This is a genomic window from Streptomyces sp. NPDC005648 (assembly GCF_040605395.1).
Lineage (GTDB): Bacteria > Actinomycetota > Actinomycetes > Streptomycetales > Streptomycetaceae > Streptomyces.
Map to the genome: position 1 here is coordinate 1 of NZ_JBEXCS010000047.1, position 56,837 is coordinate 56,837.

General features: G+C 72.4%; 49 protein-coding genes and 1 pseudogene (1 of these 50 running past the window's edge). 16 read left to right on the forward strand and 34 right to left on the reverse strand.

The window, feature by feature from the left end:
• Positions 1–154 precede the first annotated feature (154 nt).
• Both ABZT17_RS25325 and ABZT17_RS25330 read right to left on the reverse strand, forming a co-directional pair.
• Positions 155–814 carry a response regulator transcription factor gene (locus tag ABZT17_RS25325; protein ID WP_356351869.1) on the reverse strand — a complete coding sequence of 220 codons (660 nt, stop codon included), beginning with the start codon at positions 812–814 and terminating at the stop codon, positions 155–157.
• A gap of 247 nt (positions 815–1,061) precedes the next feature.
• Positions 1,062–1,733, reverse strand: coding sequence for a DUF3000 domain-containing protein (locus ABZT17_RS25330; protein ID WP_356351870.1), 672 nt, complete (start codon positions 1,731–1,733; stop codon positions 1,062–1,064).
• A 110-nt stretch (positions 1,734–1,843) separates the two neighbouring features.
• Here ABZT17_RS25330 and hemE point away from each other — a divergent pair, with 110 nt between their 5' ends.
• Entirely contained in the window at positions 1,844–2,899 is a 1,056-nt protein-coding gene (gene hemE, locus ABZT17_RS25335) for a uroporphyrinogen decarboxylase (protein ID WP_356351871.1), read from the forward strand.
• A gap of 7 nt (positions 2,900–2,906) precedes the next feature.
• Here hemE and ABZT17_RS25340 read toward each other — a convergent pair whose 3' ends face one another.
• Positions 2,907–3,734, reverse strand: a complete 828-nt coding sequence (locus ABZT17_RS25340; RefSeq protein ID WP_356351872.1) for a rhomboid family intramembrane serine protease — start codon at positions 3,732–3,734, stop codon at positions 2,907–2,909.
• A gap of 139 nt (positions 3,735–3,873) precedes the next feature.
• On the opposite strand from ABZT17_RS25340, the gene ABZT17_RS25345 reads away from it, so the two are divergent.
• Positions 3,874–4,200, forward strand: coding sequence for a hypothetical protein (locus ABZT17_RS25345; RefSeq protein ID WP_356351873.1), 327 nt, complete (start codon positions 3,874–3,876; stop codon positions 4,198–4,200).
• A 108-nt stretch (positions 4,201–4,308) separates the two neighbouring features.
• Here ABZT17_RS25345 and ABZT17_RS25350 read toward each other — a convergent pair whose 3' ends face one another.
• Together ABZT17_RS25350 and ABZT17_RS25355 are read right to left on the reverse strand one after the other, a co-directional pair.
• Positions 4,309–5,697, reverse strand: a complete 1,389-nt coding sequence (locus tag ABZT17_RS25350) for an FAD-dependent oxidoreductase (protein ID WP_356351874.1) — start codon at positions 5,695–5,697, stop codon at positions 4,309–4,311.
• A gap of 27 nt (positions 5,698–5,724) precedes the next feature.
• Positions 5,725–6,621: a DUF4349 domain-containing protein gene (locus ABZT17_RS25355; protein WP_356351875.1), complete on the reverse strand. Its 897-nt coding sequence runs from the start codon at positions 6,619–6,621 to the stop codon at positions 5,725–5,727.
• 158 nt (positions 6,622–6,779) lie between these two features.
• Here ABZT17_RS25355 and hemG point away from each other — a divergent pair, with 158 nt between their 5' ends.
• Positions 6,780–8,255, forward strand: a complete 1,476-nt coding sequence (gene hemG / locus ABZT17_RS25360) for a protoporphyrinogen oxidase (protein WP_356351876.1) — start codon at positions 6,780–6,782, stop codon at positions 8,253–8,255.
• Between the two features lie 5 nt (positions 8,256–8,260).
• The gene (gene hemQ / locus ABZT17_RS25365) at positions 8,261–8,992 is read left to right on the forward strand and encodes a hydrogen peroxide-dependent heme synthase (protein WP_356351877.1); all 732 of its coding nucleotides are present in this window, start codon (positions 8,261–8,263) and stop codon (positions 8,990–8,992) included.
• A 21-nt stretch (positions 8,993–9,013) separates the two neighbouring features.
• Here hemQ and ABZT17_RS25370 read toward each other — a convergent pair whose 3' ends face one another.
• From ABZT17_RS25370 to zapE, 15 genes are all read right to left on the reverse strand, one after another.
• On the reverse strand, positions 9,014–10,591 hold the full coding sequence (locus ABZT17_RS25370) for an alpha/beta hydrolase (protein WP_356351878.1): 1,578 nt from the start codon (positions 10,589–10,591) through the stop codon (positions 9,014–9,016).
• Positions 10,592–10,745: 154 nt separating this feature from the next.
• Positions 10,746–11,504: a TIGR04222 domain-containing membrane protein gene (locus ABZT17_RS25375; protein ID WP_356351879.1), complete on the reverse strand. Its 759-nt coding sequence runs from the start codon at positions 11,502–11,504 to the stop codon at positions 10,746–10,748.
• Between the two features lie 144 nt (positions 11,505–11,648).
• A complete protein-coding gene (locus ABZT17_RS25380; protein WP_356351880.1) occupies positions 11,649–12,422 on the reverse strand; it encodes a DUF4142 domain-containing protein in 774 nt (257 codons plus the stop codon).
• Between the two features lie 132 nt (positions 12,423–12,554).
• Entirely contained in the window at positions 12,555–13,895 is a 1,341-nt protein-coding gene (locus tag ABZT17_RS25385; RefSeq protein ID WP_356351881.1) for a DUF692 domain-containing protein, read from the reverse strand.
• A gap of 170 nt (positions 13,896–14,065) precedes the next feature.
• The gene (locus ABZT17_RS25390; protein ID WP_356351882.1) at positions 14,066–14,857 is read right to left on the reverse strand and encodes a DUF4142 domain-containing protein; all 792 of its coding nucleotides are present in this window, start codon (positions 14,855–14,857) and stop codon (positions 14,066–14,068) included.
• A gap of 134 nt (positions 14,858–14,991) precedes the next feature.
• Positions 14,992–15,708 carry an aminoacyl-tRNA hydrolase gene (locus tag ABZT17_RS25395; RefSeq protein ID WP_356351883.1) on the reverse strand — a complete coding sequence of 239 codons (717 nt, stop codon included), beginning with the start codon at positions 15,706–15,708 and terminating at the stop codon, positions 14,992–14,994.
• A 41-nt stretch (positions 15,709–15,749) separates the two neighbouring features.
• On the reverse strand, positions 15,750–15,893 hold the full coding sequence (locus tag ABZT17_RS25400; protein ID WP_356351884.1) for a hypothetical protein: 144 nt from the start codon (positions 15,891–15,893) through the stop codon (positions 15,750–15,752).
• A 9-nt stretch (positions 15,894–15,902) separates the two neighbouring features.
• Positions 15,903–16,754, reverse strand: a complete 852-nt coding sequence (locus ABZT17_RS25405; RefSeq protein ID WP_356351885.1) for a polysaccharide deacetylase family protein — start codon at positions 16,752–16,754, stop codon at positions 15,903–15,905.
• A gap of 59 nt (positions 16,755–16,813) precedes the next feature.
• On the reverse strand, positions 16,814–17,683 hold the full coding sequence (locus ABZT17_RS25410) for a PPK2 family polyphosphate kinase (RefSeq protein ID WP_356351886.1): 870 nt from the start codon (positions 17,681–17,683) through the stop codon (positions 16,814–16,816).
• A 16-nt stretch (positions 17,684–17,699) separates the two neighbouring features.
• Complete coding sequence (locus ABZT17_RS25415; RefSeq protein WP_356351887.1) at positions 17,700–18,251, reverse strand: YbhB/YbcL family Raf kinase inhibitor-like protein; 552 nt, start codon at positions 18,249–18,251, stop codon at positions 17,700–17,702.
• A gap of 41 nt (positions 18,252–18,292) precedes the next feature.
• Positions 18,293–19,102, reverse strand: a complete 810-nt coding sequence (locus ABZT17_RS25420) for a slipin family protein (RefSeq protein ID WP_356351888.1) — start codon at positions 19,100–19,102, stop codon at positions 18,293–18,295.
• 105 nt (positions 19,103–19,207) lie between these two features.
• Positions 19,208–20,716: a SulP family inorganic anion transporter gene (locus ABZT17_RS25425; protein ID WP_356351889.1), complete on the reverse strand. Its 1,509-nt coding sequence runs from the start codon at positions 20,714–20,716 to the stop codon at positions 19,208–19,210.
• Positions 20,717–20,724: 8 nt separating this feature from the next.
• Positions 20,725–21,303: a carbonic anhydrase gene (locus ABZT17_RS25430; protein WP_356351890.1), complete on the reverse strand. Its 579-nt coding sequence runs from the start codon at positions 21,301–21,303 to the stop codon at positions 20,725–20,727.
• Positions 21,304–21,381: 78 nt separating this feature from the next.
• Positions 21,382–21,774: a hypothetical protein gene (locus ABZT17_RS25435; RefSeq protein WP_356351891.1), complete on the reverse strand. Its 393-nt coding sequence runs from the start codon at positions 21,772–21,774 to the stop codon at positions 21,382–21,384.
• 154 nt (positions 21,775–21,928) lie between these two features.
• Positions 21,929–23,080 (reverse strand): cell division protein ZapE, encoded by a 1,152-nt coding sequence (gene zapE, locus ABZT17_RS25440; protein WP_356351892.1) that lies wholly within the window; start codon positions 23,078–23,080, stop codon positions 21,929–21,931.
• Between zapE and ABZT17_RS25445 the strand changes: the two genes are divergently transcribed.
• The 4 genes from ABZT17_RS25445 (at position 23,079) to msrB (ending at position 26,338) form a co-directional block, all read left to right on the forward strand.
• Entirely contained in the window at positions 23,079–23,870 is a 792-nt protein-coding gene (locus tag ABZT17_RS25445) for a pyrimidine reductase family protein (protein WP_356351893.1), read from the forward strand. The genes zapE and ABZT17_RS25445 overlap by 2 nt on opposite strands.
• A 133-nt stretch (positions 23,871–24,003) precedes the next feature.
• Complete coding sequence (locus ABZT17_RS25450) at positions 24,004–24,477, forward strand: indole-3-glycerol phosphate synthase (protein WP_356351894.1); 474 nt, start codon at positions 24,004–24,006, stop codon at positions 24,475–24,477.
• 51 nt (positions 24,478–24,528) lie between these two features.
• Complete coding sequence (murC, locus tag ABZT17_RS25455) at positions 24,529–25,917, forward strand: UDP-N-acetylmuramate--L-alanine ligase (protein WP_356351895.1); 1,389 nt, start codon at positions 24,529–24,531, stop codon at positions 25,915–25,917.
• Positions 25,918–25,930: 13 nt separating this feature from the next.
• Entirely contained in the window at positions 25,931–26,338 is a 408-nt protein-coding gene (msrB, locus tag ABZT17_RS25460) for a peptide-methionine (R)-S-oxide reductase MsrB (RefSeq protein ID WP_356351896.1), read from the forward strand.
• A 13-nt stretch (positions 26,339–26,351) separates the two neighbouring features.
• Here the strand turns inward: msrB and ABZT17_RS25465 are convergent, their stop codons facing one another.
• Positions 26,352–27,422 carry a lysylphosphatidylglycerol synthase transmembrane domain-containing protein gene (locus ABZT17_RS25465; RefSeq protein ID WP_356351897.1) on the reverse strand — a complete coding sequence of 357 codons (1,071 nt, stop codon included), beginning with the start codon at positions 27,420–27,422 and terminating at the stop codon, positions 26,352–26,354.
• A gap of 178 nt (positions 27,423–27,600) precedes the next feature.
• On the opposite strand from ABZT17_RS25465, the gene nagZ reads away from it, so the two are divergent.
• Positions 27,601–29,088, forward strand: a complete 1,488-nt coding sequence (gene nagZ, locus ABZT17_RS25470; RefSeq protein WP_356351898.1) for a beta-N-acetylhexosaminidase — start codon at positions 27,601–27,603, stop codon at positions 29,086–29,088.
• 55 nt (positions 29,089–29,143) lie between these two features.
• Here nagZ and ABZT17_RS25475 read toward each other — a convergent pair whose 3' ends face one another.
• Positions 29,144–30,361 (reverse strand): glycosyl hydrolase, encoded by a 1,218-nt coding sequence (locus tag ABZT17_RS25475; RefSeq protein ID WP_356351926.1) that lies wholly within the window; start codon positions 30,359–30,361, stop codon positions 29,144–29,146.
• A gap of 108 nt (positions 30,362–30,469) precedes the next feature.
• On the opposite strand from ABZT17_RS25475, the gene ABZT17_RS25480 reads away from it, so the two are divergent.
• The gene (locus ABZT17_RS25480) at positions 30,470–31,585 is read left to right on the forward strand and encodes a BadF/BadG/BcrA/BcrD ATPase family protein (protein WP_356351899.1); all 1,116 of its coding nucleotides are present in this window, start codon (positions 30,470–30,472) and stop codon (positions 31,583–31,585) included.
• A gap of 59 nt (positions 31,586–31,644) precedes the next feature.
• Entirely contained in the window at positions 31,645–33,777 is a 2,133-nt protein-coding gene (locus tag ABZT17_RS25485; protein ID WP_356351927.1) for a glycoside hydrolase family 3 N-terminal domain-containing protein, read from the forward strand.
• Here the strand turns inward: ABZT17_RS25485 and ABZT17_RS25490 are convergent.
• From ABZT17_RS25490 to ABZT17_RS25515, 6 genes are all read right to left on the reverse strand, one after another.
• Complete coding sequence (locus ABZT17_RS25490) at positions 33,767–34,645, reverse strand: carbohydrate ABC transporter permease (RefSeq protein WP_356351900.1); 879 nt, start codon at positions 34,643–34,645, stop codon at positions 33,767–33,769. The genes ABZT17_RS25485 and ABZT17_RS25490 overlap by 11 nt on opposite strands.
• Positions 34,642–35,664: a sugar ABC transporter permease gene (locus tag ABZT17_RS25495; protein WP_356351901.1), complete on the reverse strand. Its 1,023-nt coding sequence runs from the start codon at positions 35,662–35,664 to the stop codon at positions 34,642–34,644. The genes ABZT17_RS25490 and ABZT17_RS25495 overlap by 4 nt, the downstream gene beginning before the upstream one ends.
• Positions 35,664–37,037, reverse strand: a complete 1,374-nt coding sequence (locus ABZT17_RS25500; RefSeq protein WP_356351902.1) for an extracellular solute-binding protein — start codon at positions 37,035–37,037, stop codon at positions 35,664–35,666. Before ABZT17_RS25500 ends, ABZT17_RS25495 begins: the two co-directional genes overlap by 1 nt.
• Positions 37,038–37,167: 130 nt before the next feature.
• A complete protein-coding gene (locus ABZT17_RS25505) occupies positions 37,168–37,815 on the reverse strand; it encodes a peptidyl-prolyl cis-trans isomerase (RefSeq protein ID WP_356351903.1) in 648 nt (215 codons plus the stop codon).
• On the reverse strand, positions 37,812–42,053 hold the full coding sequence (locus ABZT17_RS25510) for an NEW3 domain-containing protein (RefSeq protein ID WP_356351904.1): 4,242 nt from the start codon (positions 42,051–42,053) through the stop codon (positions 37,812–37,814). Before ABZT17_RS25510 ends, ABZT17_RS25505 begins: the two co-directional genes overlap by 4 nt.
• Before the next feature lie 124 nt (positions 42,054–42,177).
• Entirely contained in the window at positions 42,178–43,062 is an 885-nt protein-coding gene (locus ABZT17_RS25515; protein ID WP_356351905.1) for a MurR/RpiR family transcriptional regulator, read from the reverse strand.
• 182 nt (positions 43,063–43,244) lie between these two features.
• Between ABZT17_RS25515 and ABZT17_RS25520 the strand changes: the two genes are divergently transcribed.
• Complete coding sequence (locus tag ABZT17_RS25520) at positions 43,245–44,009, forward strand: SIS domain-containing protein (RefSeq protein ID WP_356351906.1); 765 nt, start codon at positions 43,245–43,247, stop codon at positions 44,007–44,009.
• Between the two features lie 19 nt (positions 44,010–44,028).
• Here ABZT17_RS25520 and ABZT17_RS25525 read toward each other — a convergent pair whose 3' ends face one another.
• The 3 genes from ABZT17_RS25525 to ABZT17_RS25535 form a co-directional block, all read right to left on the reverse strand.
• A complete protein-coding gene (locus tag ABZT17_RS25525; protein WP_356351907.1) occupies positions 44,029–47,115 on the reverse strand; it encodes a beta-N-acetylglucosaminidase domain-containing protein in 3,087 nt (1,028 codons plus the stop codon).
• A gap of 64 nt (positions 47,116–47,179) precedes the next feature.
• The gene (locus ABZT17_RS25530; protein WP_356351908.1) at positions 47,180–48,247 is read right to left on the reverse strand and encodes a LacI family DNA-binding transcriptional regulator; all 1,068 of its coding nucleotides are present in this window, start codon (positions 48,245–48,247) and stop codon (positions 47,180–47,182) included.
• Positions 48,248–48,321: 74 nt separating this feature from the next.
• Positions 48,322–50,727 (reverse strand): beta-galactosidase, encoded by a 2,406-nt coding sequence (locus tag ABZT17_RS25535; RefSeq protein WP_356351909.1) that lies wholly within the window; start codon positions 50,725–50,727, stop codon positions 48,322–48,324.
• A 67-nt stretch (positions 50,728–50,794) separates the two neighbouring features.
• Here ABZT17_RS25535 and ABZT17_RS25540 point away from each other — a divergent pair.
• A pseudogene (locus ABZT17_RS25540) lies at positions 50,795–51,016 on the forward strand (ATP-binding protein); the annotation flags it as partial.
• Between the two features lie 43 nt (positions 51,017–51,059).
• On the opposite strand, the gene ABZT17_RS25545 reads toward ABZT17_RS25540, so the two are convergent.
• Together ABZT17_RS25545 and ABZT17_RS25550 are read right to left on the reverse strand one after the other, a co-directional pair.
• Entirely contained in the window at positions 51,060–52,502 is a 1,443-nt protein-coding gene (locus tag ABZT17_RS25545; RefSeq protein WP_356351910.1) for a HAMP domain-containing sensor histidine kinase, read from the reverse strand.
• Entirely contained in the window at positions 52,499–53,188 is a 690-nt protein-coding gene (locus ABZT17_RS25550; protein WP_356351911.1) for a response regulator transcription factor, read from the reverse strand. Before ABZT17_RS25550 ends, ABZT17_RS25545 begins: the two co-directional genes overlap by 4 nt.
• 152 nt (positions 53,189–53,340) lie before the next feature.
• Here ABZT17_RS25550 and ABZT17_RS25555 point away from each other — a divergent pair, with 152 nt between their 5' ends.
• Genes ABZT17_RS25555 through ABZT17_RS25565 form a run of 3 tightly spaced genes read left to right on the forward strand, consistent with a single transcriptional unit; the run spans position 53,341 to position 55,859 of the window.
• Entirely contained in the window at positions 53,341–54,681 is a 1,341-nt protein-coding gene (locus tag ABZT17_RS25555; RefSeq protein WP_356351912.1) for a ferredoxin reductase family protein, read from the forward strand.
• An 18-nt stretch (positions 54,682–54,699) separates the two neighbouring features.
• The gene (locus ABZT17_RS25560; protein ID WP_356351913.1) at positions 54,700–55,116 is read left to right on the forward strand and encodes an FMN-binding protein; all 417 of its coding nucleotides are present in this window, start codon (positions 54,700–54,702) and stop codon (positions 55,114–55,116) included.
• 5 nt (positions 55,117–55,121) lie between these two features.
• Positions 55,122–55,859 (forward strand): FAD:protein FMN transferase, encoded by a 738-nt coding sequence (locus tag ABZT17_RS25565; protein WP_356351914.1) that lies wholly within the window; start codon positions 55,122–55,124, stop codon positions 55,857–55,859.
• Between the two features lie 244 nt (positions 55,860–56,103).
• On the opposite strand, the gene ABZT17_RS25570 is transcribed toward ABZT17_RS25565, so the two are convergent.
• A protein-coding gene (locus ABZT17_RS25570; protein ID WP_356351915.1) for a glycosyltransferase family 39 protein crosses the window boundary here: on the reverse strand, positions 56,104–56,837 show its 3' portion. 1,393 nt of this gene lie beyond the right edge of the window; the window shows 734 of its 2,127 coding nt (coding positions 1,394–2,127); its start codon lies off the right edge, out of view; its stop codon occupies positions 56,104–56,106.

The following is a 56,837-nucleotide window of genomic DNA, read 5'->3' on the forward strand; positions in this document are numbered from 1 at the left end:
TCTCTCCGTTGGGGGGGGTCTTACACTTCGCCGCGTTCTCGTTTCTCCGCGGCCGCGGCCCGACGGAACGTTCCGTCGGCAGGCGCCCGAGGGTCGTAAACCAGTCAGGTGGTCGAAAGCTCTGGTTCACGTGCGTGAACAGAGGCGTATCGCCTCAGTGGATGATCCCGGTCCGCAGGGCCACCGCGACCATCCCGGCCCGGTCGCCCGTGCCGAGCTTGCGGGCGATCCGGGCGAGGTGGCTCTTGACGGTCAGCGCGGACAGACCCATCGAGACGCCGATCGCCTTGTTCGACTGGCCCTCCGCGACCAGCCGCAGCACCTCGACCTCACGGCCGGACAGCTCGCGGTAGCCGCCCGGGTGGCTCGGGGCGCCCGGGGGGCGGCGGTGCATGGCGGCACGGGAGCCGATGGGGGCGGCACCGGGCCGGGTGGGGAGCCCGACGTTCGTACGGGTGCCGGTGACGACGTAGCCCTTGACGCCGCCCGCGAGGGCGTTGCGCACGGCGCCGATGTCGTCGGCGGCGGACAGGGCCAGGCCGTTGGGCCAGCCCGCCGCGCGGGTCTCGGACAGGATCGTGAGGCCCGAACCGTCGGGCAGGTGGACGTCGGCGACACAGATGTCGCGGGGGTTGCCGATGCGGGGACGAGCCTCGGCGATGGACGAGGCCTCGATGACGTCGCGCACACCGAGCGCCCACAGATGGCGGGTGACGGTGGAGCGGACGCGCGGGTCGGCCACGACCACCATGGCGGTCGGCTTGTTCGGGCGGTAGGCGACCAGGCTTGCGGGCTGCTCGAGGAGAACGGACACCAGGCCTCCTGGGGGGCGGGACGGCTTTCCAAGGTCACAGTCGTCTTCGGCACCAAACCTGGAGTCCTTTAGAGAAAGATCACGATTTAGTGAGTAACAATCAGTGCAATTCGGACACGTGGTCGATCGTTCGGTGAACGAATCGCTTCGTTCGAGGGTTGGTTCCTGACTGAAAGTGGCCGTATCGACAAAGTGACGGTCAGTACGGCCCCCATGGGTGTGACTCCCGCAGGCGGGACTTGCGTGGTCAGCGCGACTGCTGCGGGCCGCGTCGCTGCGGCAGCGTGACGATGGACGCGTCGCCGGGTCCGGCCGGCGGCAGACCGGCGACCTGCGCCAGCAGATCGCACCAGGAGGCGAGGTGGGCCGCCGCGTCCGGGACCCCGCCCAGCCCCTCGCGGGGCGTCCACGACGCACGGATCTCGATCTGCGAGGCCGCGGGCCGCTCGGACAGCCCGCCGAAGTAGTGCGAACTGGCGCGCGTCACGGTGCCGCTCGGCTCGCCGTACGACAGTCCGCGCGCCTGCAGCGCGCCGGTCAGCCAGGACCAGCACACGTCCGGCAGCAGCGGGTCGGCCGCCATCTCCGGTTCCAGCTCGGCCCGCACCAGGGTCACCAGCCGGAAGGTGCCGCGCCAGGCGTCGTGCCCGGCGGGGTCGTGCAGCAGCACCAGCCGCCCGTCGGCGAGATCCTGGTCGCCGTCGACGACGGCCGCTTCCAGCGCGTAGGCGAAGGGGGCGAGGCGCTGGGGCGCACGAGTGGACTCGACCTCGATCTGCGGGCGCACTCGACTGTTGCGCAGGGCTTGCACCGCGGCCTGGAAGGCCGGCGGAGCCGTACCGCTCCCACCCCGGTCCCCCTCCTTGGTGTCGTCCATTCCGTCAGCGCCGTCCGACAGTCGTTCCTGAGCCGCAGCCATGCGGGAAGATTAGGGGACCGGTGGCCTGGCGTGGGGCTTGACACCCCGTGCCCGGCGTCGGGGTGGGCGTCGCCGAATCCCGCCCCCGGACCTCGTGCGAGACTTTCCCCGTGAGCGCCAACGACACGCCCCCGACCGCGACGTACGACTCCGCCTTCCTCAAGGCCTGCCGACGCGAACCAGTGCCGCACACCCCCGTCTGGTTCATGCGACAGGCCGGCCGCTCGCTCCCGGAGTACCGCAAGGTCCGCGAGGGCGTCCCCATGCTCGAGTCCTGCACGCGCCCCGAGCTGATCACCGAGATCACCCTGCAGCCGGTCCGCCGCCACCAGGTGGACGCGGCGATCTACTTCAGCGACATCGTCGTCCCGCTCAAGGCCATCGGCATCGACCTCGACATCAAGCCGGGCGTCGGCCCGGTCGTCGCGAACCCGATCCGTACCCGCGCCGACCTGGCGCAGCTGCGTGATCTCACCCCCGAGGACGTCTCCTACGTCACCGAGGCGATCGGCCTGCTCACCCGCGAGCTCGGCGCCACCCCGCTCATCGGCTTCGCCGGCGCGCCTTTCACCCTCGCGAGCTACCTCGTCGAGGGCGGCCCGTCACGCACGTACGAGAACGCCAAGGGGATGATGTACGGCGACCCGGAGCTCTGGGCCGACCTGCTCGACCGCCTCGCGGACATCACGGCCGCCTTCCTCAAGGTGCAGATCGAGGCCGGCGCCTCCGCGATCCAGGTCTTCGACTCCTGGGTCGGCTCGCTCGCCCCCGCCGACTATCAGCGCTCGGTGATGCCGTCGTCCGCGAAGGTCTTCAAGGCCGTCGAGTCCTACGGCGTCCCGCGCATCCACTTCGGCGTCGGCACCGGCGAGCTGCTGAGGCTCATGGGCGAGGTCGGCGCGGACGTCGTGGGTGTCGACTGGCGTGTCCCGCTGGACGAGGCCGCCCGCCGGGTCGGCCCCGGCAAGGCGCTGCAGGGCAACCTCGACCCGACGATCCTGTTCACCACCCCGGAGGCCGTCGAGGAGAAGGCGCGCGAGGTCCTGGAGGCGGCCGCCGGTCTGGAGGGCCATGTCTTCAACCTCGGGCACGGCGTCATGCCGTCCACCGACCCGGACGCGCTGACCCGGCTCGTGGACTACGTCCACACCCGGACGGCCCGGTAAGGGCCGCTCACCAGGTGTGCCGGGGCCGTGCCCGCCTGCCGAACAGCAGGCCGCGCGGCTCCGGGGGCGGGGGCGTGCCCGGCTTGAGCGGCCAGGCGAGGACCATGCCGGCCAGGAAGCCGACGACATGCGCCGCGTACGCCACCGTGCCGGCCTCGGAGACGCCCTCGCCGGACGAGTACACGGCCTGCAGCACGAACCAGAAGCCCAGCACCAGCCAGGCCGGCAGCCGCAGCGGCAGGAAGACCAGGAACGGCACCAGGACCCACACCCTGGCCTTCGGATACAGGACCAGATAGGCGCCCAGCACGCCCGCGATGGCACCCGAGGCGCCGATCAGGGGGTCGGCCGAGTCGGCGTTGACGAGCGCGAAGCCGTACGAGGCCGCGTAGCCGCAGACGACGTAGAACAGCGTGAAGCGGATGTGGCCCATGCGGTCCTCGACGTTGTTGCCGAAGATCAGCAGGAACAGCATGTTGCCCAGCAGGTGCAGCCAGCTGCCGTGCAGGAACATCGCGGTGAAGACCGAGACCACCGGGTTCTTGTCGTAGCCCGGCGGGGCCAGCACACAGCCGAGGCCGCCGTTCGCGGCCCTGCCGACGTCGCCCGTGGGGACGAACCGCGGCATCTGATGGTGGATCAACTCCCGCGGCACCGCCGCGTAGTGATCCAGGAACGCCTGCAGATGGCACGTCTGCGACAGGTCGCTGCCGCCCGCCACGGAGCCGGCGATACCGGGCGTGGACAGGAAGACATAGACGTTCGCGGCGATGAGCGCATACGTCACCCAGGGGGTGCGGCGCACGGGGTTCACGTCATGGACGGGGATGACCACAAGGGATTAGTGCCCGCGATGGGCTCCGTGAATCGGTGCGGTGCCCTGTGTGAACGCGGGCACGCGCGTGTGCGTATGACTGGTCAACCGCCCGCGGACCGGGGAAGGCGGGTCGCGGGAACGACGTGAGGAACAGGCGATGAACGACCGAGTTACTCCCCCTACGATGCTGGCGACACCTGACGGTGAGGCGGAGATCGCCCTCGTGATCCGGCTGCCCTGGGAGGACGTGGCCAGACTGGGCCAGGAGGCGGGACGGCTCGCCTTGCAGATGCAGCGGCCGGTGACGCTGGACGAGGCGGTGAGCAACCGGCTCCGTACGACCAGGCCGGCGGCGGCACACGCGAAGCCGGCCGGGGAGCAGCCGGTGGCCGTGACGACGACGGCGTCGGTGTCGTCGCTGCCGCCCCGGCCTCCGGCGGAGCAGGCGCGGCAGGCGATCGAGCGGATCAACGGGTCCGCCTGACGGACTCTCGCCGCAGACGTGGGAGCGCGTCTCCGGCCGCGGGCCAGCCGCGGCCGGTCGCGCCCCACACGAAGGACCGGCAGCTCCTCACGAAGGGCTGGGAGTGGGCTAGGAGCCCTTCCGCACCGCGGCCGAGGCCTTGCGGGCCGCTACCAGCACCGGGTCCCAGACCGGGCTGAACGGGGGTGCGTAACCCAGGTCCAGGGCCGTCATCTGCTCGACCGTCATACGGGCCGTGAGGGCGACCGCCGCGATGTCGACCCTCTTGCCCGCGCCCTCCCTGCCCACGATCTGCACGCCCAGCAGGCGTCCTGTGCGCCGCTCGGCGAGCATCTTCACCGTCATCGGTGACGCGCCGGGGTAGTAGCCGGCCCGGCTCGTCGACTCGATCGTGACGGTCACGTACTGCAGGCCGACCCTGCGCGCGTCCTTCTCCCGCAGACCCGTGCGGGCGATCTCCAGGTCGCAGACCTTGCTCACCGCCGTGCCGACCACGCCGGGGAAGGTGGCGTACCCCCCGCCGACGTTCGTACCGATGACCTGCCCGTGCTTGTTGGCGTGGGTGCCGAGGGCGATGTGGCGCTCCTGGCCCGAGACCAGGTCCAGGACCTCCACGCAGTCACCGCCGGCCCAGATGTTCTCGTGGCCGCGGACCCGCATGGCCAGGTCGGTCAGGAGCCCGCCGTGGGCGCCCAGGGGAAGGCCGGCCTCCTCGGCCAGAGCCGTCTGCGGGCGTACGCCGATGCCCAGGACCACCACGTCCGCCGGATACTCGGCGTCCTGCGTGGCGACCGCCCGGACCCGCCCGTCCTCACCGGTGAGGATCTTGGAGACCTCGGTGTCGTCGACCATGGTGATGCCCATGCCCTCCATTGCCTCGTGCACGAGGCGGCCCATGTCCGGGTCGAGCGTGGACATCGGTTCGCTGCCGCGGTTGACGACCGTCACCTCGTAGCCGCGGTTGATCAGCGCCTCAGCCATCTCGACGCCGATGTAACCGGCGCCGACGACCACCGCGCGACGGCCACGCGCGCGCGTGAGCGAGTCGAGCAGGGCCCGGCCGTCGTCGAGGGTCTGCACGCCGTGCACGCCCGGGGCGTCGGCGCCCGGCATGTCGGGGCGGATCGGGCGCGCGCCCGTCGCGATCACGAGTTTGTCGTACGACGTCCAGGACTCCACGCCGGAGTCGACCTCACGCGCGCGTACCCGGCCGCCCGCCACGTCGATCCCGGTGACCTCGGTCCCCATGCGCAGGTCGATGTCCCGCGCGCGGTGCTCCTCGGGCGTACGGGCGATCAATCGGTCCAGCTCGTCGACGTCGCCGCCCACCCAGTACGGGATCCCGCACGCCGAGTACGAGGTGAAGTGACCCCGCTCGAACGCCACGATCTCCAGCTCGTCCGGGCCCCTCAGCCGGCGGGCCTGCGACGCCGCGGACATTCCCGCGGCGTCGCCGCCGATCACGACCAGTCGTTCCCTCGCAGCGCTCATGCTCATGTGAACACGCTACGGGGACCCGGCATTTCAGTCCTGCTCGCCCTTCTCCCGGGTGCCGGGCAGACGGGGCCGGGCCAGCCGCAGCCAGGCCAGGGCCAGCAGGGCCGCCACAGCGGCGAAGGGCAGCACCGCGCCGAACGCCACCGCCAGCCAGCGCAGCATCGTCAGGAACGCGTGCCACCCGCCGGCCAGCGCGTCCACGAACCCGGTCTCCTCGTGCCCGGCGGTCTTCGCCACCGGGGTCTCGGACAGCGAGAGGGTGATGGTGGCCAGGCTCGTACGGTCCTTCAGGGCCGCCTGCTGGGCCAGCAGCGCCTCCAGGTCGGCCTCCCGGTTGCTCAACTCGCCCTCCAGCTCGACCACATCGCTGAGCTTGGTCGCCCTGTCCATCAGCTCCCGGACCCGGGCCACGCTGACCCGCTGCGACTTGACGCGGCTGTCCACGTCGACGACCTGGCCGGTGACGTCCTCGGCCTTCGCCGTGCGGTCGAGGAGCTTGCCCGCGCCCTGCAGGTCGGCGAGGACCTGGTCGTACTTGTCCACCGGGACGCGCAGCACCACCCGGGTGCGTTCGCGGCCCTTCGCGTCCCGGGTCGTGGTCTCGTCGCCGACATAGCCGCCCGCGTTCTCGGCCGTGGTCCTGGCCTCGTCGAGGGCCTTGGGCACGTCCTTGACCTGCACGGTCAGTGAGGCGGTACGGATGATGTCGCTCGCGGTCAGCCGGGGCGCCGCGGACGCCCCGGCGCCGCCCGCGTACTTCGCGCCGCCGGGTGCCGCCGCCTTGGCGTCGCTCTTGGCCACGGCGCCGTCCGCGGAGCTTGCGGAGCCGGTGTCGTCGGCGCTGCATCCGGTCAGGGCCAGGGCCGCTGCCAGCAGGAGCCCGGTCAGGGCCTGGACGGTTCGTACGGAACGTGGTGCGCGCATCTGGGAGTCCCCCCGAGGGTGGTGACGACTGACGCTCCTTCGACGCCGGGAGGGGCCAGGACGTTGGGACCGCCGTGTCCCGATGCGGTCACGGTCGGGACTCGTGAAGAACACTGGGCCGCGGCCGGGCTGTCAGTGGGGTCTGAGAGGCTGGTGACATGCGCGAAGTGGAGACTCGTACGGACCCGGGCCGGGTCGGTCGGGCAGTCGTCGTCGGCGCCGGTGTCGCGGGGCTCGCCGCCGCGCACCGGCTGCTGGAGCGGGGTGCGCGGGTGACCGTGCTGGAGGCCTCGGACCGGGTCGGCGGCAAGCTGCTGCCCGGCGAGATCGAGGGCGTCCGGGTGGACCTCGGGGCCGAGTCGATGCTGGCCCGCAGACCGGAGGCGGTCGCCCTGGCCCGCGAGGTCGGCCTCACGGACCGGCTCCAGCCGCCGGCCACCGCGTCGGCGTCCCTGTGGACCCGCGGCGCGCTGCGCCCGATGCCCAAGGGCCATGTCATGGGCGTCCCCGGCACCGCGGCCGCGCTGACCGGCGTTCTGTCCGACGAGGGTCTCGCCCGTATCGAGCGCGATGCCGACCTGCCCCGTACCGAGATCGGCGACGACGTGGCGGTGGGGGAGTTCGTGGCGGCCCGTCTGGGCCGCGAGGTCGTCGACCGCCTGGTCGAGCCCCTGCTCGGCGGCGTCTACGCGGGCGACGCCTACCGCATCTCGATGCGCTCGGCGGTCCCGCAGCTCTTCCAGATCGCCCGCACCCACACCTCGCTCACCGAGGGCGTCCGCGACCTCCAGGCGAAGATGGCGGCCGGCGGGCAGACCGGGCCGGTGTTCATGGGCATCGAGGGCGGCGTCGGCACCCTGCCCCTCGCGGTGGCGGACGCCGTGCGGGCACGCGGCGGGGAGATCCTCACCGGTACCCCGGTCCGTGAGCTGCACAGGGCCGACGGGGCGGCCCAGGCCTGGCGTGTCGTCACCGCGGACCGGGTCCTGCACGCCGACGCCGTGGTCCTCGCCGTCCCCGCCCCCGTCGCCGCCGCCCTCCTGCGCGCCGAGGCCCCCGCCGCCGCCACCGAGCTCGCCACCGTCGAGTACGCCTCGATGGCCCTGGTCACCCTCGCCTACCGCCGAGCCGACACCACCCTGCCCGAGGGCAGCGGCTTCCTGGTGCCACCGGTCGACGGGAGGACCATCAAGGCATCGACGTTCGCCTCGCAGAAGTGGGGCTGGATCGCCGCCGAGAACCCCGGCCTGGTCGTCCTGCGCACCTCACTCGGCCGTTACGGCGAGACCGAGATCCTCCGGCGCGAGGACGCCGACCTGGTGGACGTCTCCCGCCACGACCTTCGTCAGGCCACCGGCCTCGACGCCACGCCCGTCGCCACCCGTGTCACCCGCTGGGACGACGGCCTGCCCCAGTACCCCGTCGGCCACCACGCGCGCGTGGCCCGTATCCGCGAGCATGTCGCCGAGCTGCCCGGCCTCGCCGTCTGCGGCGCCCCGTACGACGGGGTCGGCATCCCGGCCTGTATCGCGAGCGCCCACGCGGCCGTGGACCAGATCGGCGGCGACCTGGCCGCCGTACGGGAGCTCACCGCCAACCCGGTGCAGAGTCTGCACGGCGGAGCAGGAGAATAAGGGCCATGAGTGACGACGCCCCCACCCCCGAGGCCGCCAGGATCCCCAACAAGGGCAAGCTGGCCAAGGACCTCAACGAGGTCATCCGCTACACCCTGTGGTCCGTCTTCAAGCTGAAGGACGTCCTCCCCGAGGACCGCGCGGGCTACGCCGACGAGGTCCAGGAGCTGTTCGACCAGCTCGCCGCGAAGGACGTGACGATCCGCGGCACCTACGACGTGTCCGGTCTGCGCGCCGACGCCGATCTCATGATCTGGTGGCACGCGGAGACCAGCGACCAGCTGCAGGAGGCGTACAACCTCTTCCGCCGCACCAGGCTGGGCCGCGCACTGGAGCCGGTCTGGTCGAACATGGCGCTGCACCGCCCCGCCGAGTTCAACCGCTCGCACATCCCGGCGTTCCTCGCCGACGAGACGCCGCGCGACTATGTCAGCGTCTATCCCTTCGTGCGGTCGTACGACTGGTACCTGCTCCCGGACGAGGACCGCCGCCGTATGCTCGCCGACCACGGCAAGATGGCCCGCGGCTACCCGGACGTCCGCGCCAACACGGTCGCCTCCTTCTCGCTCGGCGACTACGAGTGGATCCTCGCCTTCGAGGCCGACGAGCTGTACCGGATCGTCGACCTCATGCGCCATCTGCGCGCCTCGGAGGCCCGCAGGCACGTCCGCGAGGAGGTCCCGTTCTACACGGGCCGCCGCAAGTCCGTCGCCGAACTGGTCGCCGGGCTGGCGTAGCGCCCCTACGGCACGCGGGCCTCATCGCGAGGCGCTCGGGGCCGCGTGCCCCGCGCACCCCGCGTGCCGCTCGGGCAACCGTCCTTCCAGCAGGTAGGCGTCCAGATACGCGTTGACGCACTGATTCGGCCCGCCGGCGATCCCGTGCGTCCCCGCGTCCCGCTCGGTCACCAGCACCGACCCCGACAAGCGCCGGTTCAGTTCCAGCGCCCCCTCGTACGGCGCGGCCGCGTCCCGCTCGGCGGCGAGGATCAGCGTCGGCGGCAGCTCACCGGGACCGGTCCGCACATCGACCGGCCGCTGACGCGGCGTCGGCCAGTACGCGCAGGGCAGGTTCATCCACACGTTCTCCCAGGTCTCGAACGGCGCCACCCGGGCCAGCCGGGTGTTGTCCCGGTCCCACACCCGCCAGTCCGTCGGCCAGGAGGCGTCGTTGCACTCGACCGCCGTGTACACCGCGCTGGAGTTCTCCGCCTCCGCCGCCGCCTCCCGGACGGGCCCCGCCTGTTCGACCAGCGGCTTCGGGTCCCCCTTCAGATACGCGGACAGCGCCTGCGCCCGCTGCGGCCAGTAGTCGTCGTAGTACCCCGCGGTCAGAAACGCCCCCTGCAACTGCCCCGGCCCCACCTTCCCGCCGGCCGGCGCGGCGGCCAGCCGCGCGCTCGCCTTCTCGTAGCTCCGCTGTACGGCCGCCGCCGTCCGCCCCAGCCCGTACACGTCGTCATGCTCGGCGATCCACTCCCGGAAGTCCGCCCAGCGCCCCTCGAACGCCGCCGACTGCCCGAGGTTGTCGCGGTACCAGACCTGTTCCGGATCGGGGTTCACCGCCGAGTCGAACACCATCCGCCGCACATGCGAGGGGAACAGCGACGCGTACACCGCCCCGAAGTAGGTTCCGTACGACGCCCCCATGAACGTCAGCCTGTCCTCGCCCAGCGCGGCCCTGAGGACATCCAGGTCACGCGCGTTGTTGAGCGAGTTGTAGTACCGCAGCGCGCTCCCGGCCCGCCGCGCGCACCCGCGCGCGTACGCCTTGGCCTCGGCGATGCGTTCCTTCTTGTACGACTCCGAGGGGTGCGTCGGCGAGGGCCGCGGCCCCTTGAAGAAGTGCGCGGGGTCCTGGCAGGACAGCGGCGCGGAACGGCCGACGCCGCGCGGGGAGTAGCCGACCAGGTCGTAGGCGGCGGCGATCCGCTTCCACTGCGGCATGAACCCGATCAGCGGGAAGTACAGGCCGTCGCCGCCGGGCCCGCCCGGGTTGAAGACCAGCGCGCCCTGCCGGGGCACCCGACGCTTGCTGTTGTGCGGGTCCTTGTGCGTGGCCGGCACCCGGCTGACCGTCAGCTTGATCTGCTTGCCGTTCGGCTGGGCGTAGTCGAGCGGGACGGACACCGTGCCGCACTCCAGGGTGCCCGGCATGTCCTGGGCGTCGGAGCAGGTGCCGAAGTCGACGCCGGCCAACCGGGCGTGCGCGGCGGCGATCGCCGTACCGGCCCGCTCGGCGAGCCCGGGACGGGCGGGTGTGCCGTCGGCCGGCGCCGCGGCGAGGGTGGTCAGGAGCAAGGATCCGGCGGCCGAGTAGAGGGCGGCTGCTCTCATCGCGTATCCCTTCGATGCACGGCGGCGACAAAAGGGATGTTTCGTTCGACTGTCGGCGAAGGCAAGCACCGCCCCGGCGGTGTCGGCCCCAATGACCCCTGTGCGCCCCCGGCGTGCGGTTCACGCCAGGGCGGGTCCGTGCGTTAGGTCAGCCCTAGACCTGGTCCCGGTGGGTGAACGCGGCCCGCAGGTCCGGTTCGCCGATCGCGCGGACACCTCGTACGGCGACGGTCGTGAGGTAGGTGCGGTCGTCGCCGCCGGTGCGCCGGGCGAGGGTGCCCAGCAGGCGCTGGCCGGCCGGGGAGGCCCAGCGGGAGTACGGGTGGACCTCGACCCGGGCGATGGCCAGACAGCTCAGCGTCAGGGCCAGGGGGAGCGCGAACCACAGGGCCACCAGGCCGCGTGACATGTCCGGCTGGGCGGGGATCAGCAGTGCGGCCGCGCCCAGCGCGAGGACGGTGAGCGCGGCGAGCCGCACCTGGCGCACCCCGGACGCGACCGTGGTCCGGACGCCGGCGGGGACGGCGAGACCGGCGCTGACCAGCCGGTCGCCGAGGTCGCCGACGGCGTCGGCGGAGGCCGCGGCGGCCCGGACCGGGGCGATACGGTTCTGCCCCTCGGGTCCGATGGCGCCTATGACCGACCGCTCGATCTCGTCGCGCCCGCGCGGGTCGACCACCGTCGCCCAGCCGGTGTGGGCGAGCAGCAGCCGTCGCTGCCGGGCCATGGAGACCATGGTCAGATCGGCGACCCGGCGAGGTCCGCCGGACAGGAACGCGGCCTCGTAGAGCGTCAGATCGTGCTGGGACGCATCCGTGTCGTCGGCCGCGGTGCGGGCGGCGGCCAGGCACAGCCGGGTGCACGCGGTGCCCGCGACGGCCCAGGCCAGCAGCAGGAGAAGGACCCAGAACATGCCGCGTTTCTATGCCAAACGACTGAGGGAACGCCATGCCCTGTTCACAATCCGGACGGAGTGTTGTCGGTATGTGACGTTCCACTTGTCCGGAAGTGTGCCGCTACGTGAGGGTCGCGGTGGCGGCTGCGGTCATGGATACGGTTACTGCGGCGGCGGACTGGACGCGGCCGGCGGGAGCGCGTAGGTCGGCGAGGCGGACGGTGCGACCGGGGCGGCCGGGCCGGTGTCGGTCGTGGGGCCGGGCGGGGCCGGGGAGTTGACGAGCGGGGGAGTGCTTCCGGAGGCCATGTCCTGGGCCAGCGCGTCCCAGTCGACGTATCCGGTGGCCTCCAGGACCTTGATGTGGTCCAGCACGGTCGTGTTCGCGTCGTCGGCGAGTGAACGCACCAGCGAGTTGCGGGTGGTGGCGCGCACCTGGGCGACGAGCGAGAACACCTTGCCGTGCGCGAGGCGCGCGATGTTCACGAAGTCCCGGTCGTAGTCCGTGCCCTGCGCCGCGCTGAGCGTGGTCAGCCACTGCTTCTGCTGGTCGCTCGGCTGGTTGGGCAGTTGGAGTCCGAGCTTGGCGGCGACGTCCCGCACCCGCTGGTCCAGGAAGGTGTGTCCCTCGACCAGGTGCTGTCCCGCGATCCGTACGGCCTCGGTGGTGCCCTTCTGCTCCGCCTGCTGGCCGGCGGGCAGCTCCCACAGCCCGGCCAGTCTGACCTTGGTGACGAACTCGCGGTCCAGGGCGGACAGCGGGCCGTAACTCGTCGACACCGTCTGGGCGTTGAGCACGTCCACGCCGGTGCCCGAACGGTCGGCGTAGGACCAGATCGGGAAGATCAGAGCGAGCAGGGTCGCCAGCAGGCCGGTGATGATGACACCGGTGCCACTGATGATGCCTCGACCCTTCAGGGGTGGTCGCGGTCGCATGGTGCCTCCTGGTACGGCACCGCACGCTGGTCGGTTTCGGGTGCGGGATTCGCATGTTACTCGGGAGTGCTGTTCGAACCGGGTGCCCGGGGTGTTACTCCCGGCACACTCCCGCGCACCGCCCGCGTCCGCTCAGCGGAGCGGCAGCATCCTCCGTGCGGCCCTCGCCACCCGCGAGCGCGGCGCCGGTCCCGACCGCTCCAGCCACCACGCCCGCACCTCCCGCCGGGTCCGCCCCTCTTCGAGCCGGCCGGACAGCAGCAGGTACTCGGCGAAGTCCAGCGCGTCCCGCCGGTAGCCACCGGTCATGGGACGCCCGTGCGCGTACGCGAGGAAGGCTTCTCGATACGCCTGGCCGAGCAGCGCCGGCAACTCGGGCGCGACCTTCCCCACCACACCGGCCCGCTTCCCGACCAGCGCCCGACCCTGCACCCCCACCCGCCCCCGATCGAACCCTTCGGGCACAGGAGTGCCCCCGACCAGCGCGGAAAGCAAGGAGACCTGCCCAAGAGCGACCCGCTGACGGGCTGGGGCGGTGTCGGTTGCGGGCGCCGGGACCGGACCGGCGCAGAAGACGGGCACCGGGTCCGGGCCGGGTCCCGGTGCCCCCGCCTCCAGGGGCCCGCGTTCCGTCGTTCTCCGCTGCGACGCGCCCCTCTTCAGCGCCGCCCGGATCGCCCGCAGCTCTGCCTCCAGTTCCGCCTCGGTGGGAAAGTCCTCGTCTCTCTCCAGCAGGACACCCGGGGGCGAGACGCGGGAGGTGAGGTCGGTCAGGATGTCGAGGACCGCCGGGGGGACCGGGTGGGCGTGGCTGTCGTGCCAGACGCCGTCGCGTTCGAAGCCGCCGGCGACATGGACGTAGGCGATGGCCTCCACGGGAAGCTCGGCGAGCGCCTTGGCCGGGTCCTCGCCGCGGTTGACGTGGTTGGTGTGCAGGTTGGCCACGTCGACGAGGAGCTGGACGCCGGTGCGGTCGACGAGGTCGTACAGGAACTGGCCCTCGGTCATCTCCTCGCCCGGCCAGGAGAACAGCGCGGCGATGTTCTCGACCGCGAGCGGCACCGGCAGCGCGTCCTGGGCGATCCGGACGTTCTCGCACAGCACGTCGAGGGCGTCCCGGGTGCGCGGGACGGGCAGCAGATGCCCGGCCTCCAGCGGCGGGGACGCGGTGAGCGGCCCGCCCGCCCGTACGAACGCGATGTGCTCGGTGACCAGCGGAGCGCCCAGCGCCTCGGCCCGCTCGGCCAGCGCCGCCAGGCGCCCGGCGTCGGGCCGCTCCGCACCTCCCAGGCCGAGCGAGACACCGTGCGGGACCACGGTCACCCCGCGGGCCCGCAGCCGCTCCAGCGACTCGGGAAGGTGGCCGGGACAGATGTTCTCGGCCACCGCCTCGACCCAGTCGACGCCCGGCATCCGCTCCACGGCCTCGGCGATCTCCGGCCGCCATCCGATGCCCGTCCCCAGTCGCTCCATGGTCCTTCCCCCCCCCGGTCTCCTCGAAGAACGTGACGGGGGTATGGCCCCGGAGGCCGGAACCGAACCTCCCGTCGGCCTCCTTCAGAGCAACATTTGAGGTTCGGACCCCTCGGACCCCTCGGACCCCTCGGATCCGTGGGACCCCGCGGCCGGCGGCCGCGCCCGCTTCACCGCAGCACGCCCGCCGTGTCCACCGGATCCGGCCGTCCCGTGTTGACCGTGCCCGGCGCGCCCGGCGAGGGACGGGACGTCGTCCGTACGTTCCCGCCGGCCTCGGCGACCGGCGCGGAGGGCACCACCTGGCCGGGCACCGGGGCCGCCGGGCCCGTCGGGCTGGCCGTGCTGCCGGCGACCGCGTCGTTGGCGATGGCGTCGAAGTCGACCCGGCCCGTCTTCTCCAGGATCGTGATGTGGTCGAGCACGGTCTGGTTGGCGTCCGAGGCCAGCTGCCGTACGAGGGTGTTGCGGGTGGTGTTCCGGACCGTGCCGATGGCCGGGAAGATCTTGCCGTGTGCGGACCGCAGCAGGTTCACGAACTTGTACTCGTACTCCGCGCCGGTCGCCGCCGACATCTCCTGCAGCCACCCCTGCTGCTGCTCGTTGGGCTGGTTCGGCAGCTCCACGCCCAGCTGGGCCGCGACGATCCGCACCCGCTTGTCGAGGTCGGTGTGACCGACGATGAGATGGTCGCCCGCCTCCTTGATCGCCTCGCTGGGCGCCCGCTCGATGGCCTGCTGTCCGGCCGGCAGCTCCCACAGCCCGGCCAGCCGCACCCGCACGATCAGATCGCGGTCGGAGGCGGTCAGCGGACCCCACTGGGTGTTGACGGTCCCCGCCGCCACGTTCGCCTGACCGGTGCCCGACCGGTCGGCGTACGACCAGACGGGGAACGCGAGTGCGCCGAGGGTGGCGACAAGGGCCGCGATGAGAAAGGCCGTACCGTTGATCCGCACACGCAAGGGTGCCTCCCGGGTGAAACCAACTGATCGTCGGTGCTTGGTACTTGGTGACTGCTGGGCGCCGGTGCCAGGAGGTACGCGCGGGAGGAACGCGTTGTTCAAACAAAAGGTAAAGAACTAAAGGGCGGGCAAAGTCACCGCAGTGCCGGGTGCTCGGCGACCACCGTGCAGGAACCGGGCGCGATCTCCGTGAAGCCGGCGTCACGCACCAACGGCAGCCCGCCGGCGGTCAGTTCGCCCCAGCGCCCCGCCTCGGCGGTCCGTACGGCGAGCGGGAAACCCGCGTCGCGCCACGCGGCCCGCTCCTCGTCCGACAGCTCCCACCAGGCCAGTTGGGCACCGTGCCCGGCCTGGGCCATCGCCTTGCCGGCCGACATGTCGAGCTCGGGGTTCAGCCACAGCACGGGCGTCCCCGGCTCGACGGGCGCGGGCGCCTCGGGATCGTCGAGATCCGTCCCCGACACCTGCAGCCTGGCCAGCTCCTTCGGCCACCCGTCCAGCGGCACCGGCACGAACACCCGCACCTCGGCCGACTTCCCGGTCACGGTGATCCCGTCCAGCTCCCCGGCCCGCCGCCACTCGGCCCCCCGGGCCCGCCGCACGACCTTCCGGATCCGGGCGTCCTGCCAGTCCCGCATGGCCCCGGCCCACTCCCCGTCCCCGACGGACCGCTCGTCGGCGAGCATCACGAGCACGGCCCGGGCGGCGGTCTCGAGAGCGTCGGTCCGCGCGGGCGGCGCCGTCTTCTCGATCCGCACGACGAGCGGCAGGACGAACTGCGGCGCCTCGTCACGGGCGGTGCGCTCGGACTGGAAGGGACTGTCACCGGTGGCGGCTGGAACATGGCTCACAGACGCCCACCCTAAGGGGCGCGGCGCACCGCGCCCGCCGGTCATCCGGAACAAGCGGTCCGCTGTGCCTCCTGCCACTCGCAGACCGGGCACAGCGTGATCCCCTTGTGCGACTCCGGGTACTCCGTGGGCTCCCGGCACAGCACACACTCCGCGTGCGCCTGTCCGGTGGTGTCCTCGCTCATGCCCCCAGCCTAGGCGGGCCGGCGATGTGCGTCCGTGGCGCCGATCAGTTCGGACACCTTCACGAACCGGTATCCCTTCTTCCGCAGCTCCGGCACGATCGTCCGCACCGCGCGCTCGGTCGCCGGGGCGGCGCTGCGGGTGCAGTGCATGACGACGACCGATCCCGGCCGCACCCCCTCCAGCACCTGCCGGGCCACCGCGTCCGCGTCCGTCGCGAACGCGTCCCCGCTCACCACGTCCCACTGCACGGCGGTGACCCCGGTCGGGGTCAGCGCCTTGAGGGCCTCGCGGTCGTAACACCCGCCCGGGAAGCGGAAGTACGGCATCGCGTCCGTGACACCGGCCTTGCGGAACGCCTGGTACGTGCGCTCCACCTCCGACCGCATCCGGTCCGGGGCGACGGTCGGCAGGCCGTAGCAGTCACCGGTGAAGGCGTAGTGGCTGTAGGAGTGGTTGGCGATCTCGAAGAGCGGGTCCCGGTCGATGGAGCGGGCCTGGACCGGGTACTCCTCGGCCCATCGCCCCGTCATGAACACGGTCGCCGGCACCTTCAGCGCCCGGAGCGCGGCGATGAGCCGCGGATTGTCGAAGCGTTCACCGCGAGCGGCCCGAGCGCCCTCGTCGGCGGTCATGTCGGCGTCGAAGGTGAGCGCGACCGTCCTGCCGTAGCCCCGGGGGCCGTTCCTGAAGACGGGGGTGAGGCCGGCGGGACCGGGGGCGAGGGTCGGGGCCTCGGACGGGGCGGCGGTGGTCGCCGTGGGGGCCGGACGGGCGGCGTGGGTAGCGGCGGGGGCACCGCAGGCGGTGAGCGCGGCGCCGAGCGCACAGACGACGGCTGCGTGGCGTACTCGAATGATCACCGTATGAAGATAATGGTGGCGATTGTCCTAAATTAGGACCGCCGCACCTCTGCCGGTCATCACGCACCCTTCAGCAGTCGCTCCCGGCAAGTCTCCAGGTCGTAGTCCGGTTCCGGATACCGCGGATCGAGCGCCTCCAGATGTTCCAGGAGCAGCCGGGCGACCGCCCAGTCGCGGTACCACTTGCGGTCCGCCGGGATCACGTACCAGGGGGCGTTCGGGGTCGAGCAGCGGTGCAGGGCGATCTCGTACGCCTCCTGGTACGCCGGCCACAGCGCGCGGTCGTCGATGTCCCCGGGGCTGAACTTCCAGCGCTTGTGGGGGCGGTCGAGGCGTCTGAGCAGACGGCGGCGCTGCTCCTCGTAGGAGATGTGCAGGAAGCACTTGAGGACCGTCACCCGGTCGTCGGTCAGGCGCTGTTCGAAGCGGTTGATCTCCTCGTAGCGGGCTTCGATCTCCTCCGGTGGGACCAGGCCCCGCACTCGGGGCACGAGGACGTCCTCGTAGTGGGAGCGGTCGAAGGCGCCGATCTCGCCCGGGCGGGGGAGTTCCCTCTCGACGCGCCACAGGAAGTGGTGCTCCCGCTCCTCGGGGGTCGGCGCCGTGAAGCCGGTCACCCGGCAGCCGGCCGGGTCGAGCATCCCGATGACGTGCTTGACCGTGCCGCCCTTGCCGCTGGTGTCCATGCCCTGCAGCACCAGCAGGACGCGGCGGCGGTCGCCCGTGGTGCCCGCCGCCCAGAGGCGCTCCTGGAGGCCGGCGAGACGTCTGCCCAGACGGGCGGTGGCGTCCCGGCCCGCCGACTTGTGCCCGGGGCCCGTGGGAACGGCCCGGGGGTCGCGGGCGGCGAGGTCGATCCGCTCGTCCGAAGGGACGCGCAGCAGCCGGCGCAGGTCTGTCGCCCTGTTCGGTTTCTTGCGTTTCCCCACGGGAGGTTCCTTCCGGTCAGCGGCCGTAACGCCCGGTCAGGGTGCCCGAGGCCAGGGTGTGGCCGGAGAGGGCGCGCCTGAGGCCGTCCGGTGAGGTGGTGGCGGGCAGGTCCAGGGCGCGGTCGGTGGCGTAGACCGAGAAGACGTAGTGGTGGGGTGCGGCGCCCTTGGGCGGGCAGGGGCCGCCGTAGCCGGTCTTCTCGAAGCCGTTGCGTCCCTGGGTGGCCTTGCGGGGTGCCTGGCCGGCCGGCCAGGCCGTCTGGCGCGCCGGCGCGTTCCACAGCAGCCAGTGGGTGAAGGTGCCGTGCGGGGCGTCGGGGTCCTCGACCAGGAGCGCCAGGGTGGTCGCCGTGGCGGGGAGGCCGGAGAAGGCGAGCGGCGGGGAGGCGTCCGCGCCGTCGCAGGTGTAGCGGCGCGGGATCGTGCCGCCGTCGGTGAAGGCGGGGCTCGACACGGTGAGGCGGTGCGCGGCGCCGGTGGCGGGCGCGGCGGACCCGCCGGTGTCCCCGCAGCCCGACGCGAGCAGCGTCACCGCCACGCCGGCCACGATCGCGAGCCTGCGGTCCATGAGCGGAACGCTAGTCGCGCCCCCGCGCCCCCGCTACGGCGTCACTTCTCGATCTCGTGGTCGTGCCGATGGTCCGGCGGGTGCTCCTGGTGTTCCTGCGCCCTCTCCAGGAAGCGCAGCAGCTCCACCGGGAAAGGCAGCACCAGCGTCGAGTTCTTCTCGGCGGCCACCGCGACGACCGTCTGCAGCAGCCGCAACTGGAGCGCGGCCGGCTGTTCGGACATCTGCTCGGCCGCCTCCGCGAGCTTCTTGGAGGCCTGGAGTTCGGCGTCCGCGTTGATGATGCGGGCGCGGCGCTCGCGGTCGGCCTCGGCCTGGCGAGCCATGGAGCGCTTCATGGTGTCCGGCAGGGAGACGTCCTTGATCTCGACGCGGTCGATCTGGACACCCCAGCCGATGGCCGGGCTGTCGATCATCAGCTCCAGGCCCTGGTTGAGCTTCTCGCGGTTGGAGAGCAGGTCGTCCAGGTCGCTCTTGCCGATGATGGAGCGCAGCGAGGTCTGCGCCATCTGGGAGACGGCGAACTTGTAGTCCTCGACATTGACGAGCGCGGCCGCCGCGTCGACGACCTTGAAGTAGACGACGGCGTCCACACGCACCGTCACATTGTCCCGGGTGATGCCCTCCTGGGCCGGGACCGGCAGCGTGACGATCTGCATGTTGACCTTGCTCAGCCGGTCCACGAACGGGACGATCATCGTGAACCCCGGCTCACGCGCGGCACCGGCGAGCCGTCCCAGGCGGAAGACCACACCGCGCTCGTACTGCTTGACCACCTTCGCCGCCGCGGCGAGGTAGACGAGCCCGGCGGAACCGGCCAGCACGGCCGCTGTCACCAGCTCAGGAAGCATGACGACCCCCTCGCTACGAGGCCCCTTATGTCCGCTCCTGCAACGATATGCCCGGTGCCCGGTCCGGGGCCACGACGGGCTCAGGACCGGGCACCGGGCGAAGGGTCAGGCCGCGTCGGCGCGCTCCGTCCGGGCGGCCGGCCGCTCCGGCTCAGCGGTCACCCGCACCGGCTCGGTGCCCACCGCGCTGTGCCGCTCGGCCCAGTTCTCCAGGGCCGTACGGCAGGCGTGGTCCAGGTGGTGCAGACCCGAGAGGTCCAGCTCCACCGGGCGGTCCTGGGGCAGCGCCTCCAGGCTGTCGAGGATCTTCGGCAGCCGCAGGAAGGTCGCGTTGCCCGACAGATACGCCTGGACGGGGCCCGCGCCCTTGTCGATGACCTCCAGCCTGATGTGCGAGGCCTCCCAGGCGGTCTTCGCGACGGCGAGCGCCAGACCGATCAGGACGCCCTCGAACATGCTGACCGCGACGATCGACACGGCGGTGACCACCAGGATCAGCGCCTCGCCGCGGTGCTCGCGCCACAGCGACACGATCCCGCGCACGGGGATCAGCTTGGCGCCCGAGTGGACCAGGATGCCGGCGAGCGCCGGGATCGGGATGTAGGCCAGCACACCCGGCAGCAGGGCGGCGAACAGCAGCAGCCACACGCCGTGCATCACCCGGGACGCCTTGGTCCTCGCGCCCGCCTGGACGTTGGCCGCGCTGCGGACGATCACGGCGGTCATCGGCAGGGCGCCGAGGACACCACAGATCGCGTTGCCCGCGCCCTGGGCCACCAGTTCCCTGTCGTACTCGGTGCGCGGACCGTCGTGCATCCGGTCCACGGCCGCCGCGCTGAACAGCGACTCGGCCGACGCGATCAGCGTGAACGCGACGACCGTGCCGATCAGACCGACGCTCGCCAACTCGCCGAAGGAGCTGAGGGAGGGCGGCTGGACGGAGCCGAGCAGGCCCTGCACCTCGACGGTCGCGACCGGCAGGGAGAAGGCGAGCGCGGCGAGGGTCGCGAGGCCGACGGCCGCGAGCGGTCCGGGGACCGCGCGCACCCGCTTCGGCATCCGCTTCCAGAACACGAGGACGGCGATGGTGCCGGCGCCGAGCGCCAGGGAGGCGAGCGCGTCCGTCTGCCCGAGCGCTTCGATCAGCGCGCCGGGCAGCCCGGCTATCTTCGCGAGGCCCGAGGCGGGCGCCCCGGCGTCCGCCATCGCGTACAGCTGCCCGGCGATCAGCACGAGACCGATGCCGGCCAGCATGCCCTCGACCACCGAGACGGAGATGGCCCGGAACCAGCGCCCCAGCTTCAGGGCGCCCATCAGGATCTGGAGCACACCGGTGGTGAGCACGATCACGCCGAGCGCCGGCAGCCCGAACTCCCGCACGGCCTCGAAGACCAGCACGGTGAGACCCGCCGCGGGCCCGGAGACCTGCAGACTGCTGCCGCGCATCAGACCGGTGACGATGCCGCCCACGATGCCGGTGACCAGGCCCAGTTCGGCCGGGACACCGGAGGCGACGGCCACGCCCACGCACAGCGGGAGCGCGACCAGGAACACGACGAGCGAGGCGGCGAAGTCCTGCCGCAGATGAGGGTTTCGCAAGATCGCAGTGGTCATCGCGTCGCTCACAGCCCCTTGAACGCGTCGGAGGCGGGGTCGTGCGCCAGGACGGCGCCCGTGTGGACCTCGTAGAACCAGGCGTGCAGGGTCAGCTGACCGTCCTTCAGCTTCTTGTCGATGTACGGGTACGAGCGCAGCCTCAGCAACTGCGTCAGGACGTGGCTCTGGACGCCCTCGGCGACCGCCGGGTCCTCGGCCGCCCCCTGCGGCCTCGGGGTGGCGTGGGAGAGCCAGTCGCGGACGGCGGGGACGGCGTCGAGATCGTCGCCGCGCACCAGTGCGCCCACGGCGCCGCAGTGCGAGTGGCCGCAGACCACGATGTCACGGACGCCGAGGACCTCCACGGCGTACTCGATGGTGCACGCCTCGCTGGTGGGGTGCTCGGAGGCGTACGGGGGGACGATGTTGCCCGCGGTGCGCAGCTCGAAGAGCTCGCCCGGGCGGGCGCCGGTGATCAGGGCCGGGACGACCCTGGAGTCGGAGCAGGTGATGAAGAGCACCTGCGGGGACTGGCCTTCGGCGAGTTTGGCGAACTCCTCAGGGCTTTGTCCGAACATGCGGGCGTTGTCGATGAGGGGCTGCATGATGTGGTGACTCCTCCTGGCGCGCCTCGACGGCGCGTCGGTGTGGGCAGGACAGAGGTGGGGGGAACTGCTCTGCTGTCAGCAGCGGAAGACCTGAAGTGCTGCTGGGGAGTGCGCGGTCGAGGGTCTCGGCACGCGCGGCGCGCGGGGCGCGGCCGGCTTCCGGGCGGCCGCGGGGTCCGCGATCGGCAGACCGCGCTCGGGACCCTCGGGAGCGGAGTCGGCCGAGCGCTGCCGGTCGCGGGTGCGCAGGGGGCCGGTGGGGCCCCGGGAGCCGTCGCAGTGACGGTGGGTCGCCAGCTGGTCGCGCAGTGCCTTGCCCGAGGGTGTGATTCCGGGCTGGGCCTTGGCCTCGACCTGACGGACCGTGTGCGCGGCTGCGAAGGACTCCGTAGGTGCGAAGAACTGGAGGGCGAGCAGTGCGGCGGCGAGGAGCGCGAGCAGGGTCCTGGCCGTCTCACGTCGGAACATGCGCCCCCCTCCGGTCAGTTCGAACCTCTCGAACGAGCCAACGGCTGGTCAATCGTTGGTCAAGAAGCAGGTTAACCGTGCGAAGTTGTTTGCAGGGTTAACTCGACGTTTCGAGCTGAAGAGAGCCTGAAATGCGGTGGTGGGGTGGCCTGAACTAGTCGCCCCGCACCAGGCGCTCGCCGTCCCGGGCCAGCGCGGTGAGCCGCGAGATCGCCCGGAAGTACTTCTTGCGGTAGCCGCCGTTCAGCATCTCCTCGCTGAACAGCTTGTCGAAGGCCGATCCCGAGGCCAGGACGGGGACTTCACGGTCGTAGAGCCGGTCCGCGAGGACCACGAGACGCAGCGCGGTGGACTGGTCGGGCACGGGCCGGACGTCCGTCAGGCAGACCGCCCTCAGTCCGTCGGTCAGGGCGCCGTAGCGGCTGGGATGCACCTTGGCCAGATGGCCGAGAAGGTGCGGGAAGTCGTCGAGCGAGGCGCCCGGGGTGGCGTACGCCGCCTTGGTGACCTCTTCGTCCGAGTACGGCGCCGGTGCCTCGGGCAGACCGCGGTGGCGGTAGTCCTCGCCGTCGATGCGCAGCGCGCGGAAATGGGCGGACAGGCCCTGGATCTCGCGCAGGAAGTCGGCCGCCGCGAAACGGCCCTCGCCGAGCTTGCCGGGCAGCGTGTTGGAGGTGGCGGCGAGCGCGACGCCCGCGTCGACCAGTTTGCCCAGCAGGGTCGACACGAGGACGGTGTCCCCGGGGTCGTCCAGCTCGAACTCGTCGATGCACAGCAGGCGATGACCTCGCAGCGTCTGCACGGTCTGCTGGAAGCCGAGGGCGCCGACCAGGTTGGTCAGCTCCACGAAGGTGCCGAACGCCTTGAGCGCCGGCTCGGCCGGGGTGGCGTGCCACAGGGAGGCCAGCAGATGGGTCTTGCCGACGCCGTAGCCGCCGTCGAGGTAGACACCGCGGGGGCCGGCCGGGGTCTTCGGCGCCCTGGCCTTCCCGAAGCCCAGGAAGCCGCGCCCGCGGCCCCCGACGGCGTGCGCTCCGCCGAGGCCGGCCGCGAAGCCCTCCAGGACGCCGACCGCCTCGGTCTGGCTGGGCTGGTTCGGGTCCGGTAGGTACGTGCTGAAACGGACCGAGTCGAAGCGCGGCGGCGGCACCATCTCGGCCACCAGGCGGTCCGCGGGGACGTGCGGTGCACGCTCGCACAGGGACAGCGGGGCCGCGTCGGCTATCGGGTCGAGACCGGGAGCGGATGCGGAAGGGGAGGACGACACGGTTACCCATGCTAAGCGTCGTGGAACACTGCTCGACATGCGACGCCTGTTCCCTGTGACCGACCAGACAGTGACCGAAGCTTCCGCCGAGGACGGCCGTGAATGGAGTCCCACCGAGCTGGCCGCCGCCTACGCCTATCCCGAGCCGGACGCCGGCGGCCCGCCCGTGCCCTGGCTGCGGGCCAACATGGTCTCCACACTCGACGGGGCCGCCCAGCACGACGGCAAGTCGCAGCCGATCTCCAACGCGACCGACATGCGGATCTTCGGGACGCTGCGCGGGCTCGCGGATGTCGTGGTGGTGGGCGCGGAAACGGTACGGCAGGAGGGGTACCGCCCGGCACGCGCGCGTGCGGAGTTCGCGGCGGCGCGGGAGGCGGCCGGACAGACCCCGGTGCCGGCGATCGCCGTGGTCAGCGCGAGCCTGGACCTGGACTTCTCGCTGCCGCTGTTCAGCTCGCCCGAGGTGCCGACGGTGATCCTCACCGGAGCGGCGGCGGCGCCGGACCGGATCGCCGCCGCGTACAAGGCGGGCGTGCGGGTCGTGATCGCCGGGGACGGGATGGGCGTGGAGCCCGCACGGGCCGTACAGGCGCTCGGCGGGCTCGGACACACACGGCTGCTCACCGAGGGCGGGCCGCGGCTGCTCGGGCAGCTGGTGGCCGCCGGTGTGCTCGACGAGCTGTGTGTGACGGTGTCCCCGATGCTCACCGCGGGGGACGCGCAGCGCATCGCGGGGGGGCCGTCGGTTCCGGTTCCACAACGGTTCTCACTGGTCTCCCTCCTGGAGGAGGAGGGGTTTCTGTTCGGCCGCTACCAGCGGACTTGAAATTCGTTCAGCGGTACCGACGGTCCCGAAATCGGCGGAATTTACCATTCCGCTTAGCTTTCGGCGGGCAAACTAGCTCTCGCAGTCCCCGCGACAGCTCGGGGCAGGATGGTTTCCTCAGAAGGGGCGCCCGGTGTTCACAAGCGTTTTGATGATCGAGAAGGCCCTGACGTCCGCGGACGTGGAGTTCGTCACCGGGCTGCACGGGGACGAGCAGGTGTCCTTCCACGTACTGCTCCAGCCGCGCGGCGATCAGGCGGACCGCCTGCTGCGGGCCATCGACGACGTCGCGCTCGGAGAGCTGGACGAGGTGGCCCGCGAGCGCGAGGTGCCCGAGGGGGAGGCCGCGAAGGACTTCGGGGAGCGGGCCCTGGAGGTGTCGCTGCAGGCGCTGCGGGCCGCCGGGAGCGAGGCCGAGGGGCGGTTGATCGAGGACCATCCGCTGGACGCCCTGAAGGCCCTGGTGGACGAGATCGACGCCGACGAGGTGATCGTGCTGACCGATCCGCACTACGTGGAGGAGTTCTTCCACCGCGACTGGGCGTCCCGGGCGCGGCACAAGGTGGGTGTTCCGGTGCTGAAACTGTTCTCCCACAGCAAGGCATAGGCTGGCCCGGCACACGCTCGCACCGCACGTACCACTTGGGGAGACACGCACATGGCACCCGGCCTTCCTACCGCCATGGACCGACCGCACTTCATCGGCATCGGCGGGGCCGGGATGTCGGGGATCGCCAAGATCCTCGCCCAGCGCGGGGCCGAGGTGGCCGGCAGCGACGCCAAGGACTCCGGGACGGCGGCGGCCCTGCGGGCGCTCGGCGTGAGTGTGCACATCGGCCACGCCGCCGAGCACCTCGCCGACGACGCGAGCTGTGTGGTCGTGTCGTCGGCGATCCGCGAGGACAACCCGGAGCTGGCCCGGGCCGCCGAGCTCGGTATCCCGGTCGTGCACCGGTCCGACGCCCTCGCCGCGCTGATGGAGGGCCTGCGTGCGGTCGCCGTCGCCGGCACGCACGGCAAGACCACCACCACCTCGATGCTGGCGGTCTCGCTGTCCGAACTCGGGCTGAAGCCGTCGTACGCGATCGGCGGTGATCTGGACGCGCCCGGCTCCAACGCCCTGCACGGCGACGGCGAGATCTTCGTCGCCGAGGCCGACGAATCGGACCGCAGCTTCCACAAGTACGCGCCCGAGGTCGCGATCGTCCTCAACGTGGAACTCGACCACCACGCCAACTACGCGTCCATGGACGAGATCTACGAGTCCTTCGAGACCTTCGCCGGACGGATCGTCCCCGGCGGCACCCTGGTGATCAACGCCGACCACGAGGGCGCGCGCGAGCTGACCCGGCGGCTGCCGGACTCGGTGCGGACGGTGACCTACGGCGAGGCCGAGGACGCCGACGTGCGGGTGCGGGCCGTGCGCGCCCAGGGGCTGAAGAGCGAGGTCACCGTACTCATGGGCGGCCAGGAGCTCACCTTCGCCGTCTCCGTCCCGGGCCGGCACTACGCCCACAACGCCGTCGCCGCCCTCGCTGCCGGGGTCGCGCTCGGCGTACCGGCCGCGGACCTGGCGGGCGCGCTCGCCGCGTACACCGGGGTGAAGCGACGGCTGCAGCTCAAGGGCGAGGAGGCCGGGGTGCAGGTCATCGACTCCTACGCCCACCACCCGACCGAGATGACCGCCGACCTGGAGGCCATGCGGGCCGCGGCCGGCGACTCCCGCATCCTCGTCCTCTTCCAGCCGCACCTCTTCTCCCGGACCCAGGAGCTCGGCAAGGAGATGGGACAGGCGCTGGCGCTCGCCGACGCCTCCGTGGTGCTCGACGTCTATCCGGCCCGCGAGGACCCGATTCCCGGGGTGACCAGCGAGCTGATCATCGAGGCGGCGCGGGCCGCGGGCGCGGACGTGACGGCGGTCCACGACAAGGCACAGGCACCCGACGTCGTCGCGGGAATGGCGAAGGCGGGGGATCTCGTTCTCACCATGGGCGCGGGCGATGTCACCGACCTCGGGCCGCGCATCCTGGACCGTCTCGCGAAGTAAGGGGCTGAGCTTCATGTCGTACGACGTCGAAAAGCCGGACGAGCAGTGGCGTGCGGAGCTGACGCCGGCCGAGTACGCCGTACTGCGCCAGGCCGCCACGGAGCCGGCGTTCACCGGTGAGTACACCGACACCAAGACCAAGGGCGTGTACTCGTGCCGCGCCTGCGGTGCCGAACTCTTCACCTCCACCACGAAGTTCGAGTCGCACTGCGGCTGGCCGTCCTTCTACGACCCGAAGGACACCGACGCTGTGGAGCTGATCGAGGACCGGTCGCACGGGATGGTGCGGACCGAGGTGCGGTGCGCGCGGTGCGGGTCGCATCTCGGGCACGTGTTCGAGGGTGAGGGCTATGCCACGCCGACCGACCAGCGGTACTGCATCAACAGCATCTCGCTGCGCCTGACCTCCGACGAGGACTGAGCGGCCGGCCCGCTCACAGCACCTTCCGCTGCACCAGCACCGACAGCACCAGCGCCCCCGGCAGCAGGGGCAGCCAGACCGTGAGGACGCGGTAGCCGATGACGGCTGCCGCGGCCAGGTCCACGGGGGCGCCGTACGCGCCGACGAGGGTGAGGACCAGCGCCGCGTCGACGGGGCCGATGCCGCCGGGGGCCGGGACCGAGCCGACCGCGGTGCTCGCGGCGAGGAACGCGAAGGTGACCTCCGCCCAGGTGAGGGAGAGGCCGAGGGCGACGCCCACGCACCAGATCACCGTCGCCTGGAGCACGGGCGCCGCGGCCGCGCCGCCCCAGAGGGCGAGGACCCGGGCCGGGCGGGTGTGCAGCAGCCGTACGTCGGTCAGGGCCGTGCGGACGACCGTCCGGACCGGGCGGCGCAGCGGCGGCACGGCCGTCACGAGGACGACGGTGGTGACCAGGCCCAGCGAGGCGCAGCCGGCGACCAGGGCCAGGGTCCGCCCGTCGGGGACGAGTTCGCCCAGGCGCAGCAGCTCCGGCGAGGCCACCAGGAAACCGAGGAGCACCAGCGTCTTCGCGATCGGCCGCACCAGGGAGTACAGGGCGAGGGAGGCGGTGGCGCGGGCGAGGGGGATGCCCCGGCCCCGCAGGAAGCGCAGGGTGACGGCGTGCGCGCCGAGGCTCGCCGGCAGCGCGTGGTTGGCGGCGCCGGCGGCGAACTGCGAGGCGATGAGCAGCCCGGCGGGCAGCCGCTCGGGCAGCGCGCCCTGCCGGACGCAGGCGGCGGACAGCCAGGTCAGACAGGTGAAGAAGAGCGCGCCCAGCATCCACCGGGGATCGGCCGCACCGAGCCGGGTGGTGCTGTCGTACACCGTGCGCCAGTCGAACGCCGCCCAGACGCCCAGCAGCAGGAGCGGGAGCAGAACGAGCGCACGGCGCAGGAGACGGCGGGCGGGCGCCGTCGAGGGGGTGGCGCGGGCAGGGCGCCCGGCAGGGGCCGACACGGCCGGGGCGGGGGCGGGCAGGGTGGGCGCGGGGAGGGCCGGCGGGAGCGGGCCGGGCGTGGCGTCGAGCGGGAGCAGGGACACGGCGGAACCGTTCCCGGCCGGTGTGACGACGTGGTGTCCGGGAGCCGACGGGGTGGGGGCGGGTGGGCGACACGGTGGGCGCGGGCGCGGCGCCGGGCGTCGACGACGGTCGCTCTGATGAATCAATCATCCAGGTAAGGGTTGACTTCTGGCTGATTGAGTCAGAAGAATTCTGAGGGTGACCTCCGAGTACGTGACCGTGAGCCAGGCCAGGACCCCCGCCTCCTCCGATCTGGACGAGGCGGTACACCGCTGTCTCGTCGCCGGTTTCGAGGGCACCACCACCTTCCCCGACACCCTCAAACGGCTCATCGACCGAGGGCTCGGCGGGGTCATCCTGTTCACCCGCAATGTGCGCGACGCGGAACAGGTCCGCGAACTCACCGACGCGCTGCGGGCGATACGCCCCGATCTGCTGGTCGCCATCGACAACGAGGGCGGCGGCATCGGCCACCTGGTCGCCGCCGGCGCCCCCGAGGTCCCCGGCTCCTACGCCCTCGGCGTCGCCGACGACCCGAACCTGACCGCGCGCTGCGCCGACGCGCTCGCCGGCCACCTCACCACCCTCGGCATCACCGCCTCCTACGCACCGGTCGCCGACCTCCAGCACCGCCCGGACAACCCGATCGTGCGCACCCGGTCCTTCGGCGCCGACCCCGACCTCGCCGCCCGCCATCTGCGCGCCTGGATCACCGCCACCGAGGCGCGCGGCGTCGCCTCCTGCGCCAAGCACTTCCCGGGCCACGGCGGCACCGAGACCGACAGCCACCACGACATGGCGGTCGACCCGCGGCCGTACGAACAACTGCGCGCCGATCTCGAACCGTTCCGCGCGGCGGTCGCCGCGGGGGTGCCGATGCTGATGAGCGCGCACGTGGTCTATCCGGCGCTCGACATGAATCGTCCCGCCACACTCAGCCGTCGCATCCTGGGGGACATCCTCCGTCTCGACCTCGGCTTCGAAGGGGTCCTGGTCAGTGACGCCCTGGAGATGAAGGCGATCGCCGACCGGTACGGCGAGGCGGCCGGCGCGCGCATCGCGCTCGCCGCGGGCGCGGACCAGGTCATCGTCGCCGTACCGGATCTGGAGGTCACGCTCGGCTGCCGGGACGAGGTGCTCGAAGCGCTGCGCTCCGGACGGCTGGCCGAGGACCGGGTCTGGGAGGCGGCGGGCCGGGTACGGCGGCTCGCGGAGCGGTACGCGACGCCGGCCGCCGGGCCGGTCGCCGCGTGGGACGCCGGGGCCGGGCTGGAGGCGGCGCGGCGGGCGGTGCGCGGCGGGTCCGTGCCGGCGCCGGTGCGGGGGGCTCATGTGGTCGACCTGTTTCCGCCGCCGCATCCCGCTCTCAACTGGGGTGGCGAGGATCTGCTGACCGAGGTGCGGCGCGTCGATCCGGGGGTGTCCGGCACCGCGGTGAGCGGGGAGCCGGCCGATCCCGCGGCTCTCGCCGAGGGGATCCTGCGGGTCGCCGCCAAGTCGCCGCTGGTGGTGGCCACGTGTGACGCCGGGATCCACCCCTGGCAGGCACGGCTGCGGGATGCGCTGCTGGCCGGGCGGCCGGACGCGGTGCGGGTGGACACCGGCCTGCCGGAGGGCGGCGACCTGTGTTCCTACGGCCGGGGGAAGGTCAACCTGCGGGCCGTGGCCGAGGTTCTGGGCGGCTGAGGCGGTCTCGTCCCGCACGGCTCCGCGCCCCTGAAGGCACAGGGGCGCGGGTGGTTCACGGCGTTCGGACGAGTTCCTTGACGCCCCTTTCCGAGAGGTGACTCCCGTCCTTCGCGTGTTCCGCCAGGACCACCGCCGGGCGGACGCCTTCCCTGCGCAGGCGCATCCACTCCTCGAAGTACGCGCCTCCCGGGCCGGAGACCGAGCGGGTGGCCGGTGTGCAGTCCAGCACCAGGGCGGTGGAGCGGGGCCGGGGGCCGGCGGTCCTGGAGCGCAGCTCGGTGACCGTCTCCGCCAGGGCGTCGGCGATCGGCTTCCTCCGGCCGGTGGAGTCGAACAGGCCCAGGGTGTACTCCAGTTCCGGGTAGTCGGCCAGGGAGCGGTCCACGTCGTGGGAGCACCACCAGGTCACGCCCCACAGAGCTGTGCACTCGGCCGCGTTGAGGAGTGTGGCGCGGGCGAAGTCCGGGGCGTCCGAGGACGGGATGTGGGGCTCGGGGGCGCCTGTCTCCTGGACCCAGACCGGGCGGGCCGGGTCGGTGGCGTAGGCCGTGGCCAGTTCCGTGCCGTACTCGGCGAGATGCAGGACCTCGAAGGAGCGGGGGCCGTAGCGGCGGGCGCAGTCGGCGGAGAAGACCCAGGGGTGGACGGTCGTGATGTCGCCCTTGCGGGCCGAGGCCTCGGGGGTGAACGGGTGGTCGTCGCCGTACCAGGCCGCGTCGTACGCGGAGTGCGTCGCCGACTGGCCCTCGCGCAGGCCTTCTTCGGCCGCCGCCAGAAGGGTGTCGAGGTAGTGGTCGACCTGCTCCACGGTGACCGGGTTGTGCTCGACCAGGTTGTTGAGCTCGTTGCCGAGCTGGAGGCCGATGAGATTGGGGCGGTCGGCGAGAGCGTGGCCGAGGGTGCGCAGCAGCCGGGCCTGGGCCTCGATGGCCTCCGGGTCGGTGAAGACGTTGCGGTGGTGCCAGCTGCGGGTCCACTCCGGGTAGAAGTCGAAGCTGGACAGATGCCCCTGGACGCCGTCCACCATGACGTCGAGACCGAACTCGGCGGCGATGTCGACGAGGTGTACGAGCTGGTCGACGGCGGTGGCGCGGATGAGGGTGCGGTTGGGCTGGAGCAGGGGCCAGAGGTGGAAGACGCGGATGTGGTCGAGGCCGAGGCCGGCTATCTGGGCCAGATCCTCGCGGGCGTGTTCCGGGTCGAAGTCGTGCCACGAGTGGAACCAGCCGCGGCGGGGCGTGTAGTTGACGCCGAAGCGGAGCGTGGGGATGGGATCCTCCTCGGGTCGGGGCCGGTCCCCGGGAGCGGGGCTGGTCCTCGGAACGGGGCTTGTCCTCGCTGAATGTATCAACCACCATGGTCGGTAATGAATAGCGATTTGAACCAAGCTTCCGGGGAAGGTGCGCCGGGGCCGGCCACGGGGTCGGCGGCGGCGCTGGTCGTCGGACTCGACGCCGGTGGCACCCGGACCCGTGCCGTGCTCGCCGACGCGGCGGACGGCCGTGTGGTGGGTGAGGGCGCCGGCGGGCCCGGCAACGCGCTCACCGTGCCGTCGCCCCAGCTCACCGAGCATCTCGCCGAGGCGCTCGCCCGTGCGGTGCCGGAGGGCGGGCGCAGGAGGGTCGTCGCGGTGGGCGGGGGGTTCGCGGGCGCGACGGGGGCCGACGAGGAGGACCCCGGGCGGCTGAACGCGCTGGCCGCGCTCACGGCCGCGCTGCGTCGGGTGGGCATCACCACCGACACCGTCACCGTCGGCAGCGACATCGAGGCCGCCTTCGCCTCCGCCCCCGGCGCCCCGGCCGACGGCCTCGCCCTGGTCGCCGGTACGGGCGCGGTCGCGATGCGCATCACCGACCGCCGCTGCACCGCCACGGTCGACGGCGACGGCTGGCTCCTCGGCGACGACGGCAGCGGCTTCTGGATCGGCCGCGAGGCCGTACGGGCCGCGCTGCGGATGGCCGACGGGAGGGGCACAGCGACGGCGCTCGCGGAGATGGTCGGACGGGAGCTGGGGCTGCCGGAGGAAACGCTGCCGGGGGCGGGCGGGCCGGGTGCGGACCCGGGCGTGCCCGGAGGTGGCTCCGGCGGGCCCGGGGAGGGCTCCGGCGGGTGCGATCCCGGTCTTGTCCCCGGCTGGTCCCGCTCCCGGCGTGAGGCCTACCGGAGGTATCTGCTCCCCGCCGTCATGGGCGAGCGGCCGACGTGGCTGGCCCGGCTGGCGCCGGTGGTGGTGGAGGCGGCGCGTGGCAGGGACGCGGCGGCTGAGGCGATTCTCCAGCGGGCCGCGGACGAACTCGCCGAAACCGTCAAGGCGTTGGAGCCACGGGCCGGAGAGCGCGTCGTCGCCACCGGCGGTCTCCTCGGCCCCGGCGGCCCGCTGACCGCACCGCTCACCGCCCGCCTTCAGGCCCTCGGTCTCACCCTGGACTGGGTGGCCGACGGCTGCCGGGGCGCCGTCGCCCTCGCCCGACTCGAGTACGGACGCCACCTGTGACCCTCTACCGCGACCCCACCGCCCCCGTCGACGCCCGCGTCCGGGACCTCCTGTCCCGGATGACCCTCCGGGAGAAGGCCGGGCAGGTCAACCAGCGGATGTACGGCTGGGACGCGTACCGCCGTTCTCCCGACGGCGGTTACGAGCTCACCGACGCCCTGTACGCCGAGACCGACCGCTTCGAGGGGCTCGGCGCCCTCTACGGCCTGATGCGCGCCGACGCCTGGTCCGGGGTCGGCTACGGGAGCGGACCCGGAGCCGAGGACAGCGCCCGTCTCGCCGAGCTGGTGCAGCGGCATGTCGTCGAGCGCAGCCGCCTCGGCATCCCCGCCCTCTTCGTCGAGGAGGTCCCGCACGGCCACATGGCCCTCGACGGCACCGTCCTGCCCGTCAACCTCGCCGTCGGCGCCACCTGGGACCCCGGGCTGTACGAGCGTGCCGCGGCCCACGCCGCCGCCGAACTCCGCGCCCGCGGCGGGCATGTGGCCCTGGTCTCCGCCCTCGACATCGTCCGCGACCCCCGCTGGGGCCGCACCGAGGAGTGCTTCGGGGAGGATCCCCTGCTCGCGGCCCGGCTGACCGAGGCCCTGGTGCACGGCATGCAGGGCGACCCCGGTGAGCGCTTCGCCGCCGACAAGGCTCCCGTCGTCCTCAAGCACTTCGCCGGTCAGGGCGCCACCGTCGGCGGCCGCAACTCCGCCGAGTCCGAACTCGGCCTGCGCGAGCTGCACGAGATCCATCTGCCCGCCGCCCGTGCCGGCGTCCGCGCCGGAGCCGCCGCCGTCATGTCCGCCTACAACGAGGTCGACGGTCTGCCCTGCTCCGGCAACCGCGCCCTGCTCACCGGGCTCCTGCGCCACGACTGGGGGTTCACGGGCCTGGTCATGGCCGACGGACTCGCCGTCGACCGCCTCGCCCGGATCACCGGCGACACGGTGTCCGCCGGCGCCCTCGCCCTCAACGCCGGTGTCGACATGAGCCTCTGGGACGAGGGCTTCACGCATCTGGAGGAGGCGGTCGAACGAGGACTGGTCGAGGAGTCCGTCCTCGACGACGCGGTCGCCCGTGTCCTGTCGCTCAAGTTCCGGCTGGGACTCTTCGAGACGCCGTACGCGACACCGCCCCTGCCCGCCGGCGGCAGGGAGATCAGCGTGCAACTCGCCCGGGCCGCCGTCACCCTGCTGCGCAACGACGGGGTGCTCCCCGTCGGCGAGAAGGTGTCCCGCATCGCCGTCCTCGGCCCCCAGGCGGACACCGCCGCCCACCAGTCGGGCGACTACACGGCCCCCCAGCGCTCCGGCGTCGGTGTGCTGGAAGCGCTGCGCCGGCTGGCCCCGCCCGGCGTCGACATCCGCCACGCCCGCGGCTGCGCGCTCACCGGCGGCGACCTCTCCGCCGTCCCCGAGGCGGTCGCCGCGGCCGCCGCCTCCGACCTGGCCGTGCTGGTGCTGGGCGGCAGCAGCGCCCGTACACCCGGCACGGAGTTCGACGCCAACGGCGCCGCACGCACCGTCGTCTCCGAGATGACCTGCGGTGAGGGCGTCGACCTGGCCGGACTGCGGCTCGGCGCCGCCCAGTACGCCCTGCTGGACGCGGTCGTGGCGACCGGTACGCCCACGGCGGTCGTGCTGGTGCAGGGCCGCCCGCATCTCGTGCCCGACGCGGCCGGCGCGCTGCTCACCGCCTGGTACCCCGGACCGTGGGGCGGTGAGGCCGTCGCCGAGGTGCTGCTCGGACTCGCGCGGCCCACCGGGCGCCTGCCGCTCTCCGTGCCCCGCTCGGTCGCCCAGCTCCCCGTGTACTACAACCACAAGGACACCGAGTACGGCGGCTACGTCGACGAGAGCGCCGAACCGCGCTTCGCCTTCGGGCACGGGCTGTCGTACACGACCTTCGCCTACGGCAAGCCGTCCCTGGAGGGCCGCACTCTCACGGTCGAGGTCACCAACACCGGGGAACGGCAGGGACGTTCGGTGGTGCAGGTCTATCTGCGCCGGCTGGTCACCGCCACCTGGCCGCGCACCCTCGAACTGTGCGCGTTCGAGGGTGTCGACCTGGCGCCCGGCGAGTCCCGCACGGTCCGTCTGGCCATCGAGCCGGACGGGACGACGGGCACGGTCGAGATCCGCGTCGCCGAGTCCTCCCGGGCCGCGCTCGACGCCGTACCCGTCGTACTGGACCTCAGAGCTTGACGGCTCCCGCCGACACGCCCCGGTAGAACCAGCGCTGGGTGATCACGAACAGCACCAGCACCGGGACGACCGAGATGACGGAGCCCGCCATGACCATCCGCTGGTCGTAGCCGAACGACGAGCTCTGCAGCCGGGACAGGCCCAGCGTCAGGGTCATATGGCTCTCGGAGCGCAGCACGATCAGCGGCCAGAGGAAGTCGTCCCAGGCGCTGATGAAGGTGTTGATGGTGACCACCATGATCGCGCCCCAGGCGGAGGGCAGGTACAGATGGCGGAAGCGCTGCCACTCGTTGGCCCCGTCGAGCATCGCCGAGTCCTCGATCTCGCGCGGGACCGCGAGGAACGCGCCGCGCATCAGCAGGACGTTGATCGCGCCGACGAAGCCCGGCAGCCAGACACCGACCAGGTTGTCGACCAGTCCCAGGTCACGGATGCTGATGAACAGCGACACCATGATCGACTCGAAGGGGAACATCATCGAGGCGACCAGCACCACCCACACCGCCTTGCGGCCCTTCCAGCCCGGCTTGGACAGCATGTAGCCGGCCGTGGTGGAGAAGAGCAGCTGGCTGGCGATCGACAGGACGACCACGATCACGCTGTTGCGGATGTACGTGGCCACCGGGACCTGGTCGAAGACCTCACGGTAGGCCCGCAGCGTGGGGTGGTGCGGGAGGATCGACGCGTTCGAGCCGAAGACGTCCTCGCCCACGCCCTTCAGGGACGCCAGGAACTGCCACACCAGCGGGCCGACGGTGATGCCCAGCACGAACAGCAACAGCAGGTAGCGGACGACGAGTTCGCGCGGGCGGCCGTAGTCCCGCCAGCGCGGCATCAGGCGCCGGGGCTTCTCGACGGCGGTCGTCATGCCTCGTCCTCCTTCGTCAGGCGCTGCGCCAGCAGGGTCAGGCCGAGGGTCAGTACGAACAGGGCGACGCTGACCGCGGAGCCGTAGCCGGCGTTGCCGGTGATCGGGTCCAGGCCGACGTCGCGGATGTAGAACGGCAGGGTGCGGTCGGCGCCGCCGGGGCCGCCGGTGGAACTGCCCAGCATGAAGATCTCGGTGAACACGCGCAGGGAGCCGATGCCGGTGAGCGTGCCGACCAGCATCATCGCGTGCCGCACACCCGGCATCGTGATGTGCCAGAAGCGGCGGACCGCGCCCGCGCCGTCCATCTGCGCCGCCTCGTGCAACTCCTTGGGCACGTTCCCGAGGGCGGCCAGGTAGAAGACCATGTACCAGCCGAGGCCCTTCCACAGCGTCAGGCCCATCGCCGAGAACAGGATCAGCCAGGAGTCGGAGAGGAACGGGACCGCCGACTTGATCAGGTGGGCTTTCTGCAGCCAGGTGTTGACCAGTCCGTCGTCCGCCAGCAGCCACTGCCAGCTCAGACCCACGACCACGCTGGAGGCGAGGACGGGAGTGTAGAAGGCGGAGCGGAAGAAGCCGATTCCGGGGAGGTTCCTCTCCACCAGGACGGCCAGCATCAACGGCAGCAGCACCATCAGCGGGACGACGACGACGGCGTAGAGAACACTGTTGCGGGTGGCCAGCCAGAAGTCCGAATCGCCCAGCATCCGGCTGTAGTTGTCCAGTCCGACGAAGCTCGCGGCGCCGCCGAGCGGCTTGGCGTTCGTGAACGACAGCAGGACGGTGTTGAGGAACGGGAACACCCCGAAGACGACCGCGCAGACGATCGCCGGGGCGGTCCACAGCCAGGGTAGCCACCAACGCCGGTACAGGGCCGCCCCGTTGGCGCCGGGGGCGGGCCCGGGCAGTACGGCCCGGGCCAGGCGGCGGATACGGGACGGGGCCGTGCCCGGCACGGAGGCGGCGCGCTCCGTACCGGGCACGGACACCGGCTTCGCGGTTTCCGTCGCCACCATCAACCCGCCTGCTTCAGCAGCTCGTTCGCCTTGCTCTGCGCGTCCTTGACGGCCTGCGCGGGGCTCTTCTTGCCCTGCATGGCCAGCTGCACCTGCCCCACGATCGCGTTCTGCACGGCCGGGGAGAGGTTGGTCTGGTTGGTGTCGGCCGTCTTGAGCTGGTCGGCGACGAGCTTGCGGGCCTGCGAGAAGGGGTCGGTGCCGGTCACGTTCTGGAAGAACGGGTCGTCGAGGGAGGCGGTGGTCGTGGGGAAGATGACGACGTCGGGGTCCTTGCACCAGGCCGTCTGGTTCTCGGCGTCGGTGAGGTACTCCGCGAAGGACAGCGCCACCGGCGCGTGCTTGCTGGTCGCCGCGACCGAGATGTACTGCGGTGCGCCGGCGGAGGCGCGGCCGAGCGCGTCGTAGGGCTGCTGGCCGACGGCCGTCTTGGCGTAGACCGAGGGGCTGTTCTGCTTCACGAACCGCACGAAGCTCGGGTTCGTCGAGCCGTACGCCACCTTGCCCTGGCTGTAGAGCGTGGACGGGTCGTTGCTGGAGGACAGCGAGTCCTTCGGCATCGCGCCCTCCTTGTACAGCTTGGCCATCCACGCCACCCACTGCGTGGTCCTCGGGTCGTCGGCGAACACGGCCGACTTGCCGTCGGCGGACAGCGTCTTGATGTTCATCTGGTCGAAGTCCGCCGGGATGCGCCAGATCGGGTTGGCCATCGTCGCGTAGAACTTGCCCTTGGCCGCCTTGGCGACCTTCTCGTAGTCGGCGAAGAGCCCGAAGATGCTCGTCGGCGGCTTCGCCGGGTCGATACCGGCCTTGCCCAGCAGGTCCGTGTTGTACGTCAGCAGGACGCCACCGGTGTACCAGGGGAGGGTGGTGTGGATCGCCTTGCCGGAGGCGTCGTCGAAGGTGGCCGACTTCCAGAACGACGGTACGAAGGGCCCCGCGACCGCCGGGTCCTTCACGCTCAGGTTCATCAGGTAGCCGGCCTTGGTGAGGGCCGTCGCGGTCGGGGCGTTGACGTTGATGACGTCCGGCAAAGTACAGGCCTGGGCGTCGGCCACGGTGCGCTGCGTGAAGGTGTTGTCGCCGGGATCGTCGATCCACTTGACCTTGGCGCCGGGGTGGGCCTTCTCGAAGGACTTGATCACGCCGTTGAAGAAGTCCCCGAAGTCTTTCTTCAGGTTCGTCGTCTGGAAGGTGATCTGGCCCTTGACGTCACCCGTGAGCTTCCCGGAGCCGACGTTGCCCTTGTCGACCTTGCAGCCGCCGGCGGTGGAGTCACCGCCCGAGGAGCCGCCGGACAGGCCGCAGCCGGCCGCCGTGAGCGTCAGGGCGATGATTCCCGCCACGGATGCGGTCAGTCTTCCAGCGCGCATGTCCACCCTCCTGGGACCAGCCGAATGGGCTGGTTCAATCAACCAACTTCGACTCCGATTGATGAAAAGGTGGACCAGAATTCATCGGAGGTCAATGGGTTGCCGTGTTGCGTTTAGGTTCCGCCGGTGATCAGTGGCGGTGTTCGTGGTCCTGGTGGCCCGGGTCGCCGGGGTGTTCATGCCCGGCTGCGTACACCACTGAGGCGCGTGCCTGGTCGAACCAGTCGAAGAAGGCACGGCGGCCCGCCGCCTTCCGCAGGTCGCGTTCGATGCCCTCACGGACCTTGCCGTACGGGAGGAAGTCGTCCGGCGCGGGACGGCCGAAGGGGTCCACTCCGCGCCGCAGCGCGTCCGGGGTGAGGAAGCGGTCCCGGTTGCGGTCGTAGTAGTCGCGCACGGCCGTCTCGGGGACCTCCTGCCGCTTCTCCAGCTCGGCGAGGAGGAGACGGGCCGCGGGGGAGTGGGCGAGGGCCGCGGCGATGATGCTGCCGAGGTCGGCGACATCGGTGCCGGCGATCGCGAGGATGCCGGTGGGGGATGCCTCCGGCGGTGGTGCGAGGCCTCGTTCCTCGCAGGCCCGGCGGGCGAGTTCGTCGGCGACGACCACCTGTGTGGCCCAGCGTCGCCGCTGGCGTTCCGCGCGGGCCGACAGCGCCTCGTCGTGTTCGTCGTATCGCCGCGCACCCCTTGAGGGCGTCGCCGGGACCGTTCTCAGGAAGGAGTCCACCCTGGCCTTCGGGATGGGCCTGCCTCTCACCGTCGCCGCGCGCTCGCTCACTCCGTCACCTCCAGGACGACCGCCTCCGTGTAGGCGACCCGGCCGTGCCAGGCGATCTTCGCCATCAGCCAGTACGAGCCGGGCTCGATCGCGGAGCCGTCCACGTCCACGAAGACGTCCACGTGCTCGCCGGGGCCCACGGTGAAGCCCTGGCAGCCGGGGTCCACTCCGCCCCACGTGTGCCAGGAGGAGACGGTCCACAGGGTGCCGTTGACCGGGCCGAGGGTGGCGTTGTGCAGGCGTACGGGGACGCGGCTTCGCTCGCCCCTGCGTACGCCGATCCGCTCGACTCCCAGTTCCGCGGCGAGCGTTGGTGCGGCGTGGCGCTCGCCCGGAACGTCGAGCGCCACGACATCCTCGTACGTCTGGCCCTCGTGGGTCAGACGGGCGGTCAGCCAGTGCCGACCGGGTGGGGCCTGCTCGGGTGGGGTCACCGTGACCTCCGAGAGGGTGAAGCCGCCGGGGCCGAGCGCGTACGGCACCTCGGCGGGTTCGGCGCGCCAGCCGGGCGGGACGCCGATGGTGACGGTGCCGGAGACGGGTGCGTCGGTCAGCTCCGAGGCGATCCGGACCGTCGCGGTGACCGGGCGGCCGGAGGCGGTGAGCGTGGTGGGGGAGACATAGGCGGTGACCGGCATGTTGCCGCGGGGGGCCGGACCGGAGTTGTGCAGCCAGTAGCGGGTGGGGACGGGCTGCGCGGGCTCGTGCGCGGCCACTCCCGGCGCGTACGGCGGCCTGGCGCCGTCGGGTGGTGTGGCGAGCAGGGTGGCGACCTCGAAGCCGGTCAGGCCGACCGTGAGCGCACCCTGTCCGTCGGGGGCCAGCGCCTCTCCCGGGGTCTCCAGGACGTCCGACCGTGCCCCGCGCGTCCACTGCTTCGGGCCCCGTACGCGGGCCCGTACCTGGCGTCCGTTCACCTCGTGCACGCGTACGACGACCCCGCGCCCGGGATCGGCCGGCGCCACGCTGCCGCGGGCGAGGGGCGACCCGAGAGGCTTGAGGGCGTCGAGCAGGACCTCGCCCGCCGGTTCCAGGGAGAGGAGGGTCGACTCCCGGGCGAGGGACGGCTCTTGGGGGAGGGCGGCCGGGACGTGCGCGCGGTCCCGTAGCCGGGCGGTGAGGGGGTGGTTGAACTCGTGGCCCGCGCGCGGGAGTTGCCGCTCACGCCAGTCGCCCCGGCCCGCGACCACCGCGTACTCGAAGGTGTGGGACCAGCGTTGCAGCTGGAAGCCCGAGCCGTCGGGAGCCGTGCGGCGGGGCGGGTCGACCCAGATGCCGGAGGGCCAGCCGGTGCAGGAGCGCATCAGCGACATGTAGAGGTCGCCGGAGGAGGTGACCACACAGCCGGGCGTGCCCCGGTTGAGGACGGCGAAGCTCCGGCCGTCCCAGGCGTCGCCGGGCGGCAGCGCCTCCCCTCCGCCCGCCGCCGTGGCCCGTACGACCGCGTCGTCCAGGTCGGCGATCAGCGCGTCCACCGCCTTGGCGTCGCCCTCGGCGTCCGCGCCGGCGACCACCAGGAGCGGCAGCCTTTCCAGGTCGCGCAGGTCCGCCCCCGGCACCCACTCCTCGCGCAGCGAGGCACGCGGCGCGACCCACACGGCCGCCACCCCGCCCTCGGCCAGCCGGCGCCGAAGCTCCCGCCCGGCGGCCGGGTCCCAGCCCAGGGCCTCGGCGACCAGGGAGTTGCGGTCCGGGCCGCCGACCGCGATCCGGATGTCGGGGAGGTTGGAGTCGACCTCCAGGTCGCCGTAGCGCGGACCGCCGGCGATGGTGGAGGTGGCGGTGACTCCGGCGCGGACGAGGGCGGCGGCGAGCGGGGTGCCGAGCTCACCGGCCTCGGCCCAGGAGGGGTGGACGAGTTCGGCGACGCCGATCGCGCGGTGGCCGATCGGCTCCCCGGTGTCGTCGAGCAGTTCGACCCGTGCCGTCGAGCCCAGCGCGAACCAGGTGTTGGCCGGGTTGTCCAGCGTCCAGGGGAACTGCTCGCTGTCCACGTCCACGAACCCGAACCCGCGCCCGATCACCGCGTCCGCCACCTCGTGCACCGGCAGCCCGCCCTGCACGTCGGAGGGCCAGCGGACCCGGATGAGCCGGTCGGCGCCGTCGTAGCCGTCGATGGCGGTGGTGAGGTCGAGGCGGTCCACGCCCTGCCAGAGGGTCAGGCGCTGGGTGAAGGTGAAGACGCCGAGGTCGGCGCGGACGGTGATCCGGGACCCGGCCGGGGAGTGGGAGACCTCCACGGAGGCCGTCACGTCCGAGCTGCGGGCCACCGTCGTGCCGGTCGGTGTGAGGTGCCAGGGGCCCTCGCCGAAGCGCGGATGCCTCGGATACTCCTCCTGGACGACCAGCTCGTTGCCCGTGTCGCCGGGGCGCAGCAGCTCGCGGCCGCCCTCGGTGAGGGACCGCAGACTGCTGACGGTGCCGCCGCGCGAGGCGTCGACCGTCACCTCGTAGAACTCGTTGCGGATGGTCGTGCCCTCGCCGGGTGTCCACTCGGGGGCCGGACCCTCGGTGAGGGGGAGGGCCTTGAGGCCCATGCCGGGCAGCTCCCCCACGACGACGTGGAGTCTGCCGTCCTCGCGGACGGCCGGCAGGCCGGCGGGTACGAGGCCGGGGTCGTCGATGGTCAGGACGTCCCGGCGCCGCCAGGTCGCGGAGTTGAAGACGACCAGGTCGGGTCCGTCGCCCGGGGCCACCCGGTCGGCGAGGGCCTGGGTCGCGTCGGTGTGCACGGCCCGGGCGAGGTCGTACAGCTCGCGCCAGCCGGTCATCAGGTCGATGTAGACCTGGTCCGACTCCGAGCCGGTGATGGCGTCGTGATGGGCGCCGTAGAGCAGCTGCCGCCAGGCCTTGTCGAGGGCCGCGTCCGGGTAGGGGTGGCCGGTGACGAGGGAGGCGAGGGTCGCCCAGGCCTCGGCGTCGGCGAGGAGGGTCTCGCCGTGGCGCTGGGCCTGCTTGGTGTCGATGTAGGAGACGTCCTTGCCGGTGTAGACCGGGTTCATGTCGCGCGTCTGCGGGGAGGCCTTGCGGCCCTCGGCGTCGAGCTCGGCGCGGACGGCGGCGAAGAAGTCGCGCGGGGTGCCGCTGATGAAGCGCGGCCAGACGTACCGCTCGTTCCAGTCGCGGTGGATGGCCATCACCCAGCGGCAGGGCGGCGCGTAGTCGCCGCCGACCGGGAGGAGGACGTTGCGGGTGAGCGCGACCTTCTTCAGGCCCCGGAACAGCTTGAGGGCGGCGGCCTCCGCCTCGGGGAGGGTCGGCGCGTTGTCGATGGCCCAGCCGGCGCCGTAGTGGTTGACCATGTAGGCGGTCAGCAGGCCGCGGCCGGACGGGGCGATCCAGCTGAACTCGGCCGGAAACTGCATGCGCCCGGGATCACGCGGCTCCTCGCCGAACACCGAGAGGGCCGGGCCCCACTGGTGGAACGGGCCGCGCGCCCACGAGCTGGAGCTGATCCCCGCGTCCGCCATCAGCCCCGGGAACTGCGGGTCGTGCCCGAACGCGTCCAGCTGCCAGGCCGTCTCCGGCGATCCGCCCATGATCCCGCGCTGGAACCCGTCGCCGTACAGCGCGTTGCGTATGGTCGCCTCGGCGCCGGTGAGATTGGTGTTCGGCTCGTTGTAGGTGCCGCCCATGATCTCCACACGGCCGGTGCGCATCAGCTCGCGCAGGAAGGCGCGCTCCTCCGGGAAGGCGTCCCAGTACGGCTTGAGATAGTCGACCTCCGCGAGCACGAAGGTGTACGCCGGGTCGCGCCGGGCCAGGTCGCAGTGGGCGCGGACCAGGCTCATCCCGGACTGGCCGCGCGAGTCGAAGGTGCGGGCCGGCAGACCGGTGACGGCGGGTTCGTCCGCGACGTCCCAGGTCTCGGTGTAGGCGGCCTGGGTGTTCCACCACACCGGGTCGTAGTGGAAGTGGCTGACCATGAACATGGTCCAGCCGGGCTCGGCGGCCGTGAAGCCGAGGGTGTGCCGGGTGACCAGGTCACCGTCGACGGCCGTCAGTGTCACCTCGCGGCGGTCGCCGGGCACGAGACCCTCGACCGCCACGGGTATCTCGACGCGCGCGGTGCCGTCGTCGCCCGTGGTGGCGACGGCGTCCCCGGTGACACCCGGGCCCTCGACGGTGAGCAGGACGGTACGACCGGGGGTGTGCTCGATCCCGGCGGCCACCACCTGGAGCGGACGCTCGGCGGCCTTCACGAAGAGCTCGGTCGACTCGGCAGAGGTGACGCGCATGGGTCTCCTACGAGGATGTCGGCGAAGACCCCATCCTGGCACCGCCCGGATGGTTCAATCAACCACTCTCACGTTTCCTCGGTGGTTCATCCATGCAACCTCGGCCGGGCCGGGCCGGTCCCGCTCACCTCGCCCGGCGCGCCTTCACCGCGTGCTGCGGGGTGATGTGGTCGGTGAGCGCGAGCGAGGCGCTGGCCCGCTGGTAGGACAGCTGGGACACCCGCACATAGAGACAGTCCACGATCATCAGGACCGAGTGCCGGCCGCCGATGCTGCCGGTGCGGAAGCTGGTCTCCGAGGTGGCCGAGATGAGCCGGATGTCGGCGGCCCGGGCCAGCGGGGAACGCGGGTCCGTGGTGAGCGCGACCGTGGTCGCACCCCGCTCCCTGGCCATCTCGAACGGCTCGATCGTCTCCCGGGTCGCCCCCGAGTGCGAGATGCCGATCGCCACGTCCGCGGGGGTGAGCAGCGCCGCGGAGGTGGCCGCGCCGTGCACCTCGGTCCAGCCGCGCACCTGGCAGCCGATACGGAACAGCCGTGTCTCCGTCTCCTGCGCCACCGCGCCGCTGCCGCCGACGCCGTACACATCGATACGGCGGGCCTTGGCCAGCGCCTGCGCCGCTCGCTCCAGCGCGTCCAGGTCGATACGGTCGATGGTCTGCTGGATCGCCCTCAGATCCGCGCTGCCCACGACCTGGACGACCCGCTCCAGGCTGTCGTCCGGCGAGATGTCGGGCCCGATCTCGGCCGAGCCCCAGTCGGAGGCCTCGCCGCGCCCGCGCTCCTGGGCCAGTTCGATCAGCAGATGCTGATAGGAGTCGAGGCCGATGGCGCGGCAGAAGCGGGTCACGGTGGCCTGTGAGGTCCCGGTGCGGCGACCCAGCTCGGCGGCCGAGCAGTGGGTGACGGCGGCCGGATCCTCCAGGATCAGCTCGCCGACCTTCCTCAGGGAGCCGGCCAGCCTCGGCAGCTCGGTGCGGATCAGTGTGGTGACGTCCGTCGAGGGCATGAAGAGAAGGTATCAGCCACCCTTCGGGGTGGGGATTGAATACCAGGACCAGGAAGGCGAGCAATGCTCATGCGTGGACACGCGTCGACTCCCGCGCATTGCTCGCTGCATGGGCCATGTGATTTATTGATTCACCTGTGGAGTCGCATAGGGTGGTTCAATCCACCGGTTGGGAGTGTCGCGTGTCCGTCGAGTCCGTGAGCGCCGAGGGCTTCGCGCGGGAGAGCCTGACCGTACTGTCCGAGATCACCGAGACCGCCCGCGACGAGGTCGCCGCCGCGGCCGGGCTGATCGCCGACTGTGTGCGCTCCGACGGGGTGATCCAGGCGTTCGGGACCGGGCACTCGCAGGCCATCGTGCTCGAACTCGCGGGCCGCGCGGGCGGGTTGGTCCCGACCAACCGGCTGAGCATCGCCGACCTCGTCCTCTACGGCGGTGAAGCGCCCGGTGTGCTCGACGATCCGCTCCTGGAGCGCAAGGAAGGGGTGGCGGAGCGGATCTACCGGCTCGCCGCGCCGCGTCCGCAGGACCTGTTCGTGATCATCTCCAACTCGGGCGTCAACAACGTGATCGTCGAGACCGCGCTCCAGGCGAAGAAGAACGGCCACCGCCTGCTGGCCATCACCTCCCTCGCCCACACCCGGGCCGTGCCGGCCGGGCACCCCAGCGGCAGGAAGCTCGCCGATCTGGCGGACGTGGTCCTCGACAACCGTGCGCCGAGGGGGGACGCCCTGCTGGATCTGCCGGGGGGCGGGGCCGTGTGCGCGTTGTCGACGCTCACGGGGGTCCTGCTGGTGCAGATGGCGGTCGCCGAGGCGACGCGGTTGCTGCTGGCCGCCGGGGAGCGGCCGCCGGTCTATGTGTCGGCGAACGTCCCCGGGGGGTTCGAGGGGAATCTGGAGCTGGAGAAGCGGTACGCCGGGAGGATCCGGCGTACCGCGAGTTAGCTCCCCGGTCCGCGCCCCGTCAGGGCGTCAGCGTGACCGCGAGCGGATAGGCGCCGGTCGTCAGGGGGGCCTCGGCCTTCCCCGACGCCACGTCGATCGGCACCAGGGCGCTGTCGTCGGCCGTCGTGACGTACGCCGTGGTGCCGCTCCAGTCCAGGGCCACGTCGAAGGCCGACCTGCCCACCGTCACCTGTCGGCCGGGGGCCCCGGTCACCGTGTCGACGGGGGTGGCCGTGTCGCCGTTGCTCGGGGTCACCCAGAGGGTGCGGCCGTCGGGGGAGAGGGCGAGACCGTAGGCCTGGCCGGTGACCAGGAGGGACGGTTCGGTGGTGTCGGTCGCCGTGTCGATCGGAGTGACCGTGGAGCCACCGGAGTCGGAGACGTAGACGGTCTTCCCGTCGGGTGCGGCCACCACGTTGAACGGGCTCGGACCCACGGGGATGGCCGCTGCGGCCTTCCCCGTCCTCAGGTCGACCGGCGAGACCGTGTCGTCGTGGATGTTCGCCACGTACAAGGTGCTCCCGTCCGGTGTGATCGCCATGTTCTCCGGGCCCGAGCCGACCGTGATCGGGGTGCCCGTGGCGAGGTCGGTCGTGTCGATCGGCTGGACGGTGCCGTCCGTGTAGTTGGCGACCCAGAGGGTGCGGCCGTCCGGGGTGAGGGCCAGGCCGGCGGGCACGCGGCCCACCGCGACCGTCGCGGTGACCTTGTTCCGCGCCACGTCGATCACGCTCACCGTGTCCGAGCCCTGGTTCGCCGCGTAGGCGGTGCGGCCGTCGGGGCTCGCGACCACCTCGCCGGGGTTGTCGCCCACCGCGATCTCCGTGGTCCTGCCGGAGGCCAGGTCGATCGAACTGACCGACGCCCCGCTGAAGTCGGCGGTCAGGGCGTGCGGTGTGTCCGTGCCGTCCGTGACCCGGACCGGGAGCGCCCGGCCGAGCACGCCGGCGCCGGACAGGAGGAGGGAGCGGACTCCGGTCGTGGTGCCGGCCGTGAGGGTGACCGTCGCGGTGGCGGTGCCGCCCGCCGGGACCGTGGCGGTGCCCTGGGCCGGGGACGCGGTGACGCCTTCGGGCGCGGTCAGCTTCCAGGTCACCGTGCGGGGCGCGGTGGAGCGCCGGTCGGAGAGGGTGAGGGTCACGGTGTCCTGCGTCCCGGGCCGCAGGCTGAGGGAGGACGGCGCGAAGGAGGCGTCCACCCCCGGGTCGGGGGCCGTGTCGAGCATCGTCCGGTACAGGAACTGGTCCATCACACCCGGCGAGACCTGCTGGGGGATCGCGTCGAGGTCCTTGCGCTCGGACTCCAGACGGTTCCAGTACGTGGTGACCGCGTCGGTGTCGCCCTTCTTGGCGGCCAGCTGGAGGTCCACGGCTGTCCCGCCCGCGGTGCCGTAGGCGCCGAGCTTGTCCAGCCAGGCCGAAGTCTCCGCCAGGAAGCCGGGGTTGTGGAGACGGGCGCGCAACTCGGCCGGCGTCGCGGCCATGTCGGCGAAGTACGACTTCAGGGCGGCCGCCGCCCGGTCGAGGCCGGTGCCGTCGTCGTACGCCGTGCGGAAGGTGGCGATGAGCCGCGTCAGGGTGGGGGACTCGGTCGTGTCCAGCTGCGAGGAGTAGTTGTTCTCGGCGAAGACGCGCAGCCAGGGGGCGGCCGCCGGGCCCGCGAGGTCCTCGACCGAGGCCAGGAAGGCCGTGCGGGGGTCGTAGGAGGCCGGGTTCCAGAGGTAGGCGGCCGAGGTGAACAGGGCCAGGCGGCTCGCCTCGCCCTGGACCATCGGGTTGGCGGTGACGCCGGTGGCCGCGCCGGCCACACCGGGGTCGCGGCCGGTGTAGGGGCCGAGCAGGAGGCGGCTGGTGACGTAGTCGTTCACCGGGTAGTTGTCCCAGACCAGGATCGGATGGCCGTAGAGCTCGCGGGCCTGCCTCACCTGGTCGGTGGTGAGGGTGGGGGCGATCACGCCCACGCCGGTCCACTCCACGACCACGGACGGGTCGAGCCGCTCGCGCAGGGCCTTCTTGTACGGGGAGTCGGCGAGGTCGGAGTACTCGGTGGGGACCATCTCCAGCGGCTGGAGGTCGCCGTGGCCGGCCGAGAAGTCCTTCCAGACGGTGTCGAGGAGATGGGCCTGGGCCGCGCCCGCGGCTCCTCCGCCGGTGCCGAAGGCCTTCCCGTCGGCGTCGCAGTTCCACCTGGTGTAGCTGATGTCGTCCAGCGGGACGGCGAACGACCGTACGCCTATGACGTACAGCGACTCCAGCTTGCGGGTGAGGGCGGCGATGTCGGACGCGGAGGAGTAGCAGACCGACAGGCCGGGGGAGAGGGCGTAGGTGAAGCGGACGTGGTCGGCGCCGGCCCGGTCGACCAACTCCCTCAGCCGGGCCAGGTCGGCCGCCGGGTACTCGTCGCGCCACCGGGCGCGGAGGTAGGGGTCGTCCTTGGGGGAGTAGACGTAGACGTTCTGCTTCGTACGGCCGTAGAAGTCGAGTTGGGCGAGGCGTTCGGCGTGGGTCCAGGGGGTGCCGTAGAAACCCTCGACCACTCCGCGCAGGGCCGCGGCGGGCCAGTCGCGGATGGTGACGGCCGGCAACCGGTGGGACGGGGCGACCAGTTGGCGCAGGGTCTGGGCCGCGTAGAAGGTGCCGGTGGGGTCGGAGCCGGAGAGGGCGAGGAGGCCGCCGTGCCCCGCGCGGCCCGCGGCGAGCGAGTAGCCGCCGGAGGGGAGGCCGGTCGGAGGCTTCGCGTGCAGACGCTTCAACGCGCCCGCCGTGGCCGGGTTTTCGGTGGGCCCGCCGACATAGACGGTCAGGGCGGCGGTCGGTGGCTCGGCGCCGGCGTTCACCGTCGTGATCCTCCGGGCGCCGGCTTCGCGCAGGACGGACTCGACGAGGCGGCGGGCGGACGGGTCCGTCCTGGCGCCGACGACCTCCACCACCCTTTTCGGAACGGGGAGCCGGCCGCTCTTCGCCTCCATGTGCCGGGGCGTCGGCCACACCTGGGGAAGTGGGGGCGGGGTGACCGCCGCCGCCGGTGACAGGGCCGGGACGGTGAGTCCGGCGGTCAGCAGGAGGGCGGCGGCCGAGAGGCGCCATGGACGTCTGGCAGGGAACATGGATTCTCCTGAGCCATGGGTGAATGCATCCACCGGATGATGCTAGAGATGCTGAATGGAGCATTCAATGGGGCGCGGGTCCGCTGCTGCGGCGGACCACGAGCTCCACGGGCACCAGGGGCTCCACGGGCGTGGGCCCGGTGCGGCCCTCCACCCGGTTCAGCAGAAGCCGCAGCGAACGGACGCCGATCTCGGCGAAATCCGTGCGTACGGTCGTCAAAGGCGGGAGCAGATGCGCCGCCTCGGGGATGTCGTCGTAGCCGACGACGCTCACCTCGTCCGGCACCGGGCGGCCCGCCTCGTGCAGGGCGTGCAGGACACCGAGCGCCATCTGGTCGTTGGAGGCGAACACCGCGGTGACGTCCGGGCGTCCGGCGAGCACACGGCCGAGCTCGTAGCCGGAGCCCGCGCTCCAGTCGCCGAACAGCGGCTCGGGGAGCTCGGCGCCGGCCGCCGTCAGGGTCTCCCGCCAGCTCGCCAGCCGCTGGTCCGCGGAGGTCCAGCCGTCCGGGCCCGCGAGATGGTGGACCGTACGGTGGCCCAGGGCCAGCAGATGCCCGGTGGCCTCACGGGCGCCGGTGCGCGAGTCGGCGGTGACGACCGCCGCGCCGCCCCCGGCCTCGCTCTCCAGCACCACCAGCGGAATGTCCGCACGCGCCTCGGTCAGCGCCCGGCCCACCCGGCGCTGCGGGGCGATCGCGAGGACGCCGTCGGCACCCTCGGCCGACAGCCGGTCCAGCGCCCGTACGACCGTGTCCCGGTCGGCCGTGTCCAGGGCGATCGAGCTGACCAGGTAACCGGCCTCCTGGGCCGCGGTGTTGATCGCCGTCAGGACGGAGGCGGGCCCGTAGCGGGCGGCGTCGAAGGAGATCACACCGAGCATCCGGGTCCGGCCGCTGGCCAGCGAGCGGGCGCTGCGGCTGGGCCGGTAGCCGAGCGACCGCATGGCCGCCGTGACCGACTCCCGGGTCTCGGGGCGCACGGACGGATGGTCGTTGAGCACCCGGGAGACCGTCTGCTTGGAGACCCCGGCGAGCCTCGCCACGTCGTCCATCACGGGCCGCGCGCCCGCGAAGTTCCGCCGGCGACGCGCCCTGGGGGCGGCGGAGTCGTCTGCGGGGTCGGCGGTCATGGCGGCTGTTCCTCGGCTGGACACGGTCGGCGGACGGGGCCCACAGCATAGGCGCGGCCCGCCCACGGGCGCCCTCAGCCCTCCCGCACCGCCCACGTGCGTAGGGTGACCCACTCGGCCCCCAGGACAGCCGCCGTCCCCGTGGCCGCGCGCACCCGCTCGGGCACGTACACCGGGGCGTCGGCGGCCAGCGGCAGCACCCGCAGGCGCAGCGGGGAACCCGCCGGCAGCCGGTCGAGGCCGATGTCCCACACCCGCCCCGAGAAGAACTGATCGGCCACGAGCCTCTCGCCCACGTACGCCCGTGCCACGTCCCCGGTCCAGCGGATCCGCAGGATCGTGCCGCTCGGGAGACCAGGCGGCACATCGACGAGGTATTCGGCCGCCGAGGTGTCGAAGCACTCGTCCGCGGGAACGCTCGCCCGGCCGAGTACGCCCGTCACGGGCGCGGGCGCCTCCCCCGCGGGCCGGGTGAGCGTGACGGACACGGCGGGGGCCTCGACGTGCTCGGCGGGCTCGATCGTGCAGCGCGTGAACACCCCGTCCACCTCCTCCCGTACGGCCGCGGCCCCGCCGGCCTCCGGAGTCCGTACGGGCCTCGGGAACACCGCGAACGACGGCCGGGCGGCCCTGCTGCGCAGCCGCACCTCGCCCTGGCCTCCGCCCCCGCCGCCCTCGTCGAACACGACCCCGTCCGCGCACAGCACCAGCCGTTCGGCCCCCCACGCCGCACCCCGGTACAGGGTCCGTGCCGTCGCCGCGTCCAGGACCAGCAGCCCGACCCGTCCCCCGTCCGCCGTGTCGACCTCGACGAGCGCGTCGGTACCGGGGCGAACTCCCGTGACCAGGACACGGTCGCCCACCGGAGCGGCCTCGCCCGACGGTGTCCTGACCGAGACCGCCGTCCGGGCGTCCAGGGCGAGTTCGGGGTCGATGCCGTCGGTCGCGGCCAGCACCAGGACCGTACGGCCGTCCGCCTCGACCGTGCACACCGGCTGCGCGGTCGCCCACTCCAGGCGCAGGCCCCCGACATCGAGCCGCAGCGGCCAGCAGAAGTAGGCGCCGGAGGGGACGGTGACGGGGGTGCTGGGCAGGGTCAACCGACCCGAGCCGTCGGGGAGTTCGAGGACGAACGAGGTCTCCGGGTGGTCCGGCAGCGGCTCGTGCGGCTGGTGGTTGTTGACGAACAGGAAGCCCGAGGCGCCGTCGGAGCGCACGGCCCAGCGCAGGGTGTCCCTGTCGTCCTGGCCTGCCGGCCGCTCACCGGGAAGCGCGGGAAGCACCGACTCCATCGGGGCGATCAGATGGCCGTACTCCGCCAGCAGCAGGTGCTGGAGCCGGAGTTCGTGGTACGAGGGGCGGTACTGGCCGTGCTCGCCGAGGGGCGCCTGGAAGTCGTAGGTCAGGATCGGCAGGTCGTTCGGGTAGCCGGTGGCGTGGGACTCCTGGAGGGACGTGAGCGCGCCGGCCGGGTTGGTGCCGCCGTGGAACATGTAGTAGCCCTGCCAGACCGAGCCGCAGCCGATCTTCGTGAGCGCCAGGGCCCCGATGTCGGCGGCCTCCACCCGGGGCCGTCGGTGGTAGGCGACCGCCATGCCGCCGCCCAGCTCGCAGGTGGCCCAGGGGAACCGGTCCGCGAAGGCGTCCGGGGCGGCGCCCCGCACGGTGGTGGGGCGCAGATCGGCGCCGATGCCCTCGTCGTCGCGCTGGTGGGTGAAGAAGAAGTGCTTGCGGCAGGTGTCGGGCCAGCCGCCGTCGGCCTCGGTCCAGAAGGTCTCGGGGTAGCCGCCGTAGAGGGGGAGCAGTTCGTCCGGCGGGAGGCGGACCCCGCCCCAGGCCGTGGACGTCCACAGGGGCGCCGAGAGCCCGGCGTCCTGCGCCATCCGCTTCAGGGTGAGCAGATGGGCGGGCTGGTCGTAGAGCTCGTTCTCGATCTGGAGGGCGATGATCGGGCCGCCGTGGGCGCGGTCGAGGCCGTGGAGTTGCTCGGCGATGGCCGTGAACCAGGTGCGGACCGGTTCCAGATAGGCGGGATCGTCGGTGCGGGGCGTGCAGTCGCGGGCCAGGAGCCAGTCGGGCAGGCCCCCGCCCCTTACCTCCGCGTGGGACCAGGGGCCGATCCGGGGGATGAAGTCCAGGCCGTGGCGGGCGCAGAGCTCGGCGAAGCGGCGCAGGTCGCGATCGCCGTCGAAGCGGAGGCGGCCCTCGGTCTCCTCGTGGTGGATCCAGATCACATAGCTCGCGACGGCCGTCACCCCGGCCGCCTTCATCTTCAGCAGCTCCTCCGACCAGGCGGCGGCGGGGTGGCGGGAGTAGTGGAACTCACCGGAGACCGGGAACCAGGGGCGGCCGCCGCGGGTGAGCCACCGGCTGGTCACCTCGATCGGGTCGGGGACGCCGGAGGCGTCGGCGAACGGGAGATGGCCGGTCAGCGGGGGTGCGGAGGGGGTGGGGAGACGCAGATGGCGCGGTCGGGGCATCAGGGCTTCTCCGTGCGGCCGAGGATGAATGTGCTGTTGTTACCGGTAACATAGGCCGGTTGGCGGGGTCCGTCACGCCGACGGCCCCGTCCAGCTCCGCCTGCTGCGCGACCGCGATCTCGTCTGCGAGGTCTCCGACGGATCCGGCACCTCTCTCCGTCCGCGCCGCGCCCGAACCGAGGACGAGGGCGGCCGAGGCCTGTTCCTGGTCGCCCGGCTCACGGAGCGCCGGGGGACGCGGTACACCCCGGAGGGCAAGGTCATCCGGACCGAACAGCCGCTGCCCTGAACCGGCCTAAAGGCCCTGTCGCCCGGACGAGGGGTTCCGTCCCTCAGCCCTCCCGCACCGGCAGCACCACCGTGAACACCGTCGCCCCCGGCTCGCTGTCCACCTCGATGGTGCCGCCCTGGGCGCGGATCAGGGCGCTGGCCACCGACAGGCCCAGACCGCTGCCGCCGCGGTCGCGGCTGCGGGCCTTGTCCACGCGGTAGAAGCGGTCGAAGACCCGTTGCCGGTCGCCGGGCGGGATGCCCGGGCCGGAGTCCTCGACCCGTACCCGGGCGGTGTCCCGCTCCAGCGCCACCCGCACCGAGACCGGAGTGCCGGCCGGGGTGTGCACGGCCGCGTTGGTGAGGAGGTTGTCCAGGACCTGGCGGACGCGGTGGGGATCGACGCGCAGTTTCAGCGTCGCCGGGACGGCGGTCACCGTCAGGGGGCGTCCGGGGTGGCTCGCGCGGAAGGCCGCCGCCGCCTCCTCGACCAGTTCCACCAGGTCCGCGTCCCGCAGCCGCAGCGGCGCCTCCACCTCCGCCGCGTCCAGCCGGGCGAGCAGCAGCAGGTCGTCCAGGAGCACGCCCATCCGGGCGGCCTCGGCACGCAGCCGCGCCAGGTGCTTGTCGCGTTCCCCGGGGGCGTTGGCGGCGGCGTACTGGAAGAGGTCCGCGTAGCCCCGTACCGACATCAGGGGCGTGCGCAGCTCGTGCGAGGCGTCGGCGACGAAACGGCGCAGACGCTGTTCCGCCTCCGCGCGGACCGCGAGCGAGTCGTCGATGTGCTCCAGCATGGTGTTGAAGGCGGTGCGCAGCTCCTCCACCTCCGGCCCGCCGCCCCGCTCACCGGCGCGCAGCGGGAGCCTCGACGCCGACTCGGTCAGGTCGTGCGAGGCGATGCCGTGCGCCGTGTGGGCCATGTCGCTCAGCGGGTTCAGGCCCCGGCGGAGCATACGGCGGCCGAAGAGCACCAGGGCGAGGAGGGCCAGGCCGAAGGCGATCACCTGGACCGTGATCAGCCGCCGTACCGTGGCGTCGATGTCGTCCGTCGGCGCCCCGCTGATCAGCACCACCCCGGGCGTCACCTCGCAGGCCCGCAGCCGGTACTCGCCGTCGCGGCCGAGGTCGGCGGTCCGCAGCAGCTCGGTGTCCCCGGCGGCCTGCGCCGTGGCCAGGGCGGTCAGCGGGGCGATGTCCTCGGGCAGGTCGCCGGGCTCCTCGGGCTTGCGCAGCACCGCCCTGCCGTCCGAGACGTCGTACACCGCGTAGTACCAGCGGTAGTACTTTTTGCCCTGCAGTGTGCCGTTCTCCGCGATGCTCTTGGACTGCGCGGTCTGGGCCAGCCCCAGCTGGTCGTCGAGCTGGTTCGAGAGATAGTCGCGCATGTACGTCGTCAGCGCCGTGCCGACGACGGCGAAGACGACCAGGGCCAGCGCCCCGAGCCCCAGGGCGAGGCGGGTGCCGAGCCGGAGCCTGCGGTACGTCCGCCGAAGCCGCCCGATCACTCGGCCGCCTGCCGGACGACGTACCCGAAGCCCCGAACCGTCTGGATCAGCGGCTCGCCCGTGTCGTCCAGCTTGCGGCGCAGCCGGCTGACGACCAGCTCGACGACGTTCGAGCGGCCCCCGAAGCCGTACTCCCACACATGGTCGAGGATCTGCGCCTTCGTCATCACGGTCGGCGACTTGCGCATCAGGAAGCGCAGCACCTCGTACTCGGTGGGGGTGAGCGTCAGGAGCCTGTCGCCGCGGCGGACCTCGCGGGTGTCCTCGTCCATCGTCAGATCCGCCACCCGCAGCACCGACCGCGTGAAGCCGGGGCCCGCGCTGCGCCGCAGCACCGTCCGCAGCCGCGCCATCAGCTCCTCCACCGCGAACGGCTTGACCAGGTAGTCGTCCCCGCCCCGGGTGAGCCCCGCGACCCGGTCGGCGACCCCGTCCCGCGCGGTCAGGAACACCACCGGCACCATCGTCCCGGACCGCCGCAGCCGGTCGAGCACGCCGAAGCCGTCCACGTCCGGCAGCATCAGGTCGAGCACCACGATGTCCGGACGGAACTCACCGGCCAGCAGCAGCGCCTCCTCACCGGTGTTCGCGGTGACCGCGTCCCAGCCCTCGTAGCGGGCGACGGTCGCGACGAGATCGGCGATGGGCGGGTCGTCGTCGACGACGAGGAGACGTACTTTTTCCACCCGCTCATAGTGCGGCACGCGGCCTACCGGGCCATGGGGTCGGGCCCACAGCCGGCACATCGATAAGTACTTGTAAGTTGTACGACAGGTTTTCGACAGCTCCCACAGGCCAAGCTCGGTCACCCAGGACCCGATCAAGGAGCTGCCGTCCCGTGACGACCGTCCAATCGCCCCCCGCGCCCCCCACGGCGATACGGCCCAGGGTGGTGGCCCGTACCGGCCTGTTCGCCGTGCTCGCCGTGAACGCGGCCGTGGTCACCTACTTCTTCGTCCAACCCGGCTTCGCCGCCTCCAACGCGCTGATCGTGATCGGCCGCCTCTTCGGTGTCTACGGCGCCCTTGTCATGGCCTTCCAGCTGGTCCTGGTGGCCCGTCTGCCGTGGCTCGACCGCCGCATCGGCATGGACCGGCTGACCTCCTGGCACCGCTGGACCGGCTTCGCCCTGCTGTGGACCCTGCTGGCGCACGCCGTCTTCATCACCTTCGGGTACGCCGACGGAGCGGGCGTCGGCCCGGTCGGCGAGCTGGTCGACCTCGCCGAGACCACGGAGGGCGTGCTCCGCGCGATCGTCGCCCTCGGGATCATCCTCGTGGTCGGCGCGGTCTCCGCCCGCTCCGCCCGCCGCCGCCTCGCCTACGAGACCTGGCACTTCATCCACCTGTACACCTATGTCGCGGTGGTCCTGGCCTTCACCCACCAGGTGGCGGTCGGGACCACGTTCACCTCGTCCCCGGCCGCGAAGACGTACTGGTACGGGGTGTGGGGCGTGGCCCTCGGCGCGGTCGTCCTCGGCCGTGCCGTGCTGCCGCTGCGGCGCAACACCCGCCACCAGTTCCGGGTCTCGGCGGTGGTGCCCGAGTCGGACAACGTCGTGTCGGTCCACATCACCGGCAAGGACCTCGACAAGCTGCCCGCCCGGGCCGGCCAGTTCTTCCTCTGGCGCTTCCTGACCCGCGACCGCTGGTGGCAGGCCAACCCCTTCTCCCTCTCCGCCGCCCCCGACGGCCGCACGCTCCGCCTCACCGCCAAGGCGGCCGGCGACGGCAGCGCGGCCCTGCGCCACCTCAAGGTCGGCACCCGCGTCTTCGCGGAGGGCCCCTACGGCGCCTTCACCACCCTGCACCGCACGAAGACCGAGTCCCTCCTCATCGCCGGCGGTGTCGGCGTCACCCCCATCCGGGCCATCCTGGAGGACATCGAGGGCCACGCGGTCGTCGTCTACCGCGTCGCCGGGGAACGCGACGCCGTCCTCCACGACGAGCTGCGCGAGCTGGCCCTCGCCAAGGGCGCCGAGCTGCACCTGGTCACCGGCCCGCCGGTCCCCGACCGGCTGGCGCCGCGCGAGCTGGCCCGCCTGGTCCCGGACATCGGCGACCGCGACGTGTTCCTGTGCGGACCGCCGCCCATGATGAACGCGGTGCTGCGCACCCTGGGCGACCTGGGCGTGCCCAAGCGGCAGATCCACTTCGAGCGCTTCAGCCTGGCCGGCTGAGGAAGACGGGGAACCACAGTGAAGCGAGCCATACCCGTCGTCGTCCTCAGCATCGCCGGCCTGGTCCCGGTCTGGCGCTACGAGCCCTCGATCGGCGGTACGACATCCACCACCCCGTCGGCCCCGACGCCGTCCACGTCCTCCTCGGCGGGCGGCACCACGTCCGGCACCACCTCCGGCACCAGCGTCAAGGGCACGACGATCCGGACGGAGAAGGGCCCCGTCCAGGTCCAGGTGACCTTCGAGGGGGAGAAGATCACCGCGGTGAAGTTCCTCCAGCAGCCGAATCATCCGCAGACGACGGCGGCCGTGCCGGTGCTGATCTCCGAGACGCTGAAGGCGCAGAGCGCGGACATCGACACGGTGTCCGGCGCGACCATCACCAGCGACGCCTACAAGCAGTCCCTGCAGGCGGCCATCGACGCGAAGGGCTGACCGGTATGCACCGCGTCGAACACGTGATGGGGTTCCCGGTCTCGCTGCGGGTCGACGACCCGCACGTCACCCAGGCGGCGGGAGACGCCGTCTTCGCGTGGCTGCGCGAGGTCGACGCCCGGTTCAGCCCGTTCAGAGCCGACAGCGAGGTGTCCCGCTACGGCCGGGAAGAACTCGAACTCGGCGAACTCAGCGATGAGTTGACCGAGGTACTCGCCCTGTGCGAGCACTACCGGGTCGCCACGGGCGGCGCGTTCGACGTACGGCTGCCGGGGCGCGGGCTCGACCCGTGCGCGGTGGTCAAGGGCTGGTCGGTGCAGCGGGCGGCCGATCTGCTCAGGGCCGCCGGGGCACGGCGCTTCGTACTGAACGCCGGGGGCGATGTGGTCGCCGCCGGCGGGCCCTGGCGAGTGGGCGTACGGCATCCCGTCCACGCCGACAAGCTGTGCGTGGTCCTGGAGCTGAGCGACGGGGCGGTGGCGACGTCCGCCCGCTACGAGCGGGGCGACCACATCATCGACGGGCGGACCGGGCGGGCGGCGACGGGGCTGTCGAGCATGACGGTCGTCGCGTCCTCACTGACGGAGGCGGACTCGGTGGCCACGGCGGCCTTCGCCATGGGCGTCGAGGGCGTCGGATGGGCCGCCTCGTTGCCGGGGTGCGAGGTGTTCGCGGTGGACGAGGACGGGCAGGTGCTGCGGACCGAGGGCTTTCCGGTGGCCGCCACCGCATCGGCCGTGTGAGGCGGTGCGGGCCGCCGGGGGCCCGGCCGCGTGCCCGGCAGGACGACCTGGCCGAGGCCGGGACGGCTGCGGAGATCGGCGTGGACGCCGGCGGGGTCCTCGACCGGTTCGGGGGTGAGCTGTGTACGGTGTTCCGCCTTGCGGACGCCGGTGTCGTCGCGGTCGTCGTCGGGCTCATGCGGCGGGGCGGGCCGCCGGCGGGGGAGTCCGGCGGCCCGCCCGCTGGGGGTGGGGGAGGGAAGGATCAGCTGACGTCGGAGGCGTCGAGGCGGTAGAGGCCGCTGTAGGCGCTCACGGCCGTGCCGTGCTTCTCGACCCAGGTCGAGATCTCCGAGTCCGTGGACCGGCCGCCGTCGCCGCTGACCACGATGTAGTGCAGCTTGCCGGACTTCACCAGGCTCTTCAGCTTGGCCAGGGTCATCGCGTCGTCGCTGCCGGACCAGCCGCCCATGGAGATCACCGGTCGGCCGGACTCCAGGATGATCGAGGAGGCCGTCTGGTCCGTGGCCACCGCGACCAGCCAAGTGGCGCCGTCCTGGTGCTTCTTCAGGTACGTGATCATCGCCGAGGAGACGCCACCGCCCATGCCGCCGCCCGCCTGGCCGCCACCCTGCTCCCCGGACTCGGAGGCGGACGAAGAGCCGCCGGTCGACGAGGAGTCGGAGCCGCTGCCGGAGGGGGCCTGCCCCATCGACCGACCGGAGCCGCCGGAACTGCCGGACCCGCTCGGGGCGTTGCCGCTCGGTGCGCTGCCGCTCCTGGCGCCGCTCGGCGCACCGCCCTTGCCACCGCCCATACCGCCTCCGGTGTCGGGGCCGGCCGTCGGGTTGGTGCCGTTGCCGCTCGCGGTCGTCGCCGCCGAGACCGAGTAGGCGGCCGGACCGGCGAGCAGGGCCACGACGGCCGCGAGCGCCGCGAGGCCGACCAGCTTCCGCCGCTTCATGAACCGTCCGGCCACCAGACCGAGCACCGCGGCCG

What these genes read in the sequence shown, in the direction of transcription:
- ABZT17_RS25330 (WP_356351870.1), bottom strand. Translation starts at nt 1,733, where the DNA reads ATGGCTGCGGCTCAGGAACGACTGTCGGACGGCGCTGACGGAATGGAC.
- ABZT17_RS25345 (WP_356351873.1), top strand. Translation starts at nt 3,874, where the DNA reads ATGAACGACCGAGTTACTCCCCCTACGATGCTGGCGACACCTGACGGT.
- ABZT17_RS25350 (WP_356351874.1), bottom strand. Translation starts at nt 5,697, where the DNA reads ATGAGCATGAGCGCTGCGAGGGAACGACTGGTCGTGATCGGCGGCGAC.
- ABZT17_RS25355 (WP_356351875.1), bottom strand. Translation starts at nt 6,621, where the DNA reads ATGCGCGCACCACGTTCCGTACGAACCGTCCAGGCCCTGACCGGGCTC.
- hemG (WP_356351876.1), top strand. Translation starts at nt 6,780, where the DNA reads ATGCGCGAAGTGGAGACTCGTACGGACCCGGGCCGGGTCGGTCGGGCA.
- hemQ (WP_356351877.1), top strand. Translation starts at nt 8,261, where the DNA reads ATGAGTGACGACGCCCCCACCCCCGAGGCCGCCAGGATCCCCAACAAG.
- ABZT17_RS25370 (WP_356351878.1), bottom strand. Translation starts at nt 10,591, where the DNA reads ATGAGAGCAGCCGCCCTCTACTCGGCCGCCGGATCCTTGCTCCTGACC.
- ABZT17_RS25375 (WP_356351879.1), bottom strand. Translation starts at nt 11,504, where the DNA reads ATGTTCTGGGTCCTTCTCCTGCTGCTGGCCTGGGCCGTCGCGGGCACC.
- ABZT17_RS25380 (WP_356351880.1), bottom strand. Translation starts at nt 12,422, where the DNA reads ATGCGACCGCGACCACCCCTGAAGGGTCGAGGCATCATCAGTGGCACC.
- ABZT17_RS25385 (WP_356351881.1), bottom strand. Translation starts at nt 13,895, where the DNA reads ATGGAGCGACTGGGGACGGGCATCGGATGGCGGCCGGAGATCGCCGAG.
- ABZT17_RS25400 (WP_356351884.1), bottom strand. Translation starts at nt 15,893, where the DNA reads ATGAGCGAGGACACCACCGGACAGGCGCACGCGGAGTGTGTGCTGTGC.
- ABZT17_RS25415 (WP_356351887.1), bottom strand. Translation starts at nt 18,251, where the DNA reads ATGGACCGCAGGCTCGCGATCGTGGCCGGCGTGGCGGTGACGCTGCTC.
- ABZT17_RS25420 (WP_356351888.1), bottom strand. Translation starts at nt 19,102, where the DNA reads ATGCTTCCTGAGCTGGTGACAGCGGCCGTGCTGGCCGGTTCCGCCGGG.
- ABZT17_RS25425 (WP_356351889.1), bottom strand. Translation starts at nt 20,716, where the DNA reads ATGACCACTGCGATCTTGCGAAACCCTCATCTGCGGCAGGACTTCGCC.
- ABZT17_RS25430 (WP_356351890.1), bottom strand. Translation starts at nt 21,303, where the DNA reads ATGCAGCCCCTCATCGACAACGCCCGCATGTTCGGACAAAGCCCTGAG.
- ABZT17_RS25435 (WP_356351891.1), bottom strand. Translation starts at nt 21,774, where the DNA reads ATGTTCCGACGTGAGACGGCCAGGACCCTGCTCGCGCTCCTCGCCGCC.
- ABZT17_RS25445 (WP_356351893.1), top strand. Translation starts at nt 23,079, where the DNA reads ATGCGACGCCTGTTCCCTGTGACCGACCAGACAGTGACCGAAGCTTCC.
- zapE (WP_356351892.1), bottom strand. Translation starts at nt 23,080, where the DNA reads ATGTCGAGCAGTGTTCCACGACGCTTAGCATGGGTAACCGTGTCGTCC.
- murC (WP_356351895.1), top strand. Translation starts at nt 24,529, where the DNA reads ATGGCACCCGGCCTTCCTACCGCCATGGACCGACCGCACTTCATCGGC.
- msrB (WP_356351896.1), top strand. Translation starts at nt 25,931, where the DNA reads ATGTCGTACGACGTCGAAAAGCCGGACGAGCAGTGGCGTGCGGAGCTG.
- ABZT17_RS25485 (WP_356351927.1), top strand. Translation starts at nt 31,645, where the DNA reads ATGACCCTCCGGGAGAAGGCCGGGCAGGTCAACCAGCGGATGTACGGC.
- ABZT17_RS25490 (WP_356351900.1), bottom strand. Translation starts at nt 34,645, where the DNA reads ATGACGACCGCCGTCGAGAAGCCCCGGCGCCTGATGCCGCGCTGGCGG.
- ABZT17_RS25495 (WP_356351901.1), bottom strand. Translation starts at nt 35,664, where the DNA reads ATGGTGGCGACGGAAACCGCGAAGCCGGTGTCCGTGCCCGGTACGGAG.
- ABZT17_RS25500 (WP_356351902.1), bottom strand. Translation starts at nt 37,037, where the DNA reads ATGCGCGCTGGAAGACTGACCGCATCCGTGGCGGGAATCATCGCCCTG.
- ABZT17_RS25510 (WP_356351904.1), bottom strand. Translation starts at nt 42,053, where the DNA reads ATGCGCGTCACCTCTGCCGAGTCGACCGAGCTCTTCGTGAAGGCCGCC.
- ABZT17_RS25515 (WP_356351905.1), bottom strand. Translation starts at nt 43,062, where the DNA reads ATGCCCTCGACGGACGTCACCACACTGATCCGCACCGAGCTGCCGAGG.
- ABZT17_RS25525 (WP_356351907.1), bottom strand. Translation starts at nt 47,115, where the DNA reads ATGTTCCCTGCCAGACGTCCATGGCGCCTCTCGGCCGCCGCCCTCCTG.
- ABZT17_RS25530 (WP_356351908.1), bottom strand. Translation starts at nt 48,247, where the DNA reads ATGACCGCCGACCCCGCAGACGACTCCGCCGCCCCCAGGGCGCGTCGC.
- ABZT17_RS25535 (WP_356351909.1), bottom strand. Translation starts at nt 50,727, where the DNA reads ATGCCCCGACCGCGCCATCTGCGTCTCCCCACCCCCTCCGCACCCCCG.
- ABZT17_RS25565 (WP_356351914.1), top strand. Translation starts at nt 55,122, where the DNA reads ATGCACCGCGTCGAACACGTGATGGGGTTCCCGGTCTCGCTGCGGGTC.